Source organism: uncultured Vagococcus sp. (assembly GCF_963518325.1).
GTDB lineage: Bacteria > Bacillota > Bacilli > Lactobacillales > Vagococcaceae > Vagococcus_D.
Window position 1 is genome coordinate 57,672 of record NZ_CAUQJB010000006.1, and the last position, 57,671, is coordinate 115,342.

The 57,671-nt window shown below is 38.3% G+C and carries 47 protein-coding genes and 1 pseudogene (2 of these 48 cut by a window edge); 8 read left to right on the forward strand and 40 right to left on the reverse strand.

Features of this window, described 5'->3' with window-relative positions; genetic code table 11:
- Nucleotides 1-1,323 carry the 5' portion of a DNA polymerase III subunit alpha gene (dnaE, locus tag RWN13_RS07480; RefSeq protein ID WP_314061858.1) on the reverse strand. The gene continues 2,010 nt to the left of window position 1, outside the view, so the window shows 1,323 of its 3,333 coding nt (coding positions 1-1,323); it begins with the start codon at nt 1,321-1,323; its stop codon lies off the left edge, out of view.
- Nucleotides 1,324-1,517: 194 nt separating this feature from the next.
- On the opposite strand from dnaE, the gene RWN13_RS07485 reads away from it, so the two are divergent.
- Nucleotides 1,518-1,703 (forward strand): YjzD family protein, encoded by a 186-nt coding sequence (locus RWN13_RS07485; protein WP_314061859.1) that lies wholly within the window; start codon nt 1,518-1,520, stop codon nt 1,701-1,703.
- Nucleotides 1,704-1,838: 135 nt separating this feature from the next.
- On the opposite strand, the gene RWN13_RS07490 is transcribed toward RWN13_RS07485, so the two are convergent.
- From RWN13_RS07490 to RWN13_RS07590, 20 genes and pseudogenes are all read right to left on the reverse strand, one after another.
- Nucleotides 1,839-3,041: a multidrug efflux MFS transporter gene (locus RWN13_RS07490; RefSeq protein ID WP_314061860.1), complete on the reverse strand. Its 1,203-nt coding sequence runs from the start codon at nt 3,039-3,041 to the stop codon at nt 1,839-1,841.
- 299 nt (nt 3,042-3,340) lie between these two features.
- Nucleotides 3,341-10,624, reverse strand: a complete 7,284-nt coding sequence (locus RWN13_RS07495; RefSeq protein ID WP_314061861.1) for a SpaA isopeptide-forming pilin-related protein — start codon at nt 10,622-10,624, stop codon at nt 3,341-3,343.
- 411 nt (nt 10,625-11,035) lie between these two features.
- On the reverse strand, nt 11,036-11,917 hold the full coding sequence (locus RWN13_RS07500) for a hypothetical protein (RefSeq protein WP_314061862.1): 882 nt from the start codon (nt 11,915-11,917) through the stop codon (nt 11,036-11,038).
- A gap of 118 nt (nt 11,918-12,035) precedes the next feature.
- Nucleotides 12,036-12,662, reverse strand: a complete 627-nt coding sequence (locus RWN13_RS07505; RefSeq protein WP_314062003.1) for a DNA-3-methyladenine glycosylase I — start codon at nt 12,660-12,662, stop codon at nt 12,036-12,038.
- Nucleotides 12,663-12,754: 92 nt separating this feature from the next.
- Nucleotides 12,755-14,646 (reverse strand): annotated as a pseudogene (locus RWN13_RS07515) (ABC transporter ATP-binding protein).
- 110 nt (nt 14,647-14,756) lie between these two features.
- A complete protein-coding gene (locus tag RWN13_RS07520; protein ID WP_314061865.1) occupies nt 14,757-15,875 on the reverse strand; it encodes a hypothetical protein in 1,119 nt (372 codons plus the stop codon).
- Nucleotides 15,876-15,944: 69 nt separating this feature from the next.
- Complete coding sequence (locus tag RWN13_RS07525) at nt 15,945-17,096, reverse strand: GHKL domain-containing protein (RefSeq protein ID WP_314061866.1); 1,152 nt, start codon at nt 17,094-17,096, stop codon at nt 15,945-15,947.
- On the reverse strand, nt 17,089-17,802 hold the full coding sequence (locus RWN13_RS07530; RefSeq protein WP_314061867.1) for a LytTR family DNA-binding domain-containing protein: 714 nt from the start codon (nt 17,800-17,802) through the stop codon (nt 17,089-17,091). The genes RWN13_RS07525 and RWN13_RS07530 overlap by 8 nt, the downstream gene beginning before the upstream one ends.
- A gap of 118 nt (nt 17,803-17,920) precedes the next feature.
- Entirely contained in the window at nt 17,921-18,769 is an 849-nt protein-coding gene (locus RWN13_RS07535; RefSeq protein WP_314061868.1) for a DegV family protein, read from the reverse strand.
- Between the two features lie 96 nt (nt 18,770-18,865).
- Nucleotides 18,866-19,888, reverse strand: coding sequence for an LCP family protein (locus RWN13_RS07540; protein ID WP_314061869.1), 1,023 nt, complete (start codon nt 19,886-19,888; stop codon nt 18,866-18,868).
- Nucleotides 19,889-20,106: 218 nt separating this feature from the next.
- Nucleotides 20,107-20,958, reverse strand: coding sequence for a prephenate dehydratase (gene pheA / locus RWN13_RS07545; RefSeq protein WP_314061870.1), 852 nt, complete (start codon nt 20,956-20,958; stop codon nt 20,107-20,109).
- An 11-nt stretch (nt 20,959-20,969) separates the two neighbouring features.
- The gene (locus RWN13_RS07550; protein WP_314061871.1) at nt 20,970-21,491 is read right to left on the reverse strand and encodes a shikimate kinase; all 522 of its coding nucleotides are present in this window, start codon (nt 21,489-21,491) and stop codon (nt 20,970-20,972) included.
- Nucleotides 21,492-21,493: 2 nt separating this feature from the next.
- Nucleotides 21,494-22,777: a 3-phosphoshikimate 1-carboxyvinyltransferase gene (aroA, locus tag RWN13_RS07555; RefSeq protein ID WP_314061872.1), complete on the reverse strand. Its 1,284-nt coding sequence runs from the start codon at nt 22,775-22,777 to the stop codon at nt 21,494-21,496.
- Between the two features lie 10 nt (nt 22,778-22,787).
- On the reverse strand, nt 22,788-23,900 hold the full coding sequence (locus tag RWN13_RS07560) for a prephenate dehydrogenase (protein ID WP_314061873.1): 1,113 nt from the start codon (nt 23,898-23,900) through the stop codon (nt 22,788-22,790).
- A 29-nt stretch (nt 23,901-23,929) separates the two neighbouring features.
- Nucleotides 23,930-25,096: a chorismate synthase gene (gene aroC, locus RWN13_RS07565; protein WP_314061874.1), complete on the reverse strand. Its 1,167-nt coding sequence runs from the start codon at nt 25,094-25,096 to the stop codon at nt 23,930-23,932.
- A 147-nt stretch (nt 25,097-25,243) separates the two neighbouring features.
- The gene (aroB, locus tag RWN13_RS07570; protein WP_314061875.1) at nt 25,244-26,308 is read right to left on the reverse strand and encodes a 3-dehydroquinate synthase; all 1,065 of its coding nucleotides are present in this window, start codon (nt 26,306-26,308) and stop codon (nt 25,244-25,246) included.
- Between the two features lie 11 nt (nt 26,309-26,319).
- Nucleotides 26,320-27,348: a 3-deoxy-7-phosphoheptulonate synthase gene (aroF, locus tag RWN13_RS07575; RefSeq protein ID WP_314061876.1), complete on the reverse strand. Its 1,029-nt coding sequence runs from the start codon at nt 27,346-27,348 to the stop codon at nt 26,320-26,322.
- Between the two features lie 24 nt (nt 27,349-27,372).
- The gene (gene aroE, locus RWN13_RS07580) at nt 27,373-28,233 is read right to left on the reverse strand and encodes a shikimate dehydrogenase (RefSeq protein WP_314061877.1); all 861 of its coding nucleotides are present in this window, start codon (nt 28,231-28,233) and stop codon (nt 27,373-27,375) included.
- A gap of 508 nt (nt 28,234-28,741) precedes the next feature.
- A complete protein-coding gene (locus RWN13_RS07585) occupies nt 28,742-29,998 on the reverse strand; it encodes an MFS transporter (protein ID WP_314061878.1) in 1,257 nt (418 codons plus the stop codon).
- A 66-nt stretch (nt 29,999-30,064) separates the two neighbouring features.
- Nucleotides 30,065-31,354: an ectonucleotide pyrophosphatase/phosphodiesterase gene (locus tag RWN13_RS07590; RefSeq protein WP_314061879.1), complete on the reverse strand. Its 1,290-nt coding sequence runs from the start codon at nt 31,352-31,354 to the stop codon at nt 30,065-30,067.
- Nucleotides 31,355-31,509: 155 nt separating this feature from the next.
- Here RWN13_RS07590 and RWN13_RS07595 point away from each other — a divergent pair, with 155 nt between their 5' ends.
- Nucleotides 31,510-32,139 carry a nitroreductase family protein gene (locus RWN13_RS07595; protein WP_314061880.1) on the forward strand — a complete coding sequence of 210 codons (630 nt, stop codon included), beginning with the start codon at nt 31,510-31,512 and terminating at the stop codon, nt 32,137-32,139.
- 52 nt (nt 32,140-32,191) lie between these two features.
- Here the strand turns inward: RWN13_RS07595 and RWN13_RS07600 are convergent, their stop codons facing one another.
- The 8 genes from RWN13_RS07600 to RWN13_RS07635 all read right to left on the reverse strand — a co-directional run bounded on the left by RWN13_RS07600 (nt 32,192) and on the right by RWN13_RS07635 (nt 40,577).
- Entirely contained in the window at nt 32,192-32,572 is a 381-nt protein-coding gene (locus tag RWN13_RS07600; RefSeq protein WP_314062005.1) for a VOC family protein, read from the reverse strand.
- A 332-nt stretch (nt 32,573-32,904) separates the two neighbouring features.
- Complete coding sequence (locus tag RWN13_RS07605; RefSeq protein WP_314061881.1) at nt 32,905-33,519, reverse strand: TetR/AcrR family transcriptional regulator; 615 nt, start codon at nt 33,517-33,519, stop codon at nt 32,905-32,907.
- Complete coding sequence (locus RWN13_RS07610) at nt 33,516-34,331, reverse strand: ABC transporter permease subunit (protein WP_314061882.1); 816 nt, start codon at nt 34,329-34,331, stop codon at nt 33,516-33,518. Before RWN13_RS07610 ends, RWN13_RS07605 begins: the two co-directional genes overlap by 4 nt.
- Before the next feature lie 10 nt (nt 34,332-34,341).
- A complete protein-coding gene (locus tag RWN13_RS07615; RefSeq protein ID WP_314061883.1) occupies nt 34,342-35,217 on the reverse strand; it encodes an ABC transporter ATP-binding protein in 876 nt (291 codons plus the stop codon).
- Between the two features lie 237 nt (nt 35,218-35,454).
- Nucleotides 35,455-36,213 (reverse strand): type I 3-dehydroquinate dehydratase, encoded by a 759-nt coding sequence (gene aroD / locus RWN13_RS07620; RefSeq protein WP_314061884.1) that lies wholly within the window; start codon nt 36,211-36,213, stop codon nt 35,455-35,457.
- A 31-nt stretch (nt 36,214-36,244) separates the two neighbouring features.
- Complete coding sequence (locus RWN13_RS07625) at nt 36,245-37,120, reverse strand: shikimate dehydrogenase (protein WP_314061885.1); 876 nt, start codon at nt 37,118-37,120, stop codon at nt 36,245-36,247.
- A gap of 23 nt (nt 37,121-37,143) precedes the next feature.
- Nucleotides 37,144-39,192, reverse strand: a complete 2,049-nt coding sequence (locus tag RWN13_RS07630) for an FAD-dependent oxidoreductase (protein ID WP_314061886.1) — start codon at nt 39,190-39,192, stop codon at nt 37,144-37,146.
- Between the two features lie 164 nt (nt 39,193-39,356).
- Entirely contained in the window at nt 39,357-40,577 is a 1,221-nt protein-coding gene (locus RWN13_RS07635; protein ID WP_314061887.1) for an MFS transporter, read from the reverse strand.
- A gap of 232 nt (nt 40,578-40,809) precedes the next feature.
- Here RWN13_RS07635 and RWN13_RS07640 point away from each other — a divergent pair, with 232 nt between their 5' ends.
- Nucleotides 40,810-41,697 carry a LysR family transcriptional regulator gene (locus RWN13_RS07640; protein ID WP_314061888.1) on the forward strand — a complete coding sequence of 296 codons (888 nt, stop codon included), beginning with the start codon at nt 40,810-40,812 and terminating at the stop codon, nt 41,695-41,697.
- 39 nt (nt 41,698-41,736) lie between these two features.
- Here RWN13_RS07640 and RWN13_RS07645 read toward each other — a convergent pair whose 3' ends face one another.
- The 3 genes from RWN13_RS07645 to RWN13_RS07655 form a co-directional block, all read right to left on the reverse strand.
- Nucleotides 41,737-42,960 (reverse strand): MFS transporter, encoded by a 1,224-nt coding sequence (locus RWN13_RS07645; protein ID WP_314061889.1) that lies wholly within the window; start codon nt 42,958-42,960, stop codon nt 41,737-41,739.
- Nucleotides 42,961-43,038: 78 nt separating this feature from the next.
- Nucleotides 43,039-43,905 (reverse strand): shikimate dehydrogenase, encoded by an 867-nt coding sequence (locus RWN13_RS07650; protein ID WP_314061890.1) that lies wholly within the window; start codon nt 43,903-43,905, stop codon nt 43,039-43,041.
- Nucleotides 43,906-43,920: 15 nt separating this feature from the next.
- A complete protein-coding gene (locus RWN13_RS07655) occupies nt 43,921-44,784 on the reverse strand; it encodes a sugar phosphate isomerase/epimerase (RefSeq protein WP_314061891.1) in 864 nt (287 codons plus the stop codon).
- Nucleotides 44,785-45,022: 238 nt separating this feature from the next.
- On the opposite strand from RWN13_RS07655, the gene RWN13_RS07660 reads away from it, so the two are divergent.
- Complete coding sequence (locus RWN13_RS07660; RefSeq protein ID WP_314061892.1) at nt 45,023-45,916, forward strand: LysR family transcriptional regulator; 894 nt, start codon at nt 45,023-45,025, stop codon at nt 45,914-45,916.
- 44 nt (nt 45,917-45,960) lie between these two features.
- Here the strand turns inward: RWN13_RS07660 and RWN13_RS07665 are convergent, their stop codons facing one another.
- The 5 genes from RWN13_RS07665 to RWN13_RS07685 form a co-directional block, all read right to left on the reverse strand.
- Nucleotides 45,961-46,794, reverse strand: coding sequence for an SDR family oxidoreductase (locus tag RWN13_RS07665; RefSeq protein ID WP_314061893.1), 834 nt, complete (start codon nt 46,792-46,794; stop codon nt 45,961-45,963).
- Between the two features lie 184 nt (nt 46,795-46,978).
- Nucleotides 46,979-47,434 (reverse strand): DUF1801 domain-containing protein, encoded by a 456-nt coding sequence (locus tag RWN13_RS07670; RefSeq protein ID WP_314061894.1) that lies wholly within the window; start codon nt 47,432-47,434, stop codon nt 46,979-46,981.
- A 54-nt stretch (nt 47,435-47,488) separates the two neighbouring features.
- On the reverse strand, nt 47,489-48,127 hold the full coding sequence (locus RWN13_RS07675; RefSeq protein WP_314061895.1) for a Vat family streptogramin A O-acetyltransferase: 639 nt from the start codon (nt 48,125-48,127) through the stop codon (nt 47,489-47,491).
- A 12-nt stretch (nt 48,128-48,139) separates the two neighbouring features.
- On the reverse strand, nt 48,140-49,750 hold the full coding sequence (gene abc-f / locus RWN13_RS07680) for a ribosomal protection-like ABC-F family protein (RefSeq protein WP_314061896.1): 1,611 nt from the start codon (nt 49,748-49,750) through the stop codon (nt 48,140-48,142).
- A 307-nt stretch (nt 49,751-50,057) separates the two neighbouring features.
- A complete protein-coding gene (locus RWN13_RS07685) occupies nt 50,058-51,182 on the reverse strand; it encodes a PA2928 family protein (RefSeq protein WP_314061897.1) in 1,125 nt (374 codons plus the stop codon).
- 180 nt (nt 51,183-51,362) lie between these two features.
- Here RWN13_RS07685 and RWN13_RS07690 point away from each other — a divergent pair, with 180 nt between their 5' ends.
- The 4 genes from RWN13_RS07690 (at nt 51,363) to RWN13_RS07705 (ending at nt 53,744) form a co-directional block, all read left to right on the forward strand.
- Nucleotides 51,363-52,418, forward strand: a complete 1,056-nt coding sequence (locus RWN13_RS07690) for a YdcF family protein (protein WP_314061898.1) — start codon at nt 51,363-51,365, stop codon at nt 52,416-52,418.
- Between the two features lie 15 nt (nt 52,419-52,433).
- The gene (locus tag RWN13_RS07695) at nt 52,434-52,853 is read left to right on the forward strand and encodes a GNAT family N-acetyltransferase (protein ID WP_314061899.1); all 420 of its coding nucleotides are present in this window, start codon (nt 52,434-52,436) and stop codon (nt 52,851-52,853) included.
- A gap of 169 nt (nt 52,854-53,022) precedes the next feature.
- Nucleotides 53,023-53,238, forward strand: coding sequence for a DUF3955 domain-containing protein (locus RWN13_RS07700; RefSeq protein ID WP_314061900.1), 216 nt, complete (start codon nt 53,023-53,025; stop codon nt 53,236-53,238).
- Between the two features lie 125 nt (nt 53,239-53,363).
- The gene (locus RWN13_RS07705; protein ID WP_314061901.1) at nt 53,364-53,744 is read left to right on the forward strand and encodes a PH domain-containing protein; all 381 of its coding nucleotides are present in this window, start codon (nt 53,364-53,366) and stop codon (nt 53,742-53,744) included.
- A 313-nt stretch (nt 53,745-54,057) separates the two neighbouring features.
- On the opposite strand, the gene RWN13_RS07710 is transcribed toward RWN13_RS07705, so the two are convergent.
- From RWN13_RS07710 to RWN13_RS07720, 3 genes are all read right to left on the reverse strand, one after another.
- Nucleotides 54,058-55,488 carry a 6-phospho-beta-glucosidase gene (locus RWN13_RS07710; RefSeq protein ID WP_314061902.1) on the reverse strand — a complete coding sequence of 477 codons (1,431 nt, stop codon included), beginning with the start codon at nt 55,486-55,488 and terminating at the stop codon, nt 54,058-54,060.
- 33 nt (nt 55,489-55,521) lie between these two features.
- A complete protein-coding gene (locus RWN13_RS07715) occupies nt 55,522-56,823 on the reverse strand; it encodes a PTS sugar transporter subunit IIC (protein WP_314061903.1) in 1,302 nt (433 codons plus the stop codon).
- Between the two features lie 195 nt (nt 56,824-57,018).
- A protein-coding gene (locus tag RWN13_RS07720; RefSeq protein ID WP_314061904.1) for a MurR/RpiR family transcriptional regulator crosses the window boundary here: on the reverse strand, nt 57,019-57,671 show its 3' portion. 97 nt of this gene lie beyond the right edge of the window; only the last 653 of its 750 coding nucleotides appear in the window; the start codon falls outside the window, past its right edge; the stop codon is at nt 57,019-57,021.

The following is a 57,671-nucleotide window of genomic DNA, read 5'->3' on the forward strand; positions in this document are numbered from 1 at the left end:
TTGATTAGCTTCGTTCTGAGATAAGCCGAAAACGCGACAGACGTCACGCAAGGCCATCTTAGCAGCCATCGTGCCAAATGTAGCAATTTGTGCCACTTGATGGTGGCCATATTTCTGACTGACGTAGTGAAGAACCTCATCACGCCGATTGTCAGGAATGTCCAGATCAATATCGGGCATGGTATAACGCTCTTTATTCAGGAAACGTTCAAACAATAAGTCATACTCAATTGGATCGACTTCGGTAATACTTGTCACAAAAGAGACTAGTGAACCAGCTGCTGACCCCCGACCAGGTCCCATGACAATTTTTTGCTCAGCTGCAAACTTCATCACATCCCAAATAATTAAAAAATAATCATCAAATCCCATATCGCTAATGGTTGACAACTCTAATTCTAAACGATCAAGGTAGCGCTGGTCAGGATTTTTCACTCGTTGTGGCAAGTTTTCCTGACAAATTTTTCGCAGATAACTAGCAGCTGTCTCTCCTTTGGGAACATCAAAGTGAGGCAATAAGGTCTGGTGGAACATCATCTCAAACTGACAAAGAGCTGTGATTTTCTGGGTATTTGCCAAGGCGCTTATCAATTGATTTTTTTCGTATTTATCTTCTAAATCCGCAGCAGTAGACAAAAAATAATGCCCTGCTTGTTGAATGTGTTCTGGACCAATCCGCGTCCCCTCATCAATATGCCTTAAAACCTTCAAGGAAAAATCATCACTAGGATTTAAATAACGAACATCTTCAAGCGCCACTTCTTTAATTTGATGACTAGCCAGAACTTTTAACCAGTGCTGTTTACGAGGTTCTTCTTCATAAAGTGACACCCCGCCAAATAAACTGTCATCATCCACCTGCTGCTTTAAGTTGGCAAGAGTCTGATTGAGTTGTTCGGTTCGCTGCTCTTGATACAAGGTGGCAATCGTTGATTGTTCATCAGGGATAATTACTACCAAATCATGTAAATGCTCTTGGAACTGCTTATAATAATAATGCTCAGTCGGCTCTAACTCCATTTTGGCAGTCGAAATTTTTAATAAGTTTTGATACCCCAGCTGATTTTTTGCTAATAAGATTAAGCGGACATCCTGATCCTCTTGAGTGGACTCGCGATATTCTATTGTTAAACCAATTAACGGCTTGATTTGCTGCTTTTGACAGGCTTGATAAAACTCAGCAACACCTGACATCACATTTAAATCTGTGATTGCAAGAGAGGTAAACCCACGTTCTTTGGCTGTTTTCACAAGCTCGTCAATACGAATAGTACTCGCCAATAACGAATAAGCCGTTGTCACTTGTAATTGTGCAATCTCCATGCCACTTCCCCCTCCATCTGTACTCTAGAGTCTATTATAACATGAAAACAAGCATTCGTAATTTTTTAAGGATAACAATTTACAGCATTTTACAATTGAATCAGGCAGCTAAAAAAATCAAGAGATGAACGACTTTCTCTTCCACTCATCGGTAAATTGTGCTAAAATATGCTAGTGAAGAGAGGTGTTACAATATGCGTTATGTCATCGTTTTAGCATGGTCATTAATCTTAGGTCAAATTGTTGCTTATCTTGGTGCAGCACTAAATCATGGTTTATATAATTTCCCTCAAGCTGTAATGGGGTCAATCGTCATTGCACTCTTTGTGATTATCATTGGTGAAGTTTCTCAACCGAGTAAAGAACAATCAAAAAATTAATCGTTAATAAGACGTTATAAAACTTCTTATGACTGGCTGCTTCCTAAAGGAAACAGTCTTTTTTTGCCAAAAAACAGTCAGAGACAGTTGATTATCTCTGACTGATTCAAATTCGTATAGCTACATCACACCTGGCTAAAAAGTGATTTTCTTGCCAAGTGTTCCTTTAAAATTGATCAACGAAATTCCAATATTCACCAGTATAAAACAAGAAGTCCCAATAAAAACACCGCCGTAACCAAAACCAGCAGCAACCGTCGATCCTACCATTGGCCCCAAAACCTGTCCGAAGTTTTGGGCCATTTGATTAAAACTAAAGATGCGACTGACACCCTCTCGTGGTGTAATTCGGCTAATTAAAGAATTAATGGAAGGCATCAATGCGCCTGTAGAAAATCCCATCATAAAACGTAATGCCCCTAATTGAAATGGGGTTTTAACAAAAGCCATGGGGAAAATACAAAGTAAGAAAAAGACCAAACCGCCAATCAACACATTCTGATTTCCCACTTTGTCACCTAGCTTACCTAGAAGGGGTGAGGATATAAAAGCCGAAATCCCAGCAACAGATACAATCAAACCGCTGACGAATAAAATATTGCCACTTGCACCGCCAAGTTGACGGATATATAAAGTTAAAATAGGACTGATACTAGTAATTCCTATTTGTAATATTAGAGTAGTGATAAACAAACCAAACAACATCGTCGGATTTTTAATTTTACTGAAAATTTCTTTTGTGGAAATAACATTCTTTTTCTCAACAGGTATAAAATCCTCTTTAACAAAAAAAATCGTCAGAACCGTATTTATTAATAGAACCGCACCGGTAATAAGAAAGACATTTTCAATCCCGAAAGCTCCCGCTAAGGCGCCTCCCATTAATGGTCCAATCAGATTACCTGCTACAGTACCAGTTGCCAGTGTACCCAAAGCCCAGCCATTTCTCTCTTGAGGAACCTGGGAAGCAATCATAGCAGTCGCGTTAGGAATATAACCCGATAAAACGCCTGTTAAAAATCGCATAACTAATAACCACTCGACGTTTGGCACAAAGGCTAAGGCGCCCATAGAGATAGTCATTCCCGCCGCAGCTCGAACCATCATTAATTTTCGGCCTTTCCGATCAGCTAAGTTCCCCCAAATAGGCGCCACAATCGCAGCTGCAAAAGCGGTGACACTGATTGATAGTCCAGCATAAAACTCAATTTTATTGGATGGTGCTCCTAGATTCTCTATGTAAACAGGAATAAAAGGCATTACCAAACTAAAGCTTGCGCCTGTAAAAAAACAGCCAATCCAGGCAATGTATAAATTTCGTTTCCAATCGACTCGCATTTAATCTCTCCAGTATTTTTCTTTCAACACACTCTCGTGATCAAAATTAGTTACTTATTTAAGTATACACCTTATGAGGTAACATAATGAGACATATCAAGGAAAAAAAGTGATTTCACAAAATTTATTAATGTTACCGAATAAAATCGTCACTATGACTAGTCTACATATAACACTTGAAATAATCAACTAGATTGAATTTTTTATCTCTCTGTTAAATGACAGGTAAAAAGCCTAATCACTAGAATGGACATCTAGTTGATTAGGCTTTTTCACCTTGATGCTAGGGGTTGTAACATTTATCTTAACGAGTCTTTTTTACGGGCCCGATAGATACTGCTTCCGAAGACGATAAATGATAAGCCAATGAGTAAGTAGGCATTATTCATTACGTCATTCATTTGTGGTAAATTCCCTTTACGACCTGGTTTAGTCGGCTTGCCAGGTTTACCTGGTTGTCCCGGATCGACTGGTGTTTTTTCATTCGTAACAGTAACCAATAGGCTTTCTGGTTTGCCAGACGCTTTATCAGCAATCACAAATTGAGTTTTAACAGCAGCTAATTGATAACCCGTGGGTGCTTTTGTTTCAACGAAATAGTATGTGCCCGGTGCCAGTGCTTCAACCATCACCTTACCATTTTTATCCGTTGTTAATTTTTGTTGGATAGGTTTATTATTACGATCAACAACCTTGAATTCAGCGCCTATTAAAACCTTTTTAGCATCTGCTTTATCAACTTTCGTTAATTCAACTGAACCTTGATAATTGATAAATGTACCAAGGTTGACTGTTTCAGGTATTTCTTCGGCTCGATCTGTAATGGCTATTTCCACCTCTTCAGTGTTTAGCAGGTAGCCATTAGGTGCAGCTGTTTCTTTAGCAGTGTAAGTTCCCGGAGCTAAGTCTACGAATTTGACTTTCCCCTCTTTATCGGACTCACTCTTAGAAACTTCTTCACCATCTTTATAGAGTGTGAATTCAGCTCCTATCAATGCTTTTCCAGCTTCATCTGTCTTGATTAACTCAGCAGAACCTTGATAATTAGTAAACTCACCTAATTCAATAATCGTTGGTCTAGCGGAGGCTGATTCTGGGTCGCCTTCTGGCTTGAAGGACTTGCTAACAGTAAAGCTTAAGACTTTGGTATTTAAGAGATACTTATCTGTTGCTTGAATTTCTTTAACAGTGTAATCTCCAGGTGCTAATTTTTCAAAGTGTACTTTACCGTCTTCAGCAGAAGTCGCTACCACGTCTTTTCCAGTAGCCATATCTTTAATCGGTTCTTTGCCTTCTTTATCGAATAAACCAAAGACAGTGCCAGCTATAGCTTCGCCATCTTTATCTTGTTTAACCAGTTCAGCTTTCCCTTGGAAGTTGATATAAGTACCAAGTGATTGAACCTCAGGTTGACCTAAGTCTTCTGCTTCCACAACGAAAGGCAGTTCAAGCTCATTTAAGATATAACCATCAGTTGCCGTCGTTTCTTTCAGCGTATAGTCACCTGGTGTTAATTCCGTAAAGATTACAAGGCCATCTTCATCAGATTTTTCTGATTTAACAGGCTCCCCATCTTTGTCGTAAATCGTAAATTCAGAATCTGCTAAAGGATTGCCAGCCTCATCATTTTTTATGATTGAAACAGCTCCCTTGTAATTAACAAAATCAGCTTCTACTAAATCAACACCTTGATTATCTGCTGTTTCTGCAATGGTAAACGGAATTTCCTTTGTGTTTAAAATAAAGTTTGGTGCAGCTTGAATTTCTTTAATCACGTACTTGCCAGGTCCTAAGTTTTCAAATTTAACTTTTCCAGCAGGTGTGGCTTTAACAGTAATTGGTTGTTCAGTGACGGGATCTTCTATCGCAATATCCCCTGTTTCATCAAACAATCCAAAGATAGCCTCACCTAAAGCAACTCCGTCCTTATCAGTTTTAAGGAATGAGATGGATCCTTGATAATTTTGGTAATTGCCCATTTCCACTGGAACGGTGACGGCTTCACCAGGTCCTTCTGCAACAACGGTCAGAGGGACTTCTTTCGTATTTCTAATATAACCATCAGCGGCTTTCGTTTCTTTAGCGACATACTCACCCGGGGATAGGTTTTCGAATCTCACAAGCCCATTCTCTTGAGACGTTGCTTTCTGAATGAAAGTATCACCTTGGAATAAGGAGAACTCTGCTCCTGCCAGAACTTCACCATTATTATCCTGCTTGATTAATTCAGCAGCACCCTGATAATTAATGAAGTTATCTAAAACGATCACTTCTGGTTCACCAATCTGCCCTTCAATTTCAAATGGGAATAAATCGGTGTTTCGAATGTAGTCATCAGCGGCTGTTACTTCTTCTAAGATGTACTTACCAACTTCCAAACCTTTATATTCAAACTCGCCAGTAGTAGACGTTAACGGAGTTGGATTAACTGGATTACCTTCTTTACCTCCAGCCTCATTGGCTTTAAATATATTAAAGGTTGCTCCTGTTAATGAGTTGCCCTCACGATCTGTTTTTTTGAATTGAATCGTCGCTTCATAATTTTTAAAGCTTAAGGTTTCATTTGAAGGATTTTCTCCTTCTTCTTCATTAAAAGTGATAAAGATCGGATTTGTATTAATTAAATGCCCTGCTGGTGCTTTGGTCTCAACTAGTTTGTAATCACCTGAACCAGTGTAAGGAACATTTAACTTACCATCTTCGCCTGAAATAATCGGCGCTGTATTAATTTTCTCTTCTTCACCAGTATCTTTATTTAATTTGAACAAATCAAATTCTGCGCCAACAAGCTTAACTTCTGTATCTTCTCCGGAAGACTTGTTGATTGAAATATTACCAAGGAAATTTTGGTATTCCCCAAGGTTTTGGACAGTCACTTGCCCAGCTTGTTCTGATTTAATTTCAAAAAAGCGTGGGTACTTATTCATGATATAATCTTGAGAATTTGAATATTTTGGCGCTTTTGTTTCAACAAGTTTATATTTACCCGGGGCCAAATCATTAATTTCAATTCGACCCAAAGGATTGGAAGTGTAAGTATCGAGTTCTTGCCCCGCTTCCGTGTATAACGTAAATTCTGCTCCATCTAGCCCCTCGCCACTGCCATTAACTTTCAGCATTCTAACACTGCCTTGGTAATTAATAAAGGGTTCTGTTTTAACAAGACTAGGTTTACCGGCAGCTGAGTCTGCAATTTCAAAAGGCATTGGCTCAGTATTTTTGATATAACCAGTAGGTGCTTGAATTTCATTCAAAGTGTAGATTCCTGGTGCCAATCCTTCAGCAGTGATTTTACCTGCCTCATTCGTCTTCAGAATATCTCCAACGTTATTTCCTTCTGCGTCTTTAATTTGGAACAGAGCATCTTTTAAAACATCCCCTGTTTCAGATTTGGCGCGTTTGATCAATTCCACACTACCTTGATAATCAAGGAACTGACCAGCATCAACCTCAGCAGGTTTGACTCCGTTTGACTCGTTTTTAATTTCGAATGAGATTTTTTGAGTGTTAAGTAAGTAACCAGTTAGTGCTTTAGTTTCAGTCACTTCATATTTACCTGGTGCTAAACGAGGCATCGTAACTTTACCACTAGCATCAGATTTATACGTAACGCCAATTTCTTGATTTATTTCTTTACCAGAACCATCTGTTAGACGTGTCAATCTAAATTCTGCGCCTACCAAGACTTTACCAGTGTTATCTCCATCTACTTTGACAAAACTTGCGCTGCCCAAGTAGTTAATAAATGGCCCGACATTAACTTCTGGTGTCTGCCCTTGTTCGCTTGTTACAACTTCAAATTCGATTGGCGTTTTATCCAATAAGTATTCAATCGGTGAAGTCGGCGCTGCTGTTTCAATAAAACGATAGTCACCAGCAGAAAGGCCTTTAACGATCAGCTGTCCAGTCTCATCCGTTACTAAGTCCTGTTGACCAGCGACAGCTTCCCACTTCTCATCAATGAATTGTTCTAGTTTAAATTTAGCTCCTGTTAATTTTGTTCCATCTTCACTTTGTTTAACTAAAACCACGCGATTAATTTCATTAACCACGTCCAAGTAATTACCTGCAGTCGACGTATTAACATCAATTTTAATCTTTCGACCCACAATTAAGTCATCCTGAATGGAGTGACCTGCTGGTGCTTTTGTTTCTTTCAAGAAATACTCACCATAAGGTAATTTACCAAATTGAACAGTACCTTCTGCTGAAACCTGACCTTCTCGTAACTTTTGATTGTTTTTCTTGTCCCAAAGTTCGAAAGTCGCACCGGTTAGAACCTTGCCATCATTATCAACCTTGCGGATAACGACATTTCCTGTAGTTCCGACAGCTGTTCCGCCACCTTCTGACGCACTCACACCAACTTCTTTGGAAACTTCTTGCTCAAGATTTTCTTTGTTGGTCCCTTCTAATTTAATGTTGTTTTTAGCTTTTTCACCAGAAGGTTTCTCCAGTAACAACATGGCTTTATATTCCAACATATATGCCCGTTCAATTTTTTCATCGGTAAATTTAACTATTAGCTCCTGTTGACCAGTCACTTCGTCTGTCGTTAAGCTTACCGTATATTTAGCCGGATCCAAGGGGGCGGCCTTAGTTAATCCACCTGTTTCAGCAACATTGGTTTCATAAACCACGACTGAACTTTCATCAATCACTTGGTTAGTTGATGGTCTATCCGTTACCTTGGCATCATAAACCGTCGATTGACTTGGATTGATGGTAGCTGTCCATTGGAGGTAGCCATCCTTGTCCTGTTTACCCGCTTTGAGAATTAATGACCCACCGTTAGCAATTGAAACGTCCCCTTCAATAGTGAAGGCTCCATCAACATTTTCTGCATCTACAGACGCTTTATTATGATACGCCTTACCAGCATTCACCACTTCACCATCAAGTGATGTTTCGAAGTCAAATAGAATTTGATCGTTGGTGCCAACTTTATTAATGTCAATTACCAGGCTGTTGTTATTGGCAGCACTTGGCTCGGTAAATTTAAACTTCGTTATAAACTCAGAGGGTTCAATTTGAGCGCCCCTAACAATCGAACCGTTTGGTGCAACTGTATATCTATAAGCCTTTAAACTACCTGAGACAAATTTTTGATTAGAAGTAATTGGGTCAGTTATTGTAACGTCTCCTAATTCCTGTCGATTGTAATTAAGACCCAATGTCCAAGTGATGGTTTTCATTTTTGCATTATAGTTCCCATTCTTAAAGCCATCAGCAGATTCTTCTGGCCTAGGAGAAAATTCTTCATGGTCACTGGAGCCTAAATCACTACCATCTTGATTGATCCATTTCGAGGAAGCGTCGTTAAAAAATTTGTCATAACCCGCTTCATTTAAGACTGCTGTATCAAATTTTGTGTTGTAATTAATAATGAATTTATGATTAGTACGTGCGTAGTTGCCAATTAACTTAATGTCTATTTTACCAGCAGCTTCATCATAAACAAATTCATAGTCTATGCCTTGTTCTAACAGAGAGCCAGTATTAAGATCTCTCATAACAAAACTACGAGCCCCCAAGGCAAGCTTTAAACCGGGACTCATCTGATCCGACATACTCCAGTTATTCAACTCGTATCCGTTCATATTGACTTTTATTTCCCAAGCGATGGTTTTACTATTGTAGTTAATATCGCCAATATTTTTTATTAATCCTTGTTGATGTGCTTCTCCTTGATTGACACTTTGATTACCTGTACCATCGGTGACTTGATTTTTATAGACCTGATTGCCTGTTACTTCTTCATCCACTTTTGTTGAATAATGAATGTCAACAGCATAATCAACGTTACCAATGAATTCTATTTTAAATCCTTTGCCGTCACCAGCAGGGATTAAACGATAATCTTGCCCTTCAACTAGAGGTTCTCCCACAATTGGATCACCATTTTCATTAAAAGAAACTTTGTTCAACACAACTGACTCATCTTTTAAAATCATATTACTGGTAAAACTATCCGTTACCGTTGCCTCGTTTTCTGGAACATCAAACTCCACGTAATTGTATTTAATTGTCCATTTAAATTCTTGTGTCGCTGGATCGTAAGCAGGTGCTAATTTTTCTAAGGCTTTATTATATTTAGCCGTAATTGATGCGCCTGCATCAAGGCCATCCGGAACTTCATCTGATGAAATTGTGGCTTTGTTGACATAACTAACCGTCCCACCTTCTGCACCAGGTTTTTCCTCTTGGATGATTGAAGTTGTATACTCTAAGCGATAAGCATCTTTAATAGGATTCTTAAAGGTAACATTACCGTTAGCATCAACATCGTATTCACTTGGAGAAACTAGCTCAAACTGATCTTCAATAATCTTCCCATTAAAATCAACTTTCCCTTTGTAAATTTTAACACTCTTGAATTCTGTGCCAGCAGGAAAGTTCTCTGTTACTTTCGCGTTCGTATGAGTCGACAAATCTAAGTTGATGTCAACATCCCAAACAATTTCGTTTGGATTTGTCGGACGATCTGCATGACCTTTTTTTACAATTGAATTATCAACAGTTGGTTTGACGATGATTGGAATGCTTGGTCCTTCTTCAACAAAAGGAAATTCAATTTCACCAGGTCCAGGACCAGGTATTCCGCCTTGTTGCAGATTACCATTTACCGTTACTGTACCAGAAATATCCGATTCTTCAGATATTTTATCATTAAAAACGATGTGTAACTTACCGTCTGTTCCGATAACGCCTGTCCCATAAACCTCACCTAGAGAGTTTTTCAAATCAAACTTAATTTGTGTTTTAATTTGAACTTCCGCAGGTAATTGAATATCATAAAAATCACCTGGCTGCATTTGTTCTCTAACCGATTCAGGTATAGCATAATCAAAATTAATCTTAATGGCATCACCGAGTTCGACCGTTTGATCTTTTAAAGGTAATCCATTTGGTCCAAGAATTTCAATTCCTGTAAAAAATTTAGTATCGCCTAAAAATTCAGAAATATCTTGATTTTCTCTTTTAGCAGCTGCTTTAGCATCTTTTTTTGGTTCTTCAGTCGTAGACTCAGTTGTACTGATTGACTGATTTGTAGCGTCCGTACTTGTAGGTGGTGCGTTAGTATTCGTGGACTCTGCAGGCTGACTTGAATTAACTGGTTCCTGAGAGGCTACTAGTGTAACAAGTTGATTGACTGTTTGCTGATTAACTGTTGCACTCAGCGTTTGCTGTGGCGTTTCTTTGTCTAGCAATTGACCATTTAGTTTTATTTCAAAGGGTCCGGAAACGCCTTCTTTAAACGCTAAGGCAATTGTTTGTCCGGTTGCATGGTAAGTACCAATCCCTTGCTGGCTACTATTAACCACCGCTCCTGTATTTGCTGTCAAGCTGCCGACACCAGAAACCAGTAGATTTGTTTGGTAACTGCTGTTTGCCACTACATCTCCTTTCACCGTTAAGTTAACGTTACTTGGGTCCACACTGTCTTTATTAGCAACAGCTACCTCTGTAACAGTCAGTGAATTACTAGCAGTTGCATTAACCGTATCAGCCAACGCTACTAGCGGTGAAAAATACTGCATTAACAACATCACTAACGAAAAAACTGTCCATTTCTTTTTCATGTCACAAACCCCATTTCTGTTATTTTAAACTAATAATACCAAACCATAAAATCACTTACATCTTCAAGCAACAAACTAGAACCATCCGATGATTAAGTATCAAACGATTAACGAAAGTATATCATAATGAATCATCAAAAATAAATTATAATGCACTGCTAATTCCACTTTTTGCATTTTATCATTCCATATATGAACATAACAGATGTTACTATATAAATGAAAAGATTGTTAGTTCAAGCTTTCTGTCAACTTATCATTAAATACCACATTAATAATCAAAAACAGAATGAAATTTTATTCTTATACGTTATTTATTCAAATAGACTATTGAACTGAACGAAAACAAATGACTATTCAACAATGTATAGCTTGTCAAATAGTCATTTGTTTTATTTTTTTAATGACATGTTAACGGCCAAACCGATCAAAAGTCACTTTAAATTCATTAAATTGTTTGACCGATCGGTCTGCTTCGTTAGCGATGCCGCTGTTCGAAAGTGCTGCAACGTAGCGGTCAAGTTTGTCTTTAGATGAAGAGTAGTCTCGCTTCGCATAATAATAATAAGCTGAACATAAATCAATGTTAAGACCATGATATAAAAATTCTTTTCTCCGAGGCAAGGATTGAACTTTGACAAACCACTGATTTGCTTCTAAATATTCACCGATATCGTAACAGTGAATGATATAGTTACTCAATAAATTCGTCATTCTCTCGATATAATTGGGATATTCTTTGTATTTTCTCAAAGAAGCATAACAACTCTTCATTAATAATTGCTTTATTTTTTGCTCGAAAATAAAATAACAGGAAGTAAATATGTTCATTTCATCTAGAGTCCAAGATTCCTTTTTCAATAAATAATCTTGTAAATAAAGGACTTCTTGATGATTTAAGTGCGCACTATACTCGTCTACCGAGTATTCTTGATACACCAACAAAACATTTGCCAAATACGCCACGACTCGTTCGAAGACTATTTTACTTACTCGATACTGTTGATAAATCCCCTGTAATTGACGCTTATTACTACTGTTGGCAGCTTTAGCAAACTCCGTCCAAACAGACTTGTCTTTTTTCCCTTGATAACCCCGATGAATAAAGTGGAATTCTTCTTGCGACACATTCAGAGCTTCTAAAACCGTTAAAAAAGTGTCATACTGTAGCATAACTTCTCCTTTTTCAAAGCGAATGGCGAAGCTTTTTGCTACAACGCCCTCATAAATTTCCTTCTGCAAAAACCCTTTATCTTGTCTTAGCTTTCTAACAGTAACGCCATAACTCTCCATAACCCACCTCTTTTTCTACTATGACTTAATCATACCAAATAAAAATGTATTTGTATAATGAAAGTCTACTAAAAAGGACTCGAAATTAAGTTGATTTAAATTTTAATTCAAAGCAGCTCTAACTCCAACGATCGTCGCTGCACAAAGGAACCGGAAGTCCTTTATAGAGTACGCGATAAGATGTTTGGTCGTTTCTAAAACAAGTCACAACATGATCATTTATCAAACCCGCTGCTTGTAAAAAAGAATAAATAGTTGTTGGTCCTACAAATTTAAACCCTATTTTTTTTAAATCCTTGCTTATTTTCACAGATAAATCTGAAGTGGCAGGTACTTGAGTGATATTGGACCATAAGTTATTGATTGGTCGGTGGTTAACATAAGTCCAAATAAATTGATCAAAACTGCCATACTCCTTTTGAATTTCCAAAAATCGCTGGGCATTACTTATCGTTGCAGCTATTTTAAGTTTGTGTCTAATAACACCCGGATCAGCCAAAAGCTCATCTATTTTCTGCTGATCATAGGTGGCAATAACTTCCGGATTAAATTGATCATACCCCTTGTTCAACGTTTCTCGTTTCGCTAAAATAGTCGACCAACTTAAGCCAGCCTGCATGCTTTCCAATGATAACAATTCAAATAAAGCTAAATCCTCATGTTTCGGGACCCCCCACTCATGATCGTGATATGTCTGCTCCAAAGGACTACTGTTAGCCCAACTACATCTTTCTTGTTGATTCATCATTCTCTCCTCCTGCTATCTGCATTCTATTTCTTATAATAGCACAAGTCTGAGTTGCTGCATACAAAAAAGCGAACATTCATTCGCTTTTCTCAATATGAAAATAATTCTTCTAACTGGGCATCAGCCTCATACTCTTCAGTATAATATTTAGCTTGAGCTGTAAATAGATCATAATACCTACCTGATTTGGTGGCCATTAAGCTATCGTGAGTCCCCTCTTGTACTACTGTCCCCTTATCAAAAACAATTATACGTTGACTGAACCGGGCGCTACTCATGCGATGAGAAATATAAATAGCCGTCTTATCTTCAATCAAATCATCAAAATGTTTATAAATATCATATTCAGCCATAGGATCTAAGGCACTTGTCGGTTCATCCAAAATCACAAATGGCGCATTTTTATACCAAGCTCTTGCGATGGCAATCTTTTGGGCTTCACCACCAGATACCTCCACTCCTTGTTCATCTAAATGTTTAGTTAATATGGCATCTGTATATCCAGGCATCAACTTAACCTGCTCCCTGACACCAGCTATCTCTAAAGCTGCTTTCACACGAAGCATATCCGGCAAACGATTTGTAGCGACATTTTCTGCAACACTAAAGGAAAATAATTTGAAATCCTGAAAGACAACTGCCAGTATACGCTGATATTCAGCTCGGTCATATTTAGTCAGCTCAATACCATTTAAGGTAATATACCCTTTGTCGGTTCGTACAAACGGCATAACAACTTAATAAAGGTCGTTTTCCCTGATCCATTGCGCCCCACAACGGACAACCTTTCTCCCACTTTTAATTGAAGTGAAAAGTCCTTGAGAACCCAGACTGACGTCCTAGGATATTTAAACCCAACATGATGAAACTCAATCTCATACTCGTTGTCGTTCCGTTTTTCAACTGGCAAGCTTCCTTTTTTTACAGAGGAATCGTTGTGTAAAAAATCATAATAGTATTGGATATAGTTGACGATTGTATTCCCCATACTAATCGCCTTAAAGAATTCCAGCAAAACAGCTAGTAACTGTTGCAAATAGCCAGCGTATAGGATAACTGATCCAATTGCAATGGCTCCGACAAAGGCTTTTAAGCCAACGATGACATAAAGTAAGGCTGTTACGCTACTTGAAATAAATAAAACAGTTCCCGTATAACTAAAATCTTTTCGTTCCATTCTGAAAAATAATTTTAATGATTGACTATTAGATTGATTGACACGTTTCAAAAATAGCTGTGTTCCTCGGTACAATCTAAAAGTCATACCATTTTGATAATGCCCAACCGTATGATGATAGTAAGTGAATTCACGATTAATTTCGACAATTTCGTTAAACTGTTCAAATTTAAACAAATTAGACTTATTAAATAAGACGGTACTAGCCATAACAGGTAATAAAATTAAAGTGATAATCAGTAATAAAAACCACCAGGAATTCACCCAAGACATTCCAGTCCCGGCAATCCCCTTTGCCAGATACAACTTAATCAAAGCGGCTCCAGACACTATAAAGGCCATAACAAGCTGAAATGACGTTGTCAATGTCTGATTAATAAAAGTAGCAATACCACCATTGTAATTAGTGCCTTCAGCTGCTTTTTGATAATTTTCACGCATGTTAGGATCTTCTAAACTGGCGTATTCAACGGTCAGTAATCGTTTGGTTATTTGCTCATCAAGCAATATCCCTAGTTGACTCTGAGCTACTTCCCGTTTCTTTTGTAAAAAATGAGCCATTACATTCAATAAATAAGTGATCGTCACAAATAAAACAACTTTAGTCACTAATTGAGACTGATCTGCTTTTCCAGTTAACTCATTGACAATCGAACCTAAAAACCAAAAATCTACATAAGGAATCATTGTTGTTGACATCGCATATAAAAAAGAAGACACCAGAGCTGCTGGATGAATATCCAAGACCAGTTTAATCACTTTCGCGTATTTATTAACTAACTTATTCGACACCTTAAAAACCATCTTAGATCACCTCCTTTTGATAATAATGACTTTGTACATTATAAATTTCTGCGTATTTACCAGATAAGGCCATTAATTCCTCATGACTCCCTTCTTCACTAATCGATCCCTCAGACAAAAACAAGATTTTTTGACAAAATCGTGCTAAAACTAACTTTTTCAAAGCGAATTGAAAGTGCTCCTTCTTTTTCTAAGGAAGTACTATCTGTATCCCTTTCTATTCTGACAAAATTACTAGTAAGCTCAACGTAATGCCTGACATCATTTAATCCCTGGTTGGCTTTCAATAGTAAATGACTATGCTCGGCAATTTTATTAACATAGCTAGTAACATTATTGAGAACCGTAAAAAATAAGGTGAATTGCGGTAGTGTCAAACCACCCTTCATCATCCCCAGAACCAACAGGACATAAGCCACTAGATTACGTGCGAAAACTGCTGTATCTTGACTTAATTGGCTTAAAAAAACCGTCATTGATTCTTTTTTAATCCAAGTTAAACGCTCGTGATTAGCTTTTTCTATATGCTGATCATACCAGTTATTCATTTCGTACAACCTAATATCTTTACCATTTTCAATCCCATAAGCATTACTCTTTAAATAATAACGCTTAGCATCAATTTTTCCCCATTCATCTTTATGTGTGTGACGAAATCGTCTGATTCGTTTTAAGGACATAAAGCTAATAAGTGTTGTCCCCATAATCAAGACTAATAATAACGGGTGAACAAAGGATAAGGCCCCTCCAAACAATAAAAAACTAAGGGTAACTTCAACTAAATAATAGCTATTTACTCCAAAGGCTTCCCCGCCTGAACTGTTCTGATCCGTTCCCTCCGACTCTGCAATTTGCTTCAATTCCCTAACTTTTGCGCTTTCCATCAACTGATAGTCCATCGTCAGGGACTTTTTAAAGAGGATTAATTGAAGATTTGTCCGAACACCTAAAGCAAAAAGCATCACTTTCGATTCCACAAATCGTCTGAATGTACTGGTCAAAGCCAGTCCGAGCCCTATTAAGGTGACAATAATTATCGTCTGACTAAGTGAGTTGTGACTAATTAACTGCTTAACTAACACCGCTGGTAAAAAAACAGTTAACAATGATTCCATCGCTTTGAGGACAATGCCAAAAAAACTGTATAAAAAATATTGGGGAAACTCTTGCCAAACCCTTTTGAAATACCAGTTGATATTCTCCCTTAATCGATAATGCTTTTTCTCCATCTTTTCTCACCTCTCTTTAAAGTATAGGTCATTGGAAAAAAAATAACCGTAAAAGACATCAACGGTTATTTATCGGTCGCTAATGGTCATGAGTGGTAATATGACTTCCGTGACAAATATCTCATCTTCAAATTGGCGATTAATCATCCCATCATATTTTGAAACCAACTGGTCAATTCGCCTAATACCCAAACCTCGTTTATCACTTTTAGTACTCGTGTAACTAGCGTTGATAGCTTGGACCAATGGTCGACTGTTAGTAACTGAAATGTACAACTGTTGCTTTAAGATAGAGATATAGACTCTCATCATCCGTTTTTCTGGCTTGTCGATCTCTTCATTGGCTTCGATGGCATTATCTAAAATATTACCTATTATCACACAAAGGTCCACATCATTAATCAAAGGTTGCTTGCCCACAAAAACCTTGACAGTGGTTTTAATATTTTTGTCAGACGCAATCGACAACTTGCTATTTACAATCGCATCCAACATCGTATTACCTGATTTAACAATTTGGTCCACTTCTATAAGCTTATCTTCTAATTGGGATAAATAACCCTCAATTTCATTGAATTGGCCATCCTTTAAATACACCTTTATCGCTTGCAAGTGGTTGTGGTAATCATGCCGCCAACCACGAATGTTTTGGTATAAACTGTCTACTTCGCTAATATAGTTAGCCATTATCTGATCCAAGGAACGAGCAAAAATCATAGTTGTTTCTTGAAAGAGATATCGTAATACTAAATCGACAATCAGTAGTAACAGGAATAACATCAATAATATAAGAGCGTTTAAACCACTATTGTCTGTGCTAGCAAACAAGACAAACAATAATCCTTCAAATATACTTATCAATACCAAAATATAAAGAGTCGTTTGTTTGACTATTTTAAAGAAATGGGTGACGATACTTCCAGCAAGGATGACCACTGGGATCCCTATTGGATTTGTCTTACTTATCAATATGGCTGTAATTAAGGCTATTACTAGAGGTAAATAAATAAGTGATTTTTTTTTCGTAATAATCAAGTAAGACAATAAAAATAAAAAACAAACCAACGCAAGGTATGCATGAAACCAACTCACTAAACAAATTAAAACTAAAAAACCGAGACTTGCCAAAATTCCTCCCTTAGAAGCAGAAAAGTCCACTACCAAGTATAGAGACAAACCTAAACACCCCATAAGAATTAAACCATTAAGAAGATTATTCATTAGCTAAACCTCGATAATGAGCTAGAAAAAGCTCTTTAACTCGTCTTTTTTTATTCCGACTAACAGGCAAGACATCGCCATTAGCAAGTAGAACGTCCTTTTGATGAACAGCCGAAATGAAATTTAAGTTAACCAGATAGCTGCGATGAACTTGAACAAAGTTATCGTTTAAACTTTCAGAAAAATTAAGCAAACTTCCTTTACATTCGTGGCTACCTTTTTGGGTAACGATGTTTAAATAATGCCCCTCTGACTCCACATAAATAATCTCATATAAATATATTTTAGTTGGCAACTGGTTAAATTGAATCACCACGTAGGCCTCTTCTGACTCTTTTTTCTTAAGAACTTTTGATAGATAATGTCTCATCTTATCGACAGTTAACGGTTTCATGACGTAGCCCATCGCGTTAACCTCATATCCATCAAAAACATAATCGTCATAATTGCTCACAAAAATCAGCGAAATTTCCTGATCCTTTTCACGGATTTTTTTCGCCAAATCCATCCCACTAATATCGCCCATTTGTATGTCTAATACCAGTAAATCAATTGGAATAATGTCTGGTAGCTCAAACAACAATTGCTCACCACTTTCACACACGAAAATGGTCACTGAAACATTTAATTCCTTGGCAGCAGTCTCAACGATGCTACGATTTTTTTGACGTGTCATGTGTTCATCTTCACATATTACTATTTTCATTGTCGGCTACTTTCCTTTCTGTATCCATTCAACGTAAAAAACAAAAAAGTAACAAAGAATAATGTTCCTCTCGAACGTATCCTTTGCTACTCAAAGTCTGTCACAAATAATAGCTAAATCACTTGGCACACCAAGCAAAAGCAATGGCTTTTTCTCCTAAATGAGTGCCGATCACTGGTCCAAAATGTCCGATTTTAATATTAATACCTGGGCATCGTTCTTCCATTTCCAACTTTTCAAGCTCTGCGACCGCTAAATTATTAGCATGAATAATAAAGAATTGCATGTCAACTTTGGATTTTTTATATTTTTTTGCCATTAAATCTTCTACTCTTCCCAAAGCTTTTCTAGTAGAACGGATTTTTTCAGATAACACGATATTTCCTTCATCGAACTTTAAAACTGGTTTTATTTTTAATAAACCGGCGATTAATGCCGCACCATTTTTCAATCGGCCGCCACGAACTAATATATTTAAGTCCTGAACTACCAGAAAGGCTTCTGTATGCTCTTTAATGAGGATTAATCTCTCAAAAATCTCCTCTAAGGAATGACCAGCTTCTGCCATTTCCAAAGCTGATTCGACCATATAGCCCATCGGCATACTAGTAATTGACGAATCGAATGCTCGAACCTCGATCTCCTCAATTCCCGGGGACATGGAAATCAGGTTATTAACAAAACCAGAAATCCCTGAAGAGAGATGAATGCTAACAATTTGAGTATAACCTTGTTTAGCAATATCTTGAAATAATTCTAAAACCTCTCCGACAGAGGGTTGAGAAGTTGTCGGAAACTCTTTACTTTTGTTGAGTAAGTCATAATACTCGTTTGCTTCAATATCAACCCCCTCATTGTATATCTTTCCATCCAAAATAACAGGAATCGGAATAATAAATAAATCTGGGTGACTTTTCATTTCATCTGTTAAATACGCTGTACTATCTGTCACAACAGCAGTTTTCATATATATTTACCTCACTTTTATTACACTATACGTGTCATCGTGTCTTTACTATACCATATTTACCTTTTAGTGAAAACCGCTAATCGAGGGTTGAACTTACTTCAAAAATTCGGCAATTGCATGGGCATTTACAGCTTCATCAATTTCCAGAACGCTTCCTGCGTCAGCGTAATATCCGTCTGACCAAGAACCATCCACTGGAATCGTAAGTTTTTCAAGAGGTTTGGACAGACCAAACAGAAAATCTTTGCCGATACTTGGATAAAGGCTGCCTGGTAGATTTGTATGGGTGTAGCCTTGAATTTTCCCAACAGCTTCTGGGAAGTTTAAGATATTTTTAGCTGACAAACCTTGAGCAAAAATGGCATTCATCACCTGTTGTTGCCTTCTTACGCGACCAAAATCCCCTTCTTCATCCATTCTAAAACGTGCATATTGAAGAGCGGTATGGCCATCCATTTTTTGAGTTCCTTGACTGATATTGACTCCATCTAATTCGATATCTTTTTCGGCGTCAAGTTTCAAACCGCTAGGAGTTAAGGTGTCGATAATTTTTGGGAAGGAGCCAAAGTTAACAATCGCGTAATACTCAACATCCACGTTAAAAGTTGTTTTAATGGTCTGTCTAACTAGTTCAGGCCCCCCAAATGAATAGGACGCATTGATCTTATTATAGCCGTAACCCGGAATATTAGCATAAGTATCCCGCATAAAAGAAACTAATTTTGGTGTTTTATCCTTTTTATTATAATGAGCAATCATAATCGTATCAGAGCGCCCTTGGTCAGCCCCCCGGGAATCACTACCTAAAAAGAGTACATTGATTGAGCCGTCTGTACTTTTTTGTCCCGAAAACTCCTTGTATTCCTGAGGCGCGAAATCTTTATCATGTTTAGCAGCCCGAAGACCTTTGTTATACTCATAAAAACTATAAGCTGCAATTAAAATAATTAATAATAATAGCAATTTTCCAATAGATTGAGCCATGCTCCCCCGATGTTTTTTAACCTTTTTTGGTTTTTTGGGTTCTTTCGATTGTTTCGGTTGTTTAATTTTCGGCGTTTCTTGGACGGAATTGCCTTCTTCCCCTTGATTATGGAACCGTTCCATTCTTGACATAACTGTCACCTCGATAATTATTTGACTTCATTAACCTATCTAAGCATATAGGAATATCCATCATTTGAACAGTCTAAAGTCTAAATTTAATCAAATCTACAGATTTTTTTAGTGAAAGTCACACATAATATAACTATCTCGAACCATTTAAATGACCATTCCCCTAAAAAACTATTGCAATCTGATTAATTTGATTGCAATAGCTCTCAGTAAAAACCTTATAAACCTTTTATTTCATGAACATGGTAACAACCTAGTTGTTTGACCTGCCCACCTAAATACTTAATTTCCTCCATAGCATTTGCCAACAGAGGTAACTGCCGTTCTTCTAAGACGATGTCAATCAAAAAGAAATACTCACCCAGAGTCGTTTTTAAAGGACGTGATTCAATCTTATTGAGGTTAAGTTCCCGCCAACTAAAGGTGGTTAATGCTTTTTGCAAGGCACCGGGAAGGTTGTTCGGCATAGTAAAACACAAAGAGGCTTTTTCGATGCTTTCATTCTCATTTCGTAAAGCTGCTTGATTGCTAACAATCCAAAAACGCGTTTTATTGTGCCCAATATCTTGAATATCCGCTTTGATAATCTGCAAATCATACTCCTGACCGCAAGCCACAGGACCAATTGCCGCCACTGAATCATCAGAGGTATTCGCAACCATTTCAGCGGCCAAAGAAGTTGAATCTGTCGCAATAACACGTGCTTCAGGTAAATATTCAGCAATAAATTCTTGGCATTGAGCCAAGGCCTGAGGGTGAGAATAGACTTTTGTAATACCAGTCAATTCAGTCAATTGGCTTTTCTTCATTAAAAGTTGTTGGGCAATTGGCATGACCAGTTCGCCCAGGACGGTTAAATCTGCTTTATGGTAAAGATAGTCTAAAGTTAAATTTACCGTCCCTTCAATGGTATTTTCAATTGGTACCACCCCAATAGGAATTTCACCTTGGGAGACGGCCTTAATACACGCAGGGATTGAACCATAAGAAATTAACTCGGCATTCGAAAAATACTCTTGAGTCGCACTGTGGGTGAAGGAACCTTTTGGCCCCAAATAGGCAACTTTCATTTGATCATCCTTTAACTATTTTTTATTACGATTTGCTTTAATATATCCTGACAAACCTCTTGAGGTGTCAACTCACTTGTGTCAACTACCCAATCGGCGCACTCTTCATATAATTGTAAGCGACCCGTAAATAAATCAACAATTTCCTCGCTAGACTTTTCCAAAACTAAAGGACGAATAACATGTTCATCATTCATAATACGATCCAGTGATACTAAAGGGTCTGCTTTTAAGAAAACAACATTATGAGCTTGTTTTAAAGCATCTCGATTCCCCTCACCTGTCACAATCCCACCGCCAGTAGCGATAATACCTGGTTTACTAGCTAACTCTTTCAAGGTATCGGTTTCCAGTTGACGAAAGGCCGCTTCGCCATTTTTTTCAAAATAGTCGGCAATCGTCATACCGGCTTTTTCAACGATAACCTCATCACTATCAATAAAATCAACTTGTAGTTGCTTCGCTAGCATCTGGCCAACAGTCGATTTACCTGCCCCCATAAAACCAATCAGTAACACTTGTTTCATATACATTCCTACCTTCCAATTAGTTGTGATAAATCATCAAAAAAGTTCGGATATGATACTGACACGGCTTCTGATTTCGCTAACTCAACCTCACCGTCTTTCACCAATAAAGCCGCCACAGCCAACATCATACCGATACGATGGTCACCATAACTTGTAACCTCTGCACCACGTAGCGGCGTTGGACCATCAATAATCAATCCATCAGCAGTCGCTTGAATTTTAGCACCCATTTTCGTTAACTCACGGGCCGTCGCATCAATACGATTGGTTTCTTTCACTTTTAATTCTTCCGCATCTCGGATAATCGTTCGCCCTGCTGCTTGTGTAGCAAGTAAGGCAATCACAGGCAACTCATCGATTAGTCGAGGAATAATATCACCACCAATTTCAATTGCCTTTAATTGGCTAGTTGCAATCGTGATGGAACCCGATTTATTTTGCTGATCGTCTTCAGAGACCGTCATCCTTGCGCCCATTTCTGTTAAGACATCGATAATGCCTGTTCTTGTCTGATTTAACCCCACATTGATCAGTTTAAGCTGACTGTCCTTCAAAATGCTAGCAGCAACTAAGAAGAAGGCGGCTGAGGAGATATCTCCCGGAACAATAACTTCTTGTCCGATAAGCTCTTGGCCACCAGATAAACGAATCGTTTTCCCGTCAACCTCAATTTGGCCACCAAACTGACGGATCATATCTTCTGTATGATCACGAGTGACTTCTTTTTCCTCAATAACCGTCTCACCTTTAGCTTGTAAGGCCGCTAATAAAATAGCAGATTTAACTTGAGCGCTGGCAACAGGCATTTTATAAGTGATACCTGTCAAATTAGCCGTTCCAGTAATAGTAAGTGGAGGAAATTCTGTGTACCCATCACCGTGACAGATAGCCCCCATCTCTTTCAATGGTAACATGACACGATTCATTGGTCGTTTAGCAATCGACTCATCGCCGAAAAGCGTTGTTGTAAAGGCACTCCCTGCTAATATTCCGGTAGTTAAACGAATGGTTGTCCCTGAATTACCAATATCTATTGCCTTAGTCGCCGGTTTTAACCCGGCCACACCTGTTCCGTGAACTATAATAACTTCACCGTCATCTTCTATTTTAACGCCTAATTCTTCGAACATGGCTTTAGTAGACAAACAATCGTCCGCTCGTAAAAACTTGCGAATGGTCGTTGTTCCTTTTGCCATCGCACCAAACATAATGCTACGATGGGAAATCGATTTATCTCCCGGTACTTCTAAAGTGCCATTAATCCCGATTTGGTTCGTCAATAATTTCATCTTTAACTCCTTACTTTTCATAACAAGTATAATTGCCATCTTGAGTTAACAAGTCATAGGCAATCTTAACATCTTGTTGATTTTTAAATGTTAATTGTAGTGTACCAAATATATCTTCCCGATTCTCGATAATTTTCAAATTTATTAAAGAAACATTGGCGCCAGCTAAAATCCCCGTAACTTTAGCAATCTCACCTGGATGATCCGGAACTTGCACAAAGAGATCATTAAAGGCCGGTATAGCACCTGATTTACGCTGAGGTAAAGCATCCCGAGAGTTTTTAGCAGAGGCGAAAAAGTTAAAGATGGTCTGTCTGTCGGCGCTTTCCAACCAATTCAAAATATCAGACATCTGTCCCTGCCAGTCTTTCATTTCAGAAATTAACACCTCTTGATTACTAAGTAAAATATCCGTCCACATAGCTGGATCTGAGGATGCAATCCGCGTAATGTCACGAAAACCACCTGCCGCCAATTTTTTGGTCATCGGCAACTGTTCCACTAAGGCCTGATTATGTCTCACTAAAGCAGAAGCAATAATATGAGGCAGGTGACTGACAACTCCCGTAATTTGATCGTGCTCTACTGCGGTCATTTCAACAAATTTACCACGAGTCCCTTTGAGTAAATCTTGCAGGTGCTCAACGGTTTCTGCTGTGACAGTTGAACTTGGTGTCAGCACATAATAAGCATTTTCAAATAAATTAACATCTGCAGCAATAAATCCTGACTTGTGAGAACCAGCCATAGGATGTCCGCCAACAAAACGCAATTGTTCATTTACCAGTGATTCAACTAATGTCATAATTTCACCTTTAGTACTGCCCACATCGCTGACGAGCAAAGGTTTAACTAGCTTTATATCATTTAATTGACTTAAAAAAGCCATCGTCTGCTTAACTGGCGTACACAGCAGCAAAACATCTGCCTTGACGACTTCGGAAGCAAAGTCTGTTCCAATCTCATCAATTCCATGTGCTTCCAAAGCGCCTTCCAGAGAATGCCGATTCGCGTCCATCCCGACCACTGTAATCTGGGGATGTTCCTTCTTAATGTTCAAACAGAGAGAACCGCCAATTAAGCCAGTTCCTATTATTAAGATGCGTTTAAACCTTACACTCATTTGACAGCTTTCCTTCCTTTGTTGGATGATTAAAAGGTCCGCGTGTACTCGCGGTAATCCTTAACAAGTTCTACTAAACGAGCAAAAGAATCACTTTCGAATTTATTAAGAATAGCTTTAGCTACTTCTGTCGCCACTACGGCTTCAGCCACAACACTTGCGGCAGGAACCGCACAACTATCGGAACGCTCAACACTTGCTTTGTAAACCTCTTTTGAATCAATATCAACACTCATCAACGGTTTGTATAAAGTAGGGATTGGTTTCATAACACCACGAACAACAATTGGCATTCCATTTGTCATACCGCCTTCAAAACCACCTAGATTATTGTTTGAGCGAGTGTAACCAGCTTTTTCCGACCAGATAATTTCATCCATAACCTCACTACCAGGTAAACGAGCCGCTTCAAACCCAACGCCAAATTCTGCACCTTTAAACGCATTGATACTGACAACCGCTTGGGCAATTTTAGCATCTAGTTTTTGATCCCACTGGGTGTAACTCCCTAATCCAACGGGAACATTTCCCACAATTACTTCAACGACGCCACCGACCGTATTACCATTCTTTTTTGCATCGTCAATGACTTGTTTCATTTCTAAATCTACTTTTGGATCTAAACAACGAACCTCGGATGCTTCTGAACGCTCAGCAATCTCTTTAACCGTCAAATTCTCAGGAACAGTCCCTCGAATGCCACCAATTTCCAAAACATGACCTGCCACATCGATGCCTAATTCTTTCAACATCTTTTTAGCCACAGCACCAATCGCTACCCGCATGGTTGTTTCACGAGCAGATGATCGTTCTAACACATTTCGCAAATCGTTAAAGCCATATTTAATGCCACCAACTAAATCAGCGTGACCTGGACGAGGTTTTGCAACTCGACGTTTTTTCTTCTCTTTTTCAGAGACTGCCTCGACAGACATGACTGATTGCCAGTTTTTCCAATCTTTGTTTTCTACTACTAGGGTAATCGGTGAGCCTAATGTTTCACCATGACGCACGCCAGAGGTAATTCTTACCTGGTCCTTTTCGATCAACATACGACCACCACGACCATAACCAATTTGACGCCGCGCTAATTCTTGATTAATATCTTCCATAGTTAATGGAATGCCGGCTGGTAAACCTTCAATTATCGCCGTCAATTCTGGTCCATGTGACTCTCCCGCTGTAAAATATCTCATCTTCATTTCCTCCTATTTACTAACCTTCATTTTGTGGATTCACCTATTTAAACGGCCTTCTGATTTTAATCACGCCATTCAGGTATGACATCCAATCGCCAGACTTCCAGCTAATCGATTGAATCTTTAGACAATTCGATTGACATGCTACTTAATAAGAAACTCTCTCATCTCATCTGTCACTATCTTGACAATTTTAGCTTTTCCGATTGACTCCAATAAAACAATGCGAATATCAGAGCCAACGGCTTTTTTGTCATGTGTCAAAGCCTTATAAAGTGCCTCTTCAGACCAATGTTCAGTGGTGATTGGTAAATTAAATTTCGTTACCATCTCAATTAATTGCGCCGTAGTCCCTAGAGGCATTAACCCTTTCTCTTCAGCAACCCGACTAATTTGAATCATCCCGATGGAAACGGCCTCACCATGAGTAACCACCCCATAACCAGCCGTGTTCTCAATAGCATGTCCAATCGTATGACCAAAGTTAAGAATCAATCGTTGACCCGTATCAAATTCATCTTCTTCAACAACTTGGCGTTTAACTTTGCAACAAGCCGTAATAATAGCTTCAGCGTTGGCCAATAAATCAGCTTCATCCTTTAGTTTTGACAACGTCTCCCATAACTCTTTATCAGCAATAGCCGCAGATTTAACGATTTCAGCAATTCCCTCTCGTACTCGGCGAGGCTCAAGTGTTTTTAAGGTATCAGTATCAATTAATACACCATCTGGCTGAGCAAATGTTCCAACCAGATTTTTGGCCGATTTCGTATTTACCGCTGTTTTACCACCAATACTACTGTCAACTTGTGCTAACAACGTTGTTGGGATTTGTAAAAAATGCAAACCTCGCATAAAGGTTGAAGCCACAAAACCTGTTAAATCACCTACAACACCGCCACCTAAGGCAATAATTCCATCTTTTCGTGTCATCCCTTGACTTGCAAGCCAATCATACAATTCTTCTGCTTGCGTCAAACTCTTACTCGTTTCACCAGTGGGGACAGCAAAAACATCTGCTGTAAACCCCTCCTGGCGTAATTGCTTCACTACTTGCTCAGCATATAGTGCTTTGACTGTTTCATCGGTGATAATCATCACCCGTTGAGGCTTCCACAGGCCACTGACCCACTGACCCACATTCGCCAGCAGGCCTGCACCTATCGTTAAGTCATAACGGTGATGAGGTAACGTAACAGTTAATTTCATCTGTTCACCCCTTAAATTAATTTAATAGCATTAACTTTCTTCATCGCTTCTTCAATGATGTGAACTTGCTCCATCATATTTAAGTACGTTTTTTCATTTAATGACTGTTGTCCATCAGACCAAGCTTTAGCAGGCTCTGGATGTATTTCGACAATTAAACCATCAGCTCCAGCAGCAACCCCCGCAATCGCCATTTGAGGCACGTAATCCCAGACACCAACACCATGGCTTGGATCCACAATAATAGGGAAATGACTTAATTTTTTAATCACAGGAACGGCACTTAAATCCAAGGTATTGCGGGTAGCTGTTTCGTATGTTCTAATTCCACGCTCAACGAACATAATATTAAAATTCCCGCGATTGGCAATGTATTCTGCTGCATTCAACCACTCATCAATTGTACCAGAAATCCCACGTTTAAGAGCAACTGGTTTACCTGTTTTTCCTATCGCTTCTAGCAGCTTGAAGTTTTGCATATTACGCGCACCGACTTGGATAATATCTGTGTATTTGCAGACTAATTCTAAGTTAGCTTCGTCCATCACTTCAGTAATAACCTTCATATCGTACTTATCAGCCGCTTCACGGATGTATTTCAAGCCTTCTTCTTCCAATCCTTGGAAAGCGTAAGGAGACGTTCTCGGTTTAAAAGCACCTCCACGTAGGACAGTTGCTCCGCCTTCTTTTGCTATTCGTGCACATTCCATAATTTGATCCAAACCTTCGATGGAACATGGACCCGCCATCATAACCATACTTCCGTCTCCGATTTTTAACCCGTCCACGTCTACGACAGTATTTGCTGGGTGAAATTCACGACTTGTCAATTTGTATGAACAGGTGATTTTAACTGTCTGTTCAACTCCATCATAACTCTTAAAACCAATATCTTGTGCGCCGCGGGTGTCGCCGACCAATCCGATAATCGTTTGTTCTGTACCCTCACTCAAATGGACATCAAGTCCTTCTTTTTTAATTCTTTCAATTACCACATTTACTTGTTCTTTGGTTGCATTTGGTTTCATAATAACGATCATTTATGCCATCCTCCATTTATTATACTATATTTTTTTTATTGCTGAACGAACTACTTCAACAGGCATCGGCTGGCCAGTCCACAATTCGAAAGCTTGCGCTCCCTGATGCAGTAACATCCCTAACCCATTTACCGCCTGACAGCCTTGTTCTTTTGCTAAAGTTAATAATTTTGTTTCTCTTGGTTCATAAATAATATCGGCAACTGCTAAATCTGATCGCAGCCAACTACCATCTGAAATCAAACAGCTACCTTCATTTGGACTCATGCCAACACTGGTCGCATTGACCAGAATATCAGCTATCGCTATTTCAGCTTCAAGCAATTCTTGGTTTTCAATTGGCAACAACCTGATGGGACAAGAAGTCTGCTTGGCAATTAAGGCCAAACGTTCTTCAACCTGACTGTAACTACTACCTGAGCGATTAAATACCACCACATCTTTTGCCCCGTCAACAGCAGCTTGAGCGATAATTGAGATTGCTGCACCACCACCCCCAAGAAAGACAAATGATTGATCAATAATCTCGATTTCTTCATCACGTAAACTTTGCATAAAACCATATCCATCAGTATTATAGCCAATTAGCTTTCCATCTCGATGAACAATCGTGTTAATAGACTGAACTAAGTGAGCTACCTCCGAGGCTTCATCAACTAATTCGTAGCCTAACTGTTTATTAGGCATTGAAAGGTTGACTCCCATCAGATTGAAAGTCTTAACCGTTTCTAATGCCTCTGCCAGATCCTCAGTACCAACCTCAAAAGCGAGATAAACAGCATCTATTCCCAACTCCTTAAAAGCCGTATTATGTATCAAGGGTGAGATACTGTGTTTAATCGGTGTGGCTAAAACTGCTGCCAACTTTGTTTCACCAGTTATCATACTAAAAACCTCCTCTCTAGCGTAACTATGATTGTTTGAACATGTTAAAAATAAACGAATGCTTCACACCGTTTAGAATTCCTTGTCTATTGCTTCATCAAAGCTAAAGCATTGTGAATCAATAGAAAAAGACGTTTACCGTTGAATGTCATCTACGGTAAACGTCTCTGTTGGTTAGGTAAATAATTATCCTAGTTAACAAAAATATAAAAGCCACCGTAGATTTTCATCCATGTGGCTTGGTCATTTCAAAAATCCCTTAGCCATCATAGATACAAACTTGGAATGTTTGCACCCATAATGTTTATGGCTACAAACTTATCTAAAATAGCTAAAGTAATAATTATTTAGTTTTGCGTTGGTTGTTATTAATTTCATAATTATCACTCCATCTGTTTTTTTCTTTCAAATAAGAATTGCTCTAAGTATAGCCTTAAAAAAAATCATTGTCAAACACTTTTTATATAAATATGAAATTATCTTGAAAACTATTTTTTATCTATTCATTCTAATTGATCGCTCTGTCTCCCTCTGGCTTGACTTCTGGCACACGATAAAACATAAGACCACCCACGATAAACAACACAATCAGACTGGCAATTCCATACTGAGATTTCCCGGTAATTTGGGTCATCACTCCGAAAATCAAAGGTCCTAAGACAGCAGAAAATTTACCGAAAATATTGTAAAATCCAAAAAATTCATTAGAACGATCTTTGGGAATAATTCGCGCAAAATATGAACGACTTAATGCTTGAATACCTCCTTGTGACGTCCCAACTAACACACCTAACAGCCAAAAATGTATTGGTTTAGACATAAACATGGCTAAAATACAAATAACAATATACACTCCAATTGCAAATAAGATCATCGGTTTTGTGCCAAATTTTTTCGCAAAATAACTGTAAAGAATTGTAAAAGGAAATGCCACCACATTAACCACTAATAAAATAATGATGAGTGTGGTCGAGGTAATCCCCATGTCAATCCCAAAAGCAGTCGCCATGGTGAAAATAGTATCGACACCATCAATATAGAAAAAATAGGCGATTAAGAAAAACATGATGTGGCGGTATTTTCTAATATCTTTCAAAGTCTCACCAATACGCTTCAAACTAGTTCTGACAGGTGTTCTATCCCGTTCTATTCCATGTACCTGATGAACCTTCTTGAAAAAAGGAATTGAAAATAATAACCACCACAAAGCCGTTAAAACAAAACTCAATTTTGTAACAAACTCTGCACCTAAGGGTTCAGCACCAAATATCTGTAGTAACATCACAACCACAAATAACAAAGCACTTCCAATATAACCAAAACCATAACCATAAGAAGAAACTTTATCATTTCGCTCATCAGTCGTCACATCTACGAGAAAACCATCATAAAAAACATTAGCTCCTGAAAATCCGACATGAGAGATAATATAGACGATTAACAATGCGACCCAACTATGATTTGGCACAAAAGCCAAAGCTAAAGTCATAATCATGCCGCATATAGCAAAAATATTAAATAATTTCTTTTTTAATCCTTTATAGTCCGCAATTGTTCCTAGGATGGGAGCTGATAACGACACAATTAGAGTGCCAATTGAAGAGGCATATCCCCAAAACGCAGTAGAATTTGCTTCTGAAATACCACTATTACCAGCTACTACTTTAAAATATATTGGCAATAACGCCGTTACAATAACCAATGAATAAGCCGAATTGGCCCAATCATATAAAATCCAACTTTTTTCTTCCTTAGTAAACTTCATTCATCTCTCCTTAATTGTGACCTGCTAAAACTTAGGCACACTTATCTCACTAAACGGACTGCTTGTTCATTTAAAAATATCCATTATAACATTGCCATCAACCGCCCTAGGGAATCGAGTCAGCTCTAAAATCTTAGCAAAAGTTGGGCCTTCGTCCACAAGTTTTGCACTCAGGATTGTATGTCCAGCCTTAATCCCAGGCCCTTTAAACATAATAGTTGTTTGGTAATTTTCTTTCTTCGGCGAGAAACCATGAACCGCCTTATAACGATTTGGCAAACCAATCTCATCGTCCTCAACCATTTCAATCGTGGGGCCTTGTGATTCATCGTTAAAATAATAGCCTCGCTTAGCTTCCACCATAAAGGTACAATTACTCGCTCCCCCTTGAGCTTTGACTTCCTCAGTTGTATAAATAACTTCTACGCCTTCGACAGACTCAATGACATCGCGAATATCTTTAGTAGCAACTGGGGAATCACGATTACAATATATATAAGTCGAACCGTCACAACTTTTAGCGAAGACCTGCCAACCGCGTTTCGTAGTCCCTAGCTTTCCTGCTTCCTGCCAGCCACGTGAAGCAAATTCGTGATTTAAACGAATCATTTTTGATACGTCAATTTGATAATGATCTCCGAGTATCGCAAAAACAGTCTGATCATATGTCCCCGCTTCTTTGGTTGCGTCGATGATTGCTTTAACTCGTTTATCTTGCCGTAAAAAGGCATCTTGGGCCTCTGTCGAGCGAACACCATGAGCATGGCGTTGACTATCCATGTCAACTAGATGGATCAATGTTAAATCAGGTTGTTTTGATTTTAACGTTTCAACGGCACAAGCCGTAACAAAATCATCCAAAAAAGGCTGCTTAATACCTTGGCGTAATTTGCCAAATTTTCGATTCATTTCAAACAAAAATAAAGGAGAGCTAGCTTGTAAAGAAACCAGTACCTGATTATTCCAAATCCGATTAGGGAAAATTTCCGCGATGTTGTAATCAACCTTACTCTTAGCAGTGACAGGCCATAAAAAAGCAGCAGTCTTTAAGCCTTGCTCATGCGCCACGTCATACAATGTTGGAACTTGAACATCTTTTCTGTACCAAAACCAATCAGGCGAAGTCGCCTCTGGCTGCAATTTAGTGTTGTTAATAATACCGTGGGATTTCGGATAGACACCTGTCACGATACTCGTATGAGATGGATACGTTAACGACGGATAAATCGGCTCTACTTCCTGAACATGGGTTCCTTCTGCTTTAAAGCTTTCTAAAGTAGGAGTCATGGACAAATCACCGACTAAATCCTCTGCTCCCATAGCATCAATGGAAATTACCACTAATTTTTTTTGCATTTTCACACCTACTTTCTAATGATATTATAACAAATTATTGTATTATGGGGCTAAGATTAACTTGGAATCCATAATTTTTTTATAAATTGTGATAAACTTAAACTATGTAAGTACATCAATGACTTATTATAACAATTGAAAGGTGAGGATTTATTGTGTCCAAAACTACGTCAATCGATGATATTATGCTTGGGCGGAGGTCCATCCGCCAATATGACAAGCGAAAACGAATTTCTAGAGATGAATTATCAAAAATTTTAACGGAGGCCACTAGTGCTCCGTCTTCATTAAATATGCAACCGTGGCGCTTTGTCATCATTGAGTCCACCAAAACCAAAGAAAAGATTAAATCCTTATTAACGTTTAACCAAATTCAATGTGACACTTCTGCCGCTTTGATTTGTATTTTTGGTGACCTACAGCCCCAGTCAAATCTGGCTAAAATTATGCAAGGATCTGTTGATCACGGATCCATGACGCCTGAAATTCGTGACCAGCAAATCGACAAAATAACTACTTACTATCAAACCGCCTCACCCGAACACATCAAAAATACCCTTCTTTTAGATGGTGGTTTAATTGGCATGAACCTAATGCTAGCTGCTCGTAAATACGGCTACGACACCTGCCCAATCGGCGGTTTCGAAAAAGACCAGCTAGCAGACGCTTTAAATTTAGACTCTGAGCGATATCTCCCCCTGCTAATTATTTCCATTGGCAAAGCTGCCGAAGAAGGGTATCAATCCTACCGCTTGCCAATCGCTGATATAACAGAGTGGCAATAAAAAAAGAAACAGACGGATGGTCTCACTAAAATCAACCCTGTCTGTTTCTTTTTTATTTACAAGTAAACTGCCAAGTGACACCAAATTTATCCGTGACCCAGGTTGCCAGTTTAAAATCACCAATTGGCATCGGTCCCATAATGATAACACCCTCTTTTGCAATCGGATTAAAGACTTTATAAAATTCCTCTTCCGACTCCATCTCACTGTACAAAGAAATCCCCCACTCAATAGGAACCTCATTCCCCGCGCCCATGTCTAAAAAATATAAATCAAGCCCATTTAGTTTTAAATGGCCATTCATGAGTAATTCAGGTTGATCTGGATAAGCAACACTTGATACAATACTAGTATTCGGGAAAACACCTACATAATAAGCCATAACATCTTTTGCCTCAGTCGGAAATGTTAAAAACGGAATAACTGCTTTCATCAACTTTCACCTCCATTTATAGTGTTATTTTTGAATAAGGAGGAACATGTTACATCCAACTAATTCCATACCTATTGACTATGCGCCCCATTTTACCATCCTAAAGCTGTTCTTCAAAAGACATTGTAATCGTGGCTTCTCCAGAGTCTAGAATTTTCTGAGAGAAGTCATCGGCCTCTTTGACAGCTAGAGTACTTCCTTCACATGTTTGAACGCCAGATAAGGGTAACTTTTCACCATTAAATCGCCTTCTTTCTTTAATTTTTTAATTAATTATACTATCATTATACGTCCAAATCAAAAAATAGCCTACTATCATGAATTATCACTTGTTAAGTTTCTATAAACCCATTCTCTAAAATGCGCATGTACGCTTCAGACCGTTTCAAAATATCATCAAAAAAATGTAAATCATTGACTTTTTCTTGCCCCATCATAGATCGTGCTTCTAATTCAATTTGATTAAAAGTCATTATAACTAGATGGACCACATCTTCTTTATTAACAGATGCCTTAATTGGCATTTCCCGAAGGATTTCCGAAACTAGTTTGAAATGCTGGGTTCTTGTCACCTCAATGTAACTCATGACTTTTTCATAAAGCTCATCAGGTAAACTTTCCAAATTTCCATAAGCATCTAAGAGCAATTGCATCTCCTGAGGATAGGTCTCCGCCATTCGAAACTTCAACTTCATGGAATAATCAAATAGTGCCAATAAGCTATCTCTAGGGAAAAGCTGCTGATTCAGCTCGGCCGACAATCGGTCAATCGCAAAAGCGACAGCTTCACCATAAAGATTTTTTTTAGATTGATAATAATGAAATACCAGACCTTTGGAGACTTGAGCTTTCTCCGCAATTCCATCGGTTTTGGTTTTAAAAAAGCCATGTTCAGCGAACTCTGCAACCGCCGCTTCAATAATTCGCAGGCTTTTCTGATCTCTCATATTTGCAAGTCCTTCCGCTTGTAAACGAATAATGTTCCAACTAACGAAAGAATACTAATCACAACCAACCAAACAATCAGAGTTACATCAAGACCTTTCGCCAATAAGTTAGCTGGGCCCCCTTGAGACATTGGGGATATATCTTTAAAAAAACTGAGCTTTTCTTGCAAGTCACCAAGAATCCCAAGTAAATAAAAACCGAAAACCAATCCCAAAGAAACACTCGTACTTTGGTTAACAGAACGCAGAATGCTAGATATAAAAAAGCCCACTGCCAAAAAGAACAATAAAACAAAAAACTCAGGAATGGCTATTTTTGCCAAATCGTTTAGTATCGACTTAACAGTTGTATCGGTATTATTAAAGAATGCAATGGTACTAAAACTAGCACTAAAAGTAATTAGCCAAAAGACGATTATCATACTAGTTCCTGCTAAAAATTTTTCTAGGACGATGCGCACACGACTGACTGGCTGGGCATATAAAAATTCAATGGTACCGTTTGATTCTTCTTTAACTAAAGCTTTGCTGCCTAACATCGCTGCATAAATACTTGCGGCGATAAAGATATACTGAAAAACGTACCCAAAATAACCAACTGGTTCTAGAAGGCTAGGACCATCATTTAGATGAAAGATTTTCAGCATATTTTCTGGTAATCCACCTAATTTTGTATCCAACATATCCTTCATGGCACTTGTTTGCATGGTGGGAAACACACTCATAAACAGAACTAACACCAACACAATGATACAACTCCAAAGAATTAGCCCTTTGCGGCTCGTTTGCCATTCCATTTTAAAAATTGTCATTTTTCGCACCTCATTCATACATTGATAAAAACTTATCTTCTAATTCTAACTGGTGAATCATAATATCCATAACATCCTGTTGAGCTAAATAGCCAAATAGCTCACTAAGAACCCCTGTAAAAAGAAAGACAAAGGTATCTTCTGTTTGGCTAAGTAAAGTGCCTCCCAGTTTTTCAATGTCTGCAATCTGGACCGTCTTACTAGTGACAGTCACTCGCTTGCCATCTCCAGCTCCCTTATGAATGGTTTCTACAGCGATGATTTCTCCGTTTTTAATAAAAGCCGCTCGATCACAACGTTCTTGTATCTCGTGTAAATCATGACTGGATAAAAAGATGGTCATCCCTTTTTTTCTTTTTTCTTCCAAGGCTTCAAATAAACGGTGCTGCATCATGGGATCAAGCCCATTTGTTGGTTCATCCAAAATCATCAGTTTAGGCTGTTGCATTAAAGCTGATACAATGGCGACTTTCTTTTTGTTTCCCAAAGATAATTCTGAAATCTTTTTATGAGGCTCAATATCAAAACGTTTAAGATAGTCGTTGATCATTTCGGAGCCATTGTCAATTTGATGAAACTCCGCCACATAATTGAAAATATCCTGAGAAGTCATTCCCTCATAGTAACGAACATCGCTAGATACATAAGCGGTCATTTCTTTAATTGCGACACTGTCACGGACACAATCCAAACCAAAAATTTGAGCTTCCCCATTGGTTGGAAAAATCATATTCAAGAGCATTTTAATCGTCGTGGATTTCCCAGCCCCATTTGGCCCAATAAAACCAAAAATTTCGCCTTCCTCGATTTCCAAAGAAATTTGGTTAACCGCCTTTTTCTCTTTGTAGTGTTTGCTTAATTGATTTATTTCAATCGCTTTAACCACCGTAACTCCTCCTTATCTAAAACTGCGCTGAATAATTGACTGATTGGTCAACATGAATTCTACACCCGATTGACTGACTGGTCAACTAAACTCACCTTTTTGTCAATAAAAGCCACCACAGTAGCGGTTAAACAAGAAAAAGCTTGCCTCCTCCTTAAATATGGAAGGTTCAAGCTTTTTAACAATTCATTTAACTAAATTAGCAGTAAACTAGGAAAATAGATGAGCGTTGCTAATTTAACCATGCCAACTGACGGTTTCTAATAACTCTGCCAACTGACGGGTAGGTAATTGACCAGGAGCAGAACTCTGCTCAGCAGCCCCGAAAGTAATGGCAGATCCAAAAATTTCGCCAAAAATCCGACTGACTAATCCCAGTTGTCCCATTGACATCGTGACAATTGGACGATCTGTTTGCTGTTTCATTTTATTTGTTGCCTGCAATAAGGTCAAAACATCCTCAGGTGTTTGAGGCATTACCGCCATTTTACAAATGTCCGCTTCCCTCTCAACCATCATCCTCAAACGCTTGACAATTTCATCTTGGTCAGGTGTTTGATCAAAATCATGATTACTCATAATAATACTAATCCCTTTTCCTTGGGCTTCTTTAATAATCTGAGCTCCTGGACCATCAGCCATGAACAATTCTAAATCAAGCATATCCAGACATCCTTTTTCAATAACTGCCCGATACAACTCATAATAGGAATCTGAATCAAAGGCTCTTGCCCCTCCTTCGTGAAGAGTTCTAAAGGTCAATAATAAAGGGGTATCAGGTAAGAGTGCAGTTAATTGATGAGAAATATCAATCACTGCTTCGTAATTATCCACTTCATCAAAAAGATCCAACCGCCATTCAATGATGTCACAAGGCAGATTTCTTAACTTTTCAGCTTCCTGGTGTATTTCCTCAATGGTTTTCCCAACGATCGGAACAGCTATTTTCGGTTTTCCTTCACCGATTATTAACTCTTTTAACTTAACCACTTTCATCATCATCACTCCTCATAAGTTTCGTCTCTACTTAATCAAACAATAAATCTCGAATATAGTCAACAGGCATTTCTTCACCTGTGAATAATTTAAACGCTTCTGCACCTTGATAAAGCATCATCCCTAAGCCATTAATGGTTTTTTCAGCCCCATGCTCACGAGCAAACTTTAATAATTTAGTTTCTTTTGGAATATAAACAACATCAAAAACAACTAAGTCCGAACGAATCATATTGGGGTCAGTAATCAGACTTTCTGATTCAAGAGGTTTCATACCGACTCCAGTTGCATCGATATAAATACGACTTTCCCCAATGGAAATCTTAAAAGCTTCTTGATCTGCTAAGTCTGTCACAGTGGCCAGGCAATTAGTATGTTGATTGATTTTATTGACCGTTTCTTCTGCATTGAGATAATGGTTATCCTGGGCGTTAAAAATTCGTAATTCCTTTGCCCCATCCAGTGCAGCTTGAATCGCAACAGCAGTTCCAGCGCCACCAGCGCCAGTTAAGGTAATGACCTCACCTTTTATCGATACACCTTCTTCTATTAGTGCACGCATAGCCCCAGTGCCATCAGTAATGTGTCCTACCAGGTGACCTTTACCATCTTTATTAGTTACCGTGTTAACTGCCCCTACTAAAGCAGCCGCCGGTGACAACTCATCTAAATAAGGTAAAATGGCCTGTTTATTAGGCATTGAAATATTAGAACCTCTTAACCCAAGAGCTCTAATACTTTGAACTCCATCAGCTAATTGCTCATTTCCGACTTCGAATGCTAGATAAGCATAATTCAATCCTAGTTTAGCCATAGCTTCATTGTGCATGGTTGGCGATAAACTATGCCGAATCGGGGTAGCCATTAAGCCTATTAATAATGTTTCTCCATTTAAACGTTCTGTCATTACGATCATCCTCACTTTATCTATTAGTTTCTTACGAGACGTTTTCCTTGCTCACAGTACCCTTTTTGCATTCGACTTGTTTCCAGAACGTCAATCACTTGTAAAATATCACGTGCTTCCCTGGTTCCCTCCATAATGCGTCGAGCCACTCTACTATCACCAATATTATGTATCATAACGCCATTTTCGCGAGCATATTGAGCTAATTCCACCATCAGTGGCGCCTCTGCACGCATTCCCAAACAAACAAAACCTAAATCAAAGGTTAGTTCCACTATCTCTCCGTCGTGTTCGACCATAAAAGACTGTTCCTTAACACTCTTTAAGCGGGTCTCAAGATGAACGGTCACATCATATTTGGTAACAATTTCCATCATGGCTTGCTTTGTAATTAAATCAAGATCCTTGCCTAATTCTTTCTGCATCTCAACAATTGTGACCTTTTTAGCTCCACGTTCTGCATAGTACTCGACCACATCAAGACCAACAGCACCACCACCAATAACCACTACTTCTTGACCTTCAAAGACTTGAAAATCCGCCATATTGTCTAATAAATCGACGATTGAAAACACGCAGCGATTGTCGTTTTCCAGCTGTTCCTGAAGCCCTTCAATTGGTGGCAATAAAGGTTTTGCTCCAGTGGCATTCACAATAATATCAGGATTCCGTAATGCGATGTCCTCGATGGTTGCCGAATGATTCATATGAATCACCAAGTTATCCAGTTCTTTGGACCGATTAACCTGATACCTAACAAAATCATCAATTCTTTTTTTATCAGGTAAACGGGCAATTTCATGAGCTAAACCGCCTAAGTAAGTCTTCGCTTCAAATAACTCAACATTTACACCAACTTCAGCCGCTGTTGCCGCCGCTTCTAAACCAGCAGTCCCACCACCAATAACTACCATTTTTGTTGAATGAGTAACTGGTTTTAATTTATAAGCATCTTCCTCGTACAAGTCTGGATTGACGGTACAACGAATCGGACGAGCTTTAGCAATACGGTGATCCGCACACCCAATATTACAAGATAAGCACTGTCGCAATAAGGCTTCTTGACCATTTTCTACTTTACTGACCCAAAAAGGTTCGGCAATTAAGCCCCTTCCTATTGCGATTAAATCGGCGTGCCCACTCTCAACTATATCAGCCGCCTTTTGAGGGCTACGGATATTTCCCGAAGTCACCGTTAGTTTATCAGGATAACGATCCTTCACAGCCTTAGACATATAAGAGCGCCACCCATCTGGTAAATTCATCTTATCAATCTGATATTGTAGACTGTCATTTAATGCCGCCGAGACATTTAAGATGTCAACTTCATCAACAAAATAGTTTAAGATATCCAAGGTATCTTCTAAAGAGTTGCCTCCTTCCAGCAATTCATCTGCACTAAATCGTAAAGAAATAGGGAAAAATGGTCCAACCGCTTCACGCACAGCTTCCACCACCTGCCGAGTTAAGCGTGCACGATTTTCAGCAGAACCTCCAAACTCATCTGAGCGCTTATTATATAATGGTGATAAAAACTGACTTAACAAATAAGAATGTCCTGCATGAATTTCCACACAATCAAATCCGGCACGTTGGGCTCTCAAAGCTCCTTCAGCATAATCAGCAACAATGTGCTCCAGTTCTTCGCTCCTTAATGGTCTTGGAATCGGATTGCCTATTTTCGACGGTATATCGGATGAGGACACCGCTTGTCTACCATTCAAACGCAGCTCATACGCTGAAGCCCCAGCGTGATTGATTTGAACAGATGTGCATGCGCCATAAGCATGCATTTTCTCATTAAACTCCCAGAGTCCTGAAATATATTGGTCGTTGTCCATTCGCAATTGCCTAGCACCATTTGTACCCATTGGATAAGCAATACAAACATTTTCCAATGTAATTAAGCCCGTTCCCCCTTTAGCTCGTTGCTCATAATAACTCAACTGTTCGCGGCTAAATGTTCCGTCAACGTTAGCAAAGTTAGTCCCCATTGGTGGCATAACTATTCGGTTCTTCACGGTCATTCTTTTAATGGTTAGTGGTTCAAATATAGCTTGATACTTACTCATGATTGCCTCCTATTATACTTATTATGTTTTTCACAATCAATTCACATTTTCATTTTAGAAGAAAAAACCGATAAATACAAATGCATAATTCACCAAATTCCAATAAATATAATTCATATATTGAGGTGTAAAAGAAGAGAAGGCAACGACTTCTCTTTTACAGATTACGTGGCTTCAATCACAAGGATTGGTTCCATGATTTTTTTATACCGATAATTTACTACGAATGCAGCTAAAACAGCTATACCAGTTAAGATAATGTTGTACCAAAAAATATTAGCTGTACGAGTCGTTCCCAAAATCCCCGTAATATAAGGCGTAATCATAACCGAAGCGGACGTGGCCAAGGAATAGTAGCTCGTTGTTTTCCCTTTACGTTGAGGAAATAAATCTAATAAAATAGCTAATCCGATTTGCCAAATCCCTCCTGCAGCAAAAATCCCTACCCCTGCCGATGCGATAAAAAACATCGGAACACTTGGGAAAACCGTCATACCAATCAACAAGATCAAGGACATTAAGCTGCCGACAATCAGAATTAAAGTCGAACTGACACCTCGTTTAACCAACAGCGAGGTAATGAAAACAGATATAAAAGAGCCTAGGCTATAAACACTGACAAAAATCAGACTATCTGCCTGACTGACTAGCTTTAAACTTTCAGCAAATTTAGGTATCCACAAAATAAAAATATTAAAGGTTGAAACTGACGTAAAGCTAAAAATAAGTAAAGCAATCCCTTCTATCTTAAACAAAGGTTTGTGAATACTCTGTATTACTTCCCTTACCTCAGGCACTTCCTTAGCGTTTATTAAAGGCGGGAACTCTTTGCGGGAAAGGTATACTAAATTAAATGCCAGACAAACTGCACAACCAATAAAAACCCAACCAAAATACATCTGATTAGTCAACAGCCAGCGTGTGAAAAATGGCAAGATAAATTGACCAATTGAAATAAACGCTTTATTTAAGACACTCAGAGAACAATTATCTTTCTCACTAGGAAAAGCTTCCACTAGAGTTGGATAGGTACTTGTGTCCAAAAAGGCATTACTAAAACCACCGAAAAGCGAAAAAAATAATCCCTGCATGTAATTTTGACTAATAAGCATGCCTAAAAAAAAGACAAAATAACTAATGACACCAATTTGAACGGTCTTTTTGCGACCAAATTTATCTGAGAAATACCCGGCAAAGTATAAAATAAGAATACGACCTAACCCAATTCCACTCATCACAAGAGTTACTTCCTGTAAGCTTGCGTTCCAAACCGACATTAATGCCGGCAAGTTTTGTGCTAAAATAATGGCGGCCATGCCCTGAAAAATAAAATTAGTGTACATTGACCCGATTAAAGTGGTGTACTTATTTTTTACTAGTCTCATAATCTTTTCTCCTTAATTAAAGCACCTTTGTTTATATTTAAGGGGCTTATTTGTCAATAGCTATTCTTTTTCAGCCCAGACACTAAAAAGTTTTCGTTATCACTTCGACATGTTCATTTTTTCACTATCAACTTCATCCTTAATTTACCTGATAAATTAATAAATCTCTAATGCTTTATTTCCGTAAAACTGATAAACTGTATTTATCAATTAATAAATCGGAGGTATGACGATGAATTTAAGACAATTAGAATACTTTAAAACCTTAGCTGACCTTCAGCACATGACCCAATCAGCTGAACTACTAAATACAACCCAGCCCAATCTTAGCCACTCCATGTCTGAATTAGAAAAGGAACTTGAAGCTAAATTATTTGAAAAAGTCGGACGAAATATTCGCCTTACACGGTACGGTAAATTTTTTTATCAATATGTGGCCAATGCACTAAACGAGTTAGCAAACGGTGAACAAGCTCTCAAAGAACTTATCAGTCCCGAAACTGGCACAGTAGATTTAGGTTTTATCTATACGGCCGGCTCATACTTAGCCCCAAGTTTAATCAAACATTTTAAAGCACTCCCAAACAATCAGCAGATCCGCTTTCATTTATCTCAAGGGAATTCGTTTGAAATGATTGATTTATTATTGTCAAAAGAAATCGATTTAGCCATTACTTCTAAAATCAAAAATAGTGAACAACTGGATTATACAGTTTTAGCAGAACAAGAAATAGTGCTTGTTACACCCTTAGATCATCCACTGGCAAACAAGGATACCATCTGGCTAAAAGAAACCAAAGGCTGCGATTTCGTCCACTTTAATCAGGATAGCGGCTTGCGCCCTCATATTGATCAACTATTGAAAGAAGTCAATGTCGTCCCACGTATTACTGTTGAGGTGGAGGAAGATCACACGATGCTAGGATTTGTCTCACAAGGCTTTGGCATTGCCTTGATGCCACGAATCCAGACAATTAACTCCTATGATGTCAACATCATTAAACTTAAAGATGATCTTATTCCTCGCTATATTTACTTGGCTAGCCTAAAAGGGCAGGAATTAACGGCAGCGACGTTAAAGTTCAAGCATTTTATTCTTGCCAATACCTTTACTTCTTAACGACCTACAAAGTAAAGGTATTGCAGAAAGCAGATACAATTAAGAAACCTGTGCTGATTCAATCGGATGTTTCATTTTTAAATTAACATAAACTGCTAAGAGGATGCCAATAAACGTTATGATGGCATTGAACAAAAGAACATATTTCGGTCCGTTAATACCTCCTGCTTTAGTAATGATGCCCGCAATGGTTAAAATAATAAAGTTAGCTAAACTTGAGGCTATCATTACAATAGACGTCATTTTCCCTTTGTGATCAGGGAACATGCTGACAGCAGTTGAAACTGCTACTTGCAAGACGCCTCCTGCAGCTGCATAACCTAAAACAAATCCTGCGATAAGCGTCATAGTTGGTGTTTGAATAAAATAAGTCACAAGTAGCATGACAAAAGATATCGTAGGGTATAGGATTAATACTTTTGTGGCATTTAACCCTTTGCTAATCAGAAAAGCTGTTAATAAAATCGCCACAAACGTTCCTGCTGAATAAAACGATTGGATTTTCGAAGGATCTGCTAGACCATACATCTTACCTAATTCCTGATTACAATTCAGCCACAGTTGAAAGGTTGATGTACAAGTAAAGCCGATCATAACAACAGCAATCGTTAACAAATTAAACTTAATTTTACCATTTTTGACTTTCGTTGTCCCCTCTTTTTTCGAATTTTCTGTTTCCTTTTTAGGGAAAGGTAAGATGGCAATTAACACACCGTCTAAAGCAATTAAAATCGTTGCAACTATAAATAGTGTTCTGAATGACATTCCCATTGCCGTTACCATCCCTATGAAGAACGGCAGTAAGAACTGACCAATAGAAATGGAGAACTTAGTAAATAAATTAGCAACCGAGCCATTTTCTGGAAATATCTCCAAAACTGACGGCGTAACACAGGTATCTAAAAATGAATTGGCTGCCCCACCAATTAAAGCAAACCCGTAGGCAATTTGCATAGAAGGTGAGAACGCCACTCCTATAAAATAAATCGTGTACAATCCTACGCCGATTAATCCTGAGGCCCGCCGACCAAAGCGATCAGATAACGGACCGGAAAATGGTAAACTAATCAAACGACCTAATCCAAGAGCCGCAATCACACCTAAAACAGCACTCACGTCAAAAGAACCATCAGTTATAGTAGTAGCTCCCCAAGCACCTGCGAAATCCTGTTTATACTGTCCAATAATCGATACACCAATCCCATGAATAAAATAGGTAAAATACAATGAAAATGCAGTTAAATAATACTTACTTTTAGCCATTTTTCTCTCCTTTTAAAAGCTCTTCACTTCGTTTCCATAATCTCTATCCCTAAGTGATAAATCAACATACATATTTTATTATGAAAAATACTTTGCTTCTACTTCTTCAACTGGCATTTCCATCCCTGTATATAACTTAAATGCCTCTGCTCCTTGTCTTAAGAGCATTCCCTTACCGCCGATTACGTTACACCCTTTTTCGGCTCCATCTTTTAATAATCTAGTTACTGCTGGATTATAGATAGCATCCGCAACAACCAATCCCGAATGGAAGACACTGGTATCTTTGACTGGCGTGTCAGAATCGTTTCCCATGCCAACAGTTGTCCCATTGATTAGCAAGTCTGCCTCTAAAATACTTTGTTTAAGTTTGATTTTATCGGCCAAATCAGCTAAAGAAATATGACAATTAGGAAGTCTATTCTTAATCTTTTTCACTGTCATTTCTCCATTATGAAAGAACTCATCCTGCTGATTAAAAATAGTAATGGACTCCGCACCTTCCAAAGCTAACTGAACTTGAATAGCCGTAGCTGCACCTCCAGCGCCTAAAACAACGATTTTTCTATTTACTACGTCTACACCATGAGCTCGCAAGTTGGCAATAAAACCTTGCCCATCTGTAATATGCCCCGTTAATTTGCCTCCTTCATTGACAATCGTATTAACTGCCCCAACCATTTCTGCGGCCGGGGACAGTTCATCTAAATACTCAACAACCGCTGTTTTACATGGCATTGTCACATTACAGCCACGCATATCCAAGGTTTTTATCGCCTCAATCGCCTTGTGCAATTGCTCTACTTTAATATCAAAAGCCAAGTAGGCATAATCCAAGTTTAGTCGCTTAAAACTATAATTATACATAGCGGGTGAACCAGAATGCCCCACTGGACTCCCGATTAACCCTAATAATCCTGTTGTTCCTGAAATTCTCGCCTCCATGATGTCCCTCTTTTCCTATTGTAATAACTCAGGCCATGCTTCATTAATCACTTTAATACTGGTTGCATAATTTTGAGCTGCTGACTCTTCATAGCCAATCGCCAATATTGGATCGGAGATTACTTCTGTCCCAATCACTACAGGTTCTATCCCGTGTTCCTTAATCGCTTTCAGGAAACCAACCGTATCTCCCCAACCTGTGCCAGGACTTAAACGATCGTGCATGGATTCTTCTCGTAAAATCATTTCTGGATAGCGACGTTCCAACACATCACAAATTTGCACAGAAATAAATTTCTCTTTGGGAATACCAACTAAATCAGCCCCAGTTTGATTTGCTCTAGCCCAATGCCACGTATCTAATATCAACATCCCATTTTCACAACCTGCTAAATTAATAATTTCCCAGGCAGCAGCTAAATTAGGAACACCACTATAAGGCATAAATTCCAAACCGATAATTAACTCCTTTGCTCGATGGCACAACTCTTTGAAAGCTTGCGTTAATACATCTTGAGAATGTTTCTCCATTAAGCCGCAGTTAATATGACCAACATTAAAGAGACGGGCCATATGAAACACCGTTTGTTCTTTAAATTGCTGTAATAGAGTTTCAGGTGTTTCTTTTGTTTTATTCGGGTCTGCCCACAACGTAATATATTCTACCTCGGACACCTTCATTTGATTTTCTTCAAGGATTCGCAACATATCTGCATCTGAATACCCCTGTTTAACTGCCAGCATGTATGTCTCTGCTCTTAAACCAATCCCTTCAAATCCAGCTTTTTTAGCTGTTTTAACCCGTTGTTCAAAATCAATCTCCATCCCTAAAGTGTATGAACTAATTGTTAATGGGACCTGTTTTCCTGCTAAATTCATGGTAAACTCTCCTTTTAATAAGTTAAATTAGTTACCCCTCATAGATAACCACAATCAAGTGTGCACAGCCGTCATGTGAAGTTTTTATCTATCTATATCTCACATACTATACTCAGTTTTACTTAGCGTCTAATTGTTTTTTTTAGGAAAACTATAGTTAAATCGAATAGATTGGCTTGTGCCTCCCCATTCACTTTGTTATTATGACAGTATCAAGTATTACAAGGAGCTGACAACTATGAATTTACATCACTTGCGCTATTTTAAAACTTTAGCCACTCTTCAACATTATACGAAAGCTAGTAAATTGTTAAACATTACACAACCCAGTTTAAGTAATGCCATCGCTTTACTTGAAGATGAATTGGGCGTTCGACTTTTTGAAAAAGAGGGTCGTAATATCGTCTTAACGAAACAAGGAAAGGTATTCCAGGGATATGTTGAAAAATCATTAAATACCTTAGACACTGGCATCAGCACCCTTGATAAAATCAGCCGTGGTTTTGGTCGAATCGAATTGAGCTTTCTGCAAATTTTAGGCACTTCTTTTGTTCCAGAGTTAGTTCGTGGCTATCTAGCAGCTAACAGTGATAAGGAAATCGATTTTAGTTTTCACTCAGGCGTTACTAGCGAAGTTATAGCTGGTATCAAAGATAGACGATACGACATTGGATTTTGTTCCTATGTCCAAGAAGAAAATGATATTGATTTTTTCCCAATTGCCTCTCAGGAACTCGTCTTAATCGTGCCTTTAGATCATCCTTTAGCTCAACAAAAAACCGTTGATTTAAGAGATACGATTGACTATCCATATATCGCATTCTCCCAATCAAGCGGCTTAAGACCCATTGTTGACGATTTATTCAAAAAAATAAATCAAGATTATCACATTCAATTTGAAGTCGAAGAAGATCAGGTTATTGCCGGTTTTGTCAGTCAAGGGTTCGGTATCTCAATTGTGCCTGATATGCCTTTACTGGACTCATTGCCCTTAAAAAAAATTGACCTAGTGAACTTGAGTTGGGAAAGAATCTTTTATTTAGCCATTCCCAAAAATATTTATTTGCCACCAGTTGTCTATCATTTTAAACAATATGTACTTCAACATACCTATTACAAGCACTTGATTTAACCTAAAAAGCCGATTAGCTTGTCTAATCGGCTTTTTGTACTATTCTAAGGATTTTTATGTTGTTCTATAGCAAAATTACGACGGCCACCTGGTCTTGGAACTAAATCTCCAAGCATGACATTATAGCCACCCTCTACAGTCAGCTCAGCACCGTTGGAATAATCAGAACGATTGCTAGCCATGTACAAAACCGCATTGGCAATATCGATTGTTTCCCCGATTCGGCGATTCGCCGTCATTCGCTTACGACCTGATTCCACATCCTTGTCCTCGTAAAACTTTTTAGAAAGTGGTGTTTTAACAAAGCACGGTAAAATGGCATTACTGCGGATGCCAAACTGCCCCCACTCGGCTGCAATTTGTTTGGATAACATACTGACAGCTGCTTTAGTTGAACTATATGCGCCACTGTATGTTTCCGGACTTTTTGAAGCAATGGTTGAAATATGAACCATTCTACCAGATTTTTGTTCGATCATTAAACGACCAATCCGTTGCGATATCAAGAAATAACCTGTCAAATTAACATCGATAGTCAACTTCCACTCATCTAATGGTAAGTCTTCCAATGGGCAAAATTTTAAAATTGCCGCAGTGTTCACTAATACATCACAGCGACCAAAAGTTTCTTTCACCTTTCTGACAAGAGCATCAACAGCTGCTTCACTAGTGGTATTACAGGCCACGCCAATCGCCTTAATACCAAATTCTGTTACTAATTCCTCAGCATATGCTTGACATTTATCGCCATTTAGGTCCACTAACACCAAGTTAGCTCCTTGTTTAGCAAATTCTTTACAAATTTCTGTTCCCATGCCGCCAACAGCTCCCGTTATCACACAGACATTGCCTGATAAATCCAACCATTCTTTATCCATCTCTATTTAATGCCTCCCCTTCTTGTTTATACCTTCACTATAGACTAGCATCAACAATTTGACTAATTGCTTTTTTTTTTATATCTATAGCTATTGCCTATAAGTTTTAGTAGAAACTTGGAAGTAGCTTTCGAGATTGATTTAAATGAAAAAAGAGTGGCTCTGAACTCCCACTCTCTCTGCACTATTTATTAGTTAAGTTTGCGGCGCCCTCTTCGTAGAGCTTAATCCACTGATCCACACTAATTTTCCCCACTAATTCGCCAATCAAGTCGAAAGGAATATGTTTAACATTACTCATGCGAATACAACTTCTACCCATGTTTAATTTTGTCGGAACTCGTTTTGCATATTCCTCTTCAAACCAGGTCAATAGCTCTTTATCAGCATATATTCCCATATGATACAAGGAAATATAGTTCTTTTGTGCTGCCAAACTGATGAATGGCAAAGGCTCATCTTGACGATTTAAATAACCTGCAGGGTATCGGCTTAAAGGAACCACATAACTGGGCATGCCATACTGCATCACTAAATTAAATCCTTTTGGAAGATTATCATCAATAATCTTGGCTAACTTAATATAATCTTCTTGCCATTTTTCGGGAATATGATGAATATACTCGGAAATTTCTGACATTACTCTCTCTCTCCCTTACACTTTTATCACCAGTATATCAAAATGAAGTGATGATTAGCCAGAAAAGGGCTTAACTTTCATTAAAGAAAGCAAGTCACCATGAGCAAGTAAGCCAAGATGTTCTGTAATCTCTTCAATTGGCCAATTCCACCAAGCTAGACTCTCCCAACCTTTAATTTCTTCATCACTAAAACGTTGTTTAATCAGTGTGGCTGGATTACCGCCAACAATTGTATACCCTGGCACATCTTTAGTTACCACAGATGACGCTGCCACAATGGCACCATTCCCAATCCTAATGCCGGGCATTATCGTAACATTCATACCAATCCAGATGTCATTGCCAATCATTGTATCGCCTTTCAGTGGCAACTCATCTAAACTCGGCGTTACAGTCTCCCATCCCTTGCCAAAGATGTTAAAAGGATAAGTTGAACCTGACATTCGGTGGTTAGCACCATTCATAATAATCGCTAAGCCTGAGCCAAAAGAATTAAACTTCCCAATAATCAATTGATCACCTAAAAACTCATAGTGATGCTGAATGCAGTCAGCAAAACTTTCCCCAGCTTTAGCAGAATAATAACTGTATTCACCAATTGTCACATTACTTCTATTTAAGCTATTTTTAATAAACTGTAAGTCCTTATTGCCAACAAGCGGAAAAAGCTCATTTGGATTTGGTCCATTCATCTGTTAAACCTCCTAATTTCTTTTAAGTTCTTTCAATACCTTTTCAAAGGCTTGATTAGCTTCGATATACTCACGACTTCCATTAGGTAAGACCGATAATTTAGATAATAATTCATCTCGTTGAAATTCCAATAAAAGATTATCTGGTTCCTTCTCTACGACTTTTTCTGAGACTGAAATAATTTTCTGTTGAGAAATCTCCAATGTACGGGTCGCCACTTTTTCTCTAAAATAGCGGTCATGTGACACAAAAATCAAAGTTCCCTGATAGGCACTCAACACTCTCTCCAGTTCTTCTCTGGCTGGAATATCCAAATGGTTCGTCGGTTCATCTAAAATTAAGAGATTTTTCTGAGTTATGATGTGAGACATCAGCTTAATTTTGACTCGTTCCCCCATACTTAAGTCCGCAATAGCCACATTCCACTGGTCAATTTGAAACCCCAAATGAACAAACAACGTCATAGCAACGCCTAATTGATTTCGATCTAAATCAAAAAACTGAGAAATACTTAGTGAATTAGGTAAATCGTATACTTCTTGACTTAAGTAACCAATATTAGCAAAATTAGATTGCCAAACTTTACCCTGATAGCTTTCATTACCAAGTAAAATTTTAAGCAAGGTTGTTTTACCAGCTCCATTGTCCCCTGTCAGGGATACACGGTCGCCGAACATGATAGAGAACTCCCCATCTTTAAAAAGCACTCCCGTGGAAAAGTCTTTCTGTAGCCCTTCGACTAAATAAACTGGCCCTTTTTTTATCTGCGAGCTATCCATTTGAAATTGGACACGATAGTCATCCTTGACGCGCTCAATCCTTTGTTTATCGAGCTCTCCTTCCAACCGCTTTTGAATAGATTTTCTCTGAGAATCCATTCGCTTAGCTGCTAAACGATAATACTCTTTAAATCCTTCTTTTTTGGTAGATTGATTATGAGCTGTATCGGACCAATTTGCTAGTTGTTGCATTTCTTTTTTTACCCGTTTTATCTCCTTCTGTTGCTTGTCAAATTCTCGCTGTTGCTTTTTCCTAGCCACATCCCGTTGCTCCACATAGGCAGAATAATTCCCTTTATAAACGGTCACTTCCTGTTCTTCTATTGCCCAAACCGATGTAGCAATTTGATCTAAAAAATAGCGGTCATGTGAGACTAGCACAATCGCTCCCCGGTAACGCCTTAACTCAGCGATCAATTGTGATACGCTCTCTTCATCCAAATGGTTAGTCGGTTCATCTAATAATAAAAGACGACTCCTCTGACTTAACCCCTCACGAATACGTTTCTTTAATTTCTCTCCACCACTTAACTGACTAAAGCCCTCTTGAGCTTTCCATTGCTTATTAAGAGCTCGTTTTTCATAGTGATTGTTGGTCTGACTATCATACCGCTCCACTTCTTGCTCAACATAAACAATCTCCGAAAGCGTCAAAACGCTCATTAAATTTCCAGTAAACTCTCTTCTTCCAGATAAAAGATTCAGCAAAGTTGTTTTACCCGAGCCGTTTTTACCAATGATTCCGACAATCTCACCTGTTTTAATTCCTAACTGATCAGCCTTAAACAAAGTTTTACCTTCTAAAGCCACTTCAACGCCTGTTAACGTCATTATTTCTGTCATACAATCATCCCTTTCATTTAAAAGGAGATCTTTTGCTCTATCGACAAAAAATCCTCCCATTGTGATGGAAGGATTAGTAGATGCAGGGGAAACAAAGAGACATCTCCCTTTGTTTGATTTATCATAAAAAAGTGCACACTAATCCTATTGTTTATTCGTTAAAATAAATGATCAATAAGATTAATTTAACATGCACCTTACCTCGTTCTTTCGTTTAATACATTTATTATAGCAGAAGCCAATCTAAAAATGCAACTAACAACATTATCTAACTCCGCAGTCCTCCAGTCAGCTTTCCCTATAAGGCCTAAGGGACAACTTGAAGGCGATGATTGGATAAATGGTCGAACATTAAATTAAGATTACCATTCTCTTTAGCAATGACCAAAGAAAAGCCATTGGTTGAGTAATAAAATCGCCCTTCAATAGATATTGATTGTACGGAGGTTTCTGAACCAAAGCTTATTCCCAGCGGTCTCTGCCATTTAATTTGAGGGTTATTTCGACTGACAGCTGAAAGAATGACTTGGCTGTCAGGTTTTCTTGTCTCTGAATGGGCAATAAAATACCACTCCTGATCTTGAATCGTCAGTACTTTACTATTGAAAAAGGACTCACCCGTAGCCTTTTCAAGCTCTTCAACATTTTGGTTCTCAACTTGAGCAAATGTTTGTCGCTTTAAAAATAATTGTTCAAAAGTTGGGTCTTTGACTATTCCTTTATTTTTAAGGTCTAACTGATAATATTGACCATCCAATCCATAGGTGTATAAATAGTTATCTCCACTTACAAGATAATCCTTTTCCAACTTACTCCAATTATTTTTCATACTCGGGAAAATAGCCTCAAACTCCTTATGCTGACGCTCATCCTTACCCGTTTGACTATTAAATAAACTAATCTGCCCTTTTTCTATCTGTAATAAAATAATACCTTCAGAAGTCTGCCCTATTAACTTCTCATGCCAGTTTGATCGCCGGTTCCAACGGAGCTCCCCTTTTTTTACATCCAACCCATTAAGTTGGAAATGAGCACTATTCGCTCCTCCATTAGATGTTCCATTATTAACATTTCGACGCCACTTGGCAATGACAAGATTATCCACAAGAAAACCGCCTGAATCTACTAATAGCTCATTCCGTGTCATCCCACCACCAAAAACAAAAAGTCCAAAATTACTAACAATCAGAAAGAATAACAGCAAGGTCAAGCAAAAGCTAATCAAGCTTGGAAAACTAAAGACTGCTTCCTTTTCAAATTTTTCATAAGAGTACCTAATTTTTTTTGGTTTCTTTCGCCTAAACATCATTCGGAATAATGCGATACCAAAAAGGAATGTGAGGCAGTAAACGATGCCTAGCGTCAAATCATGGAAAAACCATCCTTGAAAACGAAACATCCCTAGGTAACGCTCAATAAACGTTGACTCCATCAATATCCCTCCATTCATCTCATACTATTACTATAATCCTACTCGAAAAACAACAAAATGAAAAGTAAACATCCTCAGATTGTTCCATGGTGACTATTTTGTCAGGTTACGCGAATCCCTTTAATTGTAGTGGACAACCATGGTATACTAAATCTATCAATTGTTAAAAGGGGCCACAATATGTTAGTTTCACTTACACTATTTATCGTTATTCCTACCCTACTTTTTTGTTATTGGATGTATCAAAAACCAACTAGTCTGTTGACGGGCTTTTTCTTTTTGTATTTTATAGGAAGTTTGAGTGCAATCATCGTTCTTACTTTAGAACGAGTAAATCAGAATTTGGCACTTCTAGCAGGCATCGCCTTGGCTATTCCTTTAATGCTTTTTGCGCTCTTCGGTATCTATGCCATGATTATTGCGCTTTTCTGGAATGAACGAATCCTGCTAAAACATGAACGCAGATCATTGGCTAATATGTTGCCGCTAATTATCGCCACAGGTCTAATGTTATTTGAGCTTATTTTGTTAGTTGTCACTACAAAGGTGAATAATGCCTTTATTCTAAAATTATTCGCTTTTCTCAATGTCTCCTTTACTTATTTTGCTATGACTTTTATTTTATTTGGCTTAACAGCTATTTTGTACAATCTTTACCCGATTACGTATAAAGTTGATTACATTATCGTCTTAGGTGCTGGACTAAATAAAGATAAAGTAACTCCCCTCCTAGCCGCCCGAATCGATGCTGGTATCCAACTTTATATGAAACAAGTCGCAAAGTTGGCTCATCACCCAACAATCATTTTGTCGGGTGGACAAGGTGTTGATGAAACTATTTCTGAAGCTCAAGCTATGAAACACTATATTGACGAACAGGGGTATCAAGTTAAAACAATCTACCTTGAAGACAAGTCAACGAACACTCGTGAAAATCTGCTATTCTCCGAACGAATCGCTAGCTCTAATGACCAAATCACTGGACTGACAAATAAAAATGTGGTAATTGCCACTAATAATTACCATTTGTTGAGAGCTGGAAAATTGGCCAAACAGCTAGATATTAAAGCGCGTGGTGTTGGCGCTAAAACCCGATTCTATTATTTACCGACTGGTTTTATCCGGGAGTACATTGGTTATCTAGTCATGACTAAAAAGAAACACTTGACTGTGATTGCTGTTTTATTTGGCTTATCATTGCTGCCCTTACTTTTTGATCTAATACTAAACTTATAACAAAGGAGACTCACAATGGAAATTACATCACTACCACTGGTTGAAAATGAAAAAAGATTAGAAATACTATTGGAACAGCACAGTGAAAATCACGAACAAGCTGTTCCACCGTATGAGCCAGAAACAGTCTCACTAGCCGCCTTTGATGGTGAGCAATATCTTGGTGGCTTAACCGGCACTATCGTCTGGAACCACCTGCATATTAATTTATTAGGCGTTGATAGCCACATTCGGCAAGGTGGTGTTGGCAGTGCCTTGATTAGAGCCACTGAATCACTTGCTCTAAGGCGAGGTTGCCATTTGATGATTGTCGAAACAATGAGCTGGCAAGCGCCTCAATTCTATGAAAAAAATGGCTTTACCACTTTCGGCAAAGTTGAACAGATGCCAGACAAAGGCCAAAGCAAAATTTATTTAGTGAAATATTTAAACTAGCGCTAAAAAAACCGATAAATGAACAACATTAAAAACTAAATCCTTAAGAGCCCTTTAATAACATCAAGAAACATGTGTTTTTATTCCTTTTATGTTAATAATTTGATATGATGAAATTATTAACCGGCAGAGTTTTCGAACAACTTTGAGTTACCGAGGAGGACCTTCTATGAATACAAAAGCGATTTTAACTTTAGTTACTTTAACGTCAGGAGTTATCTGTTTCTTACTATCAGCCTTTATTGGGACCGATATTAAACCGAACGGAGTAATCATCGAACCCTACCCGTTTCTAATCCCAATTAGTTTATTTTTTTTAACTGTTAGTCTTATAAGTGGATTTATACTAGGTTATCTTACAATAAGAGAAAGTACCAAAAAATAAAATGAAGAACCCTTCCTGACAGTAGGAAGGGCTTTTCATTTGTTTGAGGTAATCTCAGATTGTGCTACACCTCATCGCATGTTATCATATAATAAACATTAAACAAACGAAAAGGAGCATTCTATATGAGTATCTTTGACGGACTAATGGGCAATGCCTCTCGAGCAAACAACGAAAAAATACAACAGAAACTTGAAGACGTCTTAATGCCAAATGAAAAGGTGGATTTAGCATTTAAATTAGTCAGAGATTTAATTGTCTTCACTGATTATCGCTTAATTATAATTGACAAGCAAGGCTTAACGGGTAAAAAAGTCCAGTACAAGTCCCTTCCTTACAAATCAATTTCCCGCTTTAGTGTAGAAACAACTGGTCATTTTGATTTAGATGCCGAACTAAGTTTGTGGATTTCCAGCGCTGACGATCCTTGTGAAGTTTTACAATTTAGAAAAGATAAAAATATCGTCCAAATTCAACAAGCTCTAGCCATCGCTATTTTAACATAATAAATAGCTCCTGGTTGCTGTAAAATCTTCTGTTTATTAGATTAGTACCATCAAACCAGTTGGCATTTCTTACTAAAGAGGGTGGGACAATAGTCCTACCCTCCGATACTTTTACGAACATTGTACAATAAACGCGCTCCAATAGTCTGCTCGCTTCGCTGTCCCTTGTCTCTAATTACTGCCTTATTCTTTCGAATTTATTCGTTAGAGATAAGGGACATCGTAACCTGTGTAGTGCTCGTAGCATGTGTTTATCTGGGACGAGTTGTCCAACGAGGAAACAAAACGACTTTATGTCCCCGCTTGTTTTTTTTTATAGTTTGTCTCCATTTGATTGAATCACCTTTTTATACCAATCAAATGATTTCTTTTTGCTTCTTGCCAGTGTTCCATGGCCTTCATTGTCTTTGTCCACATAGATAAAACCATATCTTTTTTTCATTTCGCCAGTTCCTGCTGAAACCAAATCAATAAAGCCCCAAGGGGTATACCCCATTAAGTCAACGCCATCATATTCAACAGCTTCTTTCATAGTCTCAATATGTGCTTTAAGAAAATCGATACGGTACTGATCATCAACGGTTCCATCTGGCAATTTTTCATCAATGGCGCCAAAGCCATTTTCTACAATAAACAGCGGCAGTTCATATCGTTCGGCAAACCAATTCATAGCATAACGCAAACCAAGTGGATCAATTTGCCAGCCCCAATCGGATGCTTTAACATGAGGATTACTAACTAAATCACGTGCTTCATCATAGTCAAAAGCTGGTCCCTTCCCACTGCCCTTTAAGGCAAAGGACATGTAATAACTAAAACCGATATAATCTACTGTTCCTTGAGTTAAATCGATTAAATCGGCTTCAGTTATATCCAACTTAAAACCTTTCCGTTCAAAGTATTTAGTTAGATAAGCTGGATACTTGCCTCGAACATGGACATCGGTGAACCAATACCTTTTTTGCATAGCACTGACTGCTGCCATCATATCCTCTGGGTCACACGAGTACGGGTAAATAGGTACCATGGCAATCATACAACCAATGCGTAACGTTGGATTAATTTCATGTCCAGCCTTAACTGCTAGAGCACTTGCCACTAATTCATAATGAGCCGCTTGATACATAATTTCCTCACGGTTTTCACCTGCCTCGTAACGAACCCCCGAATTGGTAAAGGGGGCAAAATCTTCCTGATAGTTGGCCTGATTATTAATTTCATTAAAGGTCATCCAATAAGTCACTTTATGTTGGTAACGATCGAAACAAATTTTCGCAAAATGCAAGAAATAATCAATCATCTTACGATTGCGCCAGCCACCATATTCTGTTACCAAATGATAAGGCATTTCGAAATGAGATAAGGTCACAACCGGTTCAATACCGTACTTCAGACATTCATCAAATAAATCATCGTAAAACTTTAATCCCTCTTCATTAGGCTCCGTTTCGTCGCCTTTCGGAAAAATCCGCGTCCAAGCGATAGATGTTCTGAAGCAGTTAATTCCTAATTCAGCAAACAGTCGAATATCCTCTTGATACCGATGATAAAAATCGATGCCATCATGATTAGGATAATTTTCACCTGCTAGCACACCTTCAGTAATTTTTCGGGGTTGTCCATGAGCACCGACAGTCATTACGTCAGCTACACTAATCCCCTTTCCACCTTGATTCCACCCACCTTCAAGTTGATGAGCAGCGACAGCTCCTCCCCATAAAAACGCCTTCTTCAAACTCGACATACTCTCATCCTTCCTTAATCGTTCTTGAGACACCTATTTTTCTTTTGTTTGTCCCATTTCAGTTTCATAGTTAATAGAATCCATTTTTTTAGCGAAGGGCAGATAAATAAAGAAACCGATAGTCAACACGACAATTTGCAATAAAGCTGCTCGCCAACCACCGACAATCAAGCCAGAAATAATAGGAGGCGTTGTCCATGGAACTTGGATAGCCGTAAACAATGGTACTAGCCCCGTGTATAACGCAAAATACGTAATGACCGATGAAACCACTGGTGTTAAAATAAAGGGAATCGCCATAATGGGATTCATTACGATTGGTGTTGCAAAAGTAATTGGTTCATTGATGTTAAATATCGCAGGACCTATAGACAAACGTCCAAGTTGTTTAAATTGTGCCGATTTGGCAAAGAACACCATATAGACAACTAATCCGATGGTCATTCCAGCACCAGTCACCGTTAAAAACTGATCTAAAAATTGTTGTGTCACGATATGACCACCATTGGCCACAGTTAACTCTTTACCAGAGTTAATAATATCTGTGTTTTCAAGTGAATTAGCTAATAAGATGGGCCCCATGATCCCCCCGACAATTGTTGATCCGTGAACGCCGAAGAACCAAAATAAAGGAACTAAGAAACCTAAGAATAACGCGCCACCTAATGAATCAGTCACACCTTGAAGTGGTGATTGTAAGACATCATAAATGAAATCAAACAAAGTCGTTGTAAAGACTTTATCAAAGAAGATGTAAATAACCATTGCACCAGTGATAATTGCTGCTGCAGGAATTAGGGCTGTAAATGAATTAGCCACATTTTCTGGTACTGCTTCCGGCATTTTAATCCGAATATCATGACGTAAAAACCAGCTGTAGATAATCCCAACCAGCAAGCCAACGATAATAGCCGTGATCATTCCTTTGCCGCCAGTCCAGTCTTTGTTAATCACATTACCAATTGTTACTTTGCTCTCAGGATCCGTTATTTCAGCAGACATAAATAAAATAAACGTTACTAATGCAACCATCCCTGCTGGTAAACCTTCAAAGCCTTCCGTTTTGACATAAGAATAAGCAATTCCCATTACTGCAAAAATAGCCATAATAGCAAATGATGCACCATAAGCTTGATTAAAATAGACATCCATTCCGATGCTTTTAACCCAATCTGCTGCTGGTGTATAGGGAATATTAGCCAATAAAAGGAAAATAGATCCTACAATAGTAAATGGCATCGTGTATAACATCCCGTTACGTAAAGCCGTAATCGGTTTAGTATTGACGAACTTTAAAACTGGTGGTAGTAATTTCTCATTAATAAAATTATTCATCAGTCAATTCTCCTTTTAATCAAATAAGTTCTAAACAAAAATCAATAAATGCCCTTCCAACTAAATGAGTAGCGCTCCTCTTTCGTTTGGATACGATTACACTCTTAATATAACGTGATAACGGTTAAATTAACAGTCTTTTTTGCTAGAGAGACACATGTGTCAACAAAAAAAACAAGCATGTCCCTGCTTGTTTTAATCCATTATCGATAATTTACGATTGACGCGATGAGCCAATATTTCCAATAACACAATAACAGGTACCTGAGTGGTTAAATTAATGGCTGCATCAAAAAATTCCGAATGCTCTTCAGGCATATAATAGGATAAATTATGATCCGCCAACCTAGCTACCGTCGACAACTCATTATTTGTAATGCTTAAGACCTTAGCACCGTATCGTTTGAAATCGGTCACCTGCTTGACCATCTCTCTGGTTTCACCAGAAACAGATAAAATAATCGCCAAGGTATTTTCAAGTCCCCGGACAGGCACTGGTGAAAAAGGATCAAGCATGCTGTAAGCATTAATTCCTAGATTGGCAAAGTAACGGCTGCCATAATCCCCTAAAGTGCCACTTGTACCAATCCCAGAAAAAACGACATGACGAGCCTCTGCAATCATCTCAACAGCAGGTTCCATGGCTTGGCCATATGATTTATCAGACATTTTTTTCATAAATGAATCTACATGTATAATAGCATCGTAATAATTTTCTAAAGTATCCACCGTCTTGTTCTTCTCTTTTAAAGCATATTTAAATTCAGAAAAACCTTCAAATCCTAACTTTCCACAAAATCGTAAAATAGTGGAGGTTGAAACATGGCAATCTGAAGACAATTGTCTAA

Bases quoted from the DNA above. Each gene is read 5' to 3' on its own strand.
- RWN13_RS07485 (WP_314061859.1), top strand. From the start codon at position 1,518: ATGCGTTATGTCATCGTTTTAGCATGGTCATTAATCTTAGGTCAAATT.
- RWN13_RS07490 (WP_314061860.1), bottom strand. From the start codon at position 3,041: ATGCGAGTCGATTGGAAACGAAATTTATACATTGCCTGGATTGGCTGT.
- RWN13_RS07495 (WP_314061861.1), bottom strand. From the start codon at position 10,624: ATGAAAAAGAAATGGACAGTTTTTTCGTTAGTGATGTTGTTAATGCAG.
- RWN13_RS07500 (WP_314061862.1), bottom strand. From the start codon at position 11,917: ATGGAGAGTTATGGCGTTACTGTTAGAAAGCTAAGACAAGATAAAGGG.
- RWN13_RS07505 (WP_314062003.1), bottom strand. From the start codon at position 12,662: ATGAATCAACAAGAAAGATGTAGTTGGGCTAACAGTAGTCCTTTGGAG.
- RWN13_RS07520 (WP_314061865.1), bottom strand. From the start codon at position 15,875: ATGGAGAAAAAGCATTATCGATTAAGGGAGAATATCAACTGGTATTTC.
- RWN13_RS07525 (WP_314061866.1), bottom strand. From the start codon at position 17,096: ATGAATAATCTTCTTAATGGTTTAATTCTTATGGGGTGTTTAGGTTTG.
- RWN13_RS07530 (WP_314061867.1), bottom strand. From the start codon at position 17,802: ATGAAAATAGTAATATGTGAAGATGAACACATGACACGTCAAAAAAAT.
- RWN13_RS07535 (WP_314061868.1), bottom strand. From the start codon at position 18,769: ATGAAAACTGCTGTTGTGACAGATAGTACAGCGTATTTAACAGATGAA.
- RWN13_RS07540 (WP_314061869.1), bottom strand. From the start codon at position 19,888: ATGTCAAGAATGGAACGGTTCCATAATCAAGGGGAAGAAGGCAATTCC.
- pheA (WP_314061870.1), bottom strand. From the start codon at position 20,958: ATGAAAGTTGCCTATTTGGGGCCAAAAGGTTCCTTCACCCACAGTGCG.
- RWN13_RS07550 (WP_314061871.1), bottom strand. From the start codon at position 21,491: ATGTATATGAAACAAGTGTTACTGATTGGTTTTATGGGGGCAGGTAAA.
- aroA (WP_314061872.1), bottom strand. From the start codon at position 22,777: ATGAAATTATTGACGAACCAAATCGGGATTAATGGCACTTTAGAAGTA.
- RWN13_RS07560 (WP_314061873.1), bottom strand. From the start codon at position 23,900: ATGAGTGTAAGGTTTAAACGCATCTTAATAATAGGAACTGGCTTAATT.
- aroC (WP_314061874.1), bottom strand. From the start codon at position 25,096: ATGAGATATTTTACAGCGGGAGAGTCACATGGACCAGAATTGACGGCG.
- aroB (WP_314061875.1), bottom strand. From the start codon at position 26,308: ATGAAATTAACTGTTACGTTACCTCATCACCGTTATGACTTAACGATA.
- aroF (WP_314061876.1), bottom strand. From the start codon at position 27,348: ATGATCGTTATTATGAAACCAAATGCAACCAAAGAACAAGTAAATGTG.
- aroE (WP_314061877.1), bottom strand. From the start codon at position 28,233: ATGATAACTGGTGAAACAAAGTTGGCAGCAGTTTTAGCCACACCGATT.
- RWN13_RS07585 (WP_314061878.1), bottom strand. From the start codon at position 29,998: ATGAAGTTTACTAAGGAAGAAAAAAGTTGGATTTTATATGATTGGGCC.
- RWN13_RS07590 (WP_314061879.1), bottom strand. From the start codon at position 31,354: ATGCAAAAAAAATTAGTGGTAATTTCCATTGATGCTATGGGAGCAGAG.
- RWN13_RS07600 (WP_314062005.1), bottom strand. From the start codon at position 32,572: ATGAAAGCAGTTATTCCGTTTTTAACATTTCCGACTGAGGCAAAAGAT.
- RWN13_RS07605 (WP_314061881.1), bottom strand. From the start codon at position 33,519: ATGAGAGATCAGAAAAGCCTGCGAATTATTGAAGCGGCGGTTGCAGAG.
- RWN13_RS07610 (WP_314061882.1), bottom strand. From the start codon at position 34,331: ATGACAATTTTTAAAATGGAATGGCAAACGAGCCGCAAAGGGCTAATT.
- aroD (WP_314061884.1), bottom strand. From the start codon at position 36,213: ATGAAAGTGGTTAAGTTAAAAGAGTTAATAATCGGTGAAGGAAAACCG.
- RWN13_RS07625 (WP_314061885.1), bottom strand. From the start codon at position 37,120: ATGACAGAACGTTTAAATGGAGAAACATTATTAATAGGCTTAATGGCT.
- RWN13_RS07630 (WP_314061886.1), bottom strand. From the start codon at position 39,192: ATGAGTAAGTATCAAGCTATATTTGAACCACTAACCATTAAAAGAATG.
- RWN13_RS07635 (WP_314061887.1), bottom strand. From the start codon at position 40,577: ATGAGACTAGTAAAAAATAAGTACACCACTTTAATCGGGTCAATGTAC.
- RWN13_RS07640 (WP_314061888.1), top strand. From the start codon at position 40,810: ATGAATTTAAGACAATTAGAATACTTTAAAACCTTAGCTGACCTTCAG.
- RWN13_RS07645 (WP_314061889.1), bottom strand. From the start codon at position 42,960: ATGGCTAAAAGTAAGTATTATTTAACTGCATTTTCATTGTATTTTACC.
- RWN13_RS07650 (WP_314061890.1), bottom strand. From the start codon at position 43,905: ATGGAGGCGAGAATTTCAGGAACAACAGGATTATTAGGGTTAATCGGG.
- RWN13_RS07655 (WP_314061891.1), bottom strand. From the start codon at position 44,784: ATGAATTTAGCAGGAAAACAGGTCCCATTAACAATTAGTTCATACACT.
- RWN13_RS07660 (WP_314061892.1), top strand. From the start codon at position 45,023: ATGAATTTACATCACTTGCGCTATTTTAAAACTTTAGCCACTCTTCAA.
- RWN13_RS07665 (WP_314061893.1), bottom strand. From the start codon at position 46,794: ATGGATAAAGAATGGTTGGATTTATCAGGCAATGTCTGTGTGATAACG.
- RWN13_RS07670 (WP_314061894.1), bottom strand. From the start codon at position 47,434: ATGTCAGAAATTTCCGAGTATATTCATCATATTCCCGAAAAATGGCAA.
- RWN13_RS07675 (WP_314061895.1), bottom strand. From the start codon at position 48,127: ATGAATGGACCAAATCCAAATGAGCTTTTTCCGCTTGTTGGCAATAAG.
- abc-f (WP_314061896.1), bottom strand. From the start codon at position 49,750: ATGACAGAAATAATGACGTTAACAGGCGTTGAAGTGGCTTTAGAAGGT.
- RWN13_RS07685 (WP_314061897.1), bottom strand. From the start codon at position 51,182: ATGGAGTCAACGTTTATTGAGCGTTACCTAGGGATGTTTCGTTTTCAA.
- RWN13_RS07690 (WP_314061898.1), top strand. From the start codon at position 51,363: ATGTTAGTTTCACTTACACTATTTATCGTTATTCCTACCCTACTTTTT.
- RWN13_RS07695 (WP_314061899.1), top strand. From the start codon at position 52,434: ATGGAAATTACATCACTACCACTGGTTGAAAATGAAAAAAGATTAGAA.
- RWN13_RS07700 (WP_314061900.1), top strand. From the start codon at position 53,023: ATGAATACAAAAGCGATTTTAACTTTAGTTACTTTAACGTCAGGAGTT.
- RWN13_RS07705 (WP_314061901.1), top strand. From the start codon at position 53,364: ATGAGTATCTTTGACGGACTAATGGGCAATGCCTCTCGAGCAAACAAC.
- RWN13_RS07710 (WP_314061902.1), bottom strand. From the start codon at position 55,488: ATGTCGAGTTTGAAGAAGGCGTTTTTATGGGGAGGAGCTGTCGCTGCT.
- RWN13_RS07715 (WP_314061903.1), bottom strand. From the start codon at position 56,823: ATGAATAATTTTATTAATGAGAAATTACTACCACCAGTTTTAAAGTTC.